Genomic DNA, 46,845 nt, shown 5'->3' on the forward strand with positions numbered 1-46,845 from the left:
AGACAGGAAGGGGGCCGTGGGGGTGGTGGAGGTGGCGCAGCCGAGGACGGCCACCAGCGGGAGGAAGCGCAGGCGCGAGACGCGCGAGGTAGGGGCGGGCATGCGGGCTCCGGAAAATACAAAAGGCCCGACCCGGGAGGATCGGACCTTCTGTGGGTGCATCAGGACGTCGTCACGAAGACGACGACGCGCTCAGATCGGGCGAACGTTCTGCGCCTGCAGGCCCTTGGGGCCGCGGGCGACGTCGAACTCCACCTTCTGGCCTTCGGCCAGCGAGCGGAAGCCATCCGCCTGGATCGACGTGTGGTGGCAGAAGAGATCCTCGCCCCCGCCGTCCTGCGTGATGAAACCGAAGCCCTTCGCATCGTTGAACCACTTCACGGAACCGGTAGCCATTGCCTGTTCTTCTTTCATCACGGATGGGCAGAGACGCCGTCCGGTCCTTACAGAGAGTCAACCCTACAAGACGGGCGCACACTAAGCACCGGTCCCACCGGAAGTCCACCCCACAAAATACAGAAGGTCCGACCCTGGGGGACCGGACCTTCCGGGGTGCTGCAAGAAGTCGTCAGGATGACGACAGGCTCAGATCGCGCGAACGTTCTGCGCCTGCAGGCCCTTCGGGCCCTTGGTCACTTCGAACTCCACCTTCTGGCCTTCGGCCAGCGAGCGGAAGCCGTCCGCGTTGATCGCGGTGTGGTGGCAGAACACGTCCTCGCCGCCGCCGTCCTGGGTGATGAAGCCGAAGCCCTTCGCATCGTTGAACCACTTCACGGTACCGGTCGCCATTGCCTTGTTCTTCTTTCATCTCGGACAGGGAGAGTCGCCGTCCGGTCCCACAGAGAATAACCCTACAAGACAGCAGGCAGCCTAGACGCCCCTCCCGGAACCTGTCTACTCCCTGTTCACGTCACCAGCCGCACTTCTGGCCCTTGTTCTGTTCCTGGAGCCAACGACGCAGTGGGGCGAAGTACTCCAGCATGGGCGTGGCATCCATCTGCTTGCCGCCCGTCATCGCGGACAGCGCCTCCGGCCAGGGCTTGCTCGAGCCCAGCTCCAGCATCGCCTGGAGCCGCTGACCCGCCGCCTTGTTGCCGTAGATGGAGCACTCGTGGAGGGGGCCCTTGATGCCGGCCGCCTCGCAGAGCGCCTTGTGGAACTGGAACTGGAGGATCCGCGCGAGGAAGTAGCGCGTGTAGGGCACGTTGGAGGGCACGTGGTACTTGGCGCCCGGGTCGAAGTCCTGCTCCGTGCGGACCGACGGCGCGCTCACGCCCTGGTACTTCTGGCGCATCGCCCACCAGCTCTTGTTGTAGTCCGCCGGCTTCACCTTCCCGCTGAAAACATCCCAGCGCCACTGGTCCACCAGCAGGCCGAAGGGCAGGAAGGCCACCTTCTCCAGAGCGTCCTTGAGCTGCAGGTTGATGACGTTCTTGTCGTTCTTTTCCACCGCGCTCAGCAGGCCCGCCTGCTGCAGGTAGGACGGGGTGATGGAGAGCGTGAGCGCGTCGCCAATGGCCTCGTGGAAGCCGTCGTTGGCGCCGGCCTGAAAGAGGACGGGGAGCTTGTAGTAGTACGTGTAGTAGTAGTTGTGCCCCAGCTCGTGGTGGATGGTGACCAGGTCCTCCTCGGTGGGCTTGATGCACATCTTGATGCGCAGGTCGTTCTCGTACGTCACGTCCCAGGCGGAGGCGTGGCAGACGACGTCGCGGTCCTTCGGCTTGGTGAACTGCGAGCGCTCCCAGAACGTCTGGGGCAGCGGCTTGAGGCCCAGCGAGGTGAAGAACTTCTCCCCCAGCTTCACCATCTTCTGCGAGTCATAGCCCTGCTTCACCAGCGTGGCGCTGACGTCCAGGTCGGCCTGGCCGGGGAACGGCTCCACCAGCGGGTAGATGTTGTTCCACTCCTGCGCCCACATGTTGCCCAGCAGGTGCGCGGGGATGGGCTTGCCGGCGGGCACCTTCGCCTCGCCGTACTGCTTCGCGAGCCGGCCGCGCACGTAGCAATGCAGCTCGTCGTACATGGGCTTGACCTGGCCCCAGAGCCGCTGCGCCTCCTGTTCGAACTCCGCGGGCGGCATGTCGTAGGACGACCGCCACAGGGTGCCCAGGTCACTGAAGCCGATGTCCTTCGCGCCCGCGTTGGAGAGGTTCACCAGCTGCGTGTACAGCGGGCGCATGGGGCGGCTGATGGAGTGCCAGCCCTGCCACGCGTCGAGCAGCGCGGCCTCGTCGCGGCTCTCCGCCATCACGTCGGACAGCTCCTCCAGGTCGCGGCACTTCGCCTTGCCGTCCTTGCCGCAGTACTTGCCCTTGCCGTACAGGCCCTCCAGCTTCGCGGCGGTGGCGGCCAGCTCCGCGCGCTGGGTGGCGTTGGCCGGGGCGGGCAGCGTCTGGGAGACGCGCAGCAGGTGCAGCATGCGCGCGGTGTCCGCATCCAGCGTCAGCCCGTCGAAGCGGCGCGAGTCCTTGATGGCGCCATTCACGTAGGCCATCACCTCCTCGTTGACGGAGGCCGCGTTCCGCTCCGTGTCGTCGGTGATGTAGGTGGACTTGATCCACTCGGCGGTGGCCTGCCGGGTCCAGAGCTGCTTCAGGTCCGCGTTGAGCTTCTGCGCGAACTGCTTCGCCTCGGCGGGCGTGGCCTTGGTGGCCGGAGCAGCCGGGGCCTTGGGGGTCGCGGCGGGCGTCGTCTGCGCGCCAGCGGTGGTGGCCGCCAGCGACAGGGCGGCCAGGGCCGCGCGCATCAGGGGCTGAGGGAGGAGGGTCCGGGTCATGGGCGCGGACACTAGGGGAAGTGGCGGGCCATCGCACCCGTGAAGTAGGACGCCGCGGTGCGTCCATGATGGCCCGCGAAGAGGGACCGCGCGGGTCGAACGGGGAGCAGCCAGCCATGACAAGCCGTCCCTGCCGCGCAGCTACAGGGAGTGACAGCTTTCTTCCATGCTGCTCGGACATACCAGGGATGCCAGTTGGCCCGCTCCGGAGCCGGAGCTGACGAAGGCCCGGCGGTTCCTGGAGGACTGCCGGGGCAAGCACGTGCTGGTGGTTCCGCACCCGAGCGCGGATGGGCTCGCATCCGGCGTGCTGATGCTACGAGCGCTCCAGTCCCTGGGTGCGCGCCCGACCGCTCGGCTGCCGGGCAAGGGAGAGGACCTCCACTCCGAGACCTTCCTGGAGCGCCTGGGCACGGCTCCGGCGGAGGCGATGGTGGTGCTGGACATGGGCAACCGCTGGGGTGGGCCCCTCTTGCCCGGCGTGCCCACGCTCGTCGTGGATCGCCATGACCGTCAGGGAGCGAACGGATTCCCACCGGAGGTCCAGGTGCTGAGCGCGCACGGCCACGAGCCCGTCGCCAACACCAGCGTGCTGACCTACGTCCTGATGTCGCACTTCGTCGTGCCGGGCCCGCTGGAGTGGCTGGCCGCGCTGGGCACCGTGGCGGCGCTGGGCCCGGATGCGCCGATGCCCTTCCTCAAGGACGCGCTGCGGCGGGCGAAGCGGACGGCGGTGGTGGAGACCGTCTCGCTGTTGAACGCGGCCACGCGCTCCCACCGCGTCGCCACCCCGCTGGCGATGCAGGTGCTGCTGCGCGCGGGGAGCGCGTCGGACATCCTCGAGAGCCGCGTGCTGGGCGTGGATGCGCTGCGCGACTGCCGGCTGGAGGTCCAGCGCGAGGTGGTCCGCTGCGCCAAGACACCCCCGCGCTTCGCGGGCAAGGTGGCCCTGCTGCTGTTCAGTTCCGAGACCCAGGTGCATCCGCTGGTCGCGGTGCGGTGGGCGCAGCGGATGCCCGACCATGTCGTCATCGCCGCGAACACCGGCTACCTGCCCGGCCGCGTGGACTTCACGCTGAGAAGCCGCGCGCCGTTGAACCTGAAGGGCCTGATGCGGGACTGGGAGCGGCCCACGCGGGAAGAGACCTCCGAGGAAGGCGATGTCCGGCACGTGGCCAGTGGCAGCCTGCCGCCCGCGGACTTCCTGCGCATGATGGAGGGCATGGGCTTCCGTGGACTGAACGGCCGCGACGTGGAGCGACGCGGCGTCGCGCCTGGATGATTGCGATATGACAGGGCGGATGCTTCGCGCCCTCCCTGCCCTCCTCCTCGCGTCGTGCCTCGCTTGCGGTTCCACCACCGATGACCCGACTCCGGGTGGCGAGGCCTGCGAGCGGTTCTCCTTCCCACTGTCCGCCGTCACCGCGTCCAACCACGTGAGCTCGTGCGGCAGCACCGCGTGCGGCAACGGCGAGAACCCGCCCAACTCCGGCATGCACTGCCCCACGTGGTTGCAGTGCCAGAGCTACACCACGGAGCAGCCGCGCTGCTCGTGGCTGCACAACCTGGAGCACGGGCACGCGGTGTTCCTCTACAACTGCCCGGAGGGTTGCGCCGACGAGGTCGCGAAGCTGGAGGCCGCGCAGGCCCGCGCCGCGCAGGGCAGCAACGGCGTTCGTCGCGCGCTCGTCGCTCCCGACGCGCAGCTTCCCCAACGCTTCGCCGCGATGTTGTGGCGCCGCACGTACCTGATGGACTCCGTGGATCCAGAGGCCCTCGCGTGCCTCCTGGCGTTGCAGGATGCGGATGCGCCCGAGCCCGGTCTGCTCTGCTCTCCGTGAAACAACCGTGACGCCGGGATGAAATGGAGACGCGTGAGGGCATCCTCCCCGCCACGGTGGTGGGTGGTGTCCGACCTTGCGCGCGTTGCATCAACGTCTCTTTAATTCGAGACACGCGTCGCCCCTCTTGCATCCGCCACCGTGCCTGACGCGGCGGCACTGGTCCCCCCGCCTCCTGGGGGTGGCGCGACGACATGACCGACACCGTCGACGCCTCCCCGTCCCCCCGGGGCCTGTCTCCTCGCAGCATCGCCGAGGCTTTCGCGACGCAGGTCGCCTTGCGTCCCCAGGCCATCGCCGTCCGTTGTGACGGGCAGCAGCTCACATACGCGGAGCTGGACGCGCGGGCGAACCGGCTCGCGGGAGCGTTGAAGGCGCGAGGCGTGGGCCGCGAACAGCCACGGGTGGGCGTGTGTCTGCCGCGCTCAGTGGAGCTGCTCGTCGCACTGCTGGGCATCCTCAAGGCAGGCGGTGCGTATGTCCCGCTCGATCCGGAGTACCCGGCGGAGCGGCTCGCCTTCATGGCCACGGACTCGCGCGTGCGGATCATCCTCACGCGCGCGGCGCTGGAGTCGCGGCTGCCCGAGGGTGACTGGCACACGCTCTGCCTGGACTCGCACGCGGCCACCCTGGCGGCCTTCAGCGACACGCCGCCTGGGTGCGACGCCGTCCCGGAGGATCTGGCGTACGTCGTCTTCACGTCGGGCTCCACGGGCCGGCCCAAGGGTGTCTGCGTGCCACACCGGGGCGTGCTGCGGCTGGTGCTGGACGCGGACTACGTGCACCTGGGGCCGGACGAGGTGCTGTTGCAACTGGCGCCCGTGGCCTTCGACGCGTCCACGTTCGAGATCTGGGGAGCGCTGCTCAACGGTGGCCGTGTCGCGGTGTTCTCCCGGGGCGCGGCGGCGTTGGATGAACTGGGCGACTTCCTGCGCACGGAGCGGGTGACGACCGCGTTCCTCACCACCGGCCTGTTCAACAACCTGGTGGACCTGGGCCTGCCGGGCACGGACACGCTGCGGCAGCTCTATACGGGCGGCGAGGTGATGTCGCTGCCCCACGCCCGGCGCGCGCTGGAGGCCCTGCCCCACACGCGCGTGATCAACTGCTACGGGCCCACGGAGAACACCACGTTCACGAGCTGCCAGCCCCTGCGGGCGCCACTCGGCTCCGAGCCCGCGCCCATCGGTCACGCCATCTCCGGCACGCGGATGTACATGCTGGACGAAGCGGGCCGCGAGCTGCCCCCGGGCATCGTGGGCGAGCTGTACACGGGCGGCAGCGGCGTCGCGTGGGGCTACTGGGAGCGACCCGACCTCACCGCCGAGCGGTTCCTGCCGGATCCCTTCAGCACCGAACCGGGCGCGCGGATGTACCGCACGGGAGACCTGGCGCGCAGGCTCGCGGACGGCGCGGTGGACTTCGTGGGACGCAGCGACCACCAGGTGAAGGTGCGCGGCTTCCGCATCGAGCCGGGGGAGGTTGAAGCAGCGCTGCGCCTTCACACGTCCGTGCAGGAGGCGGTCGCGCTCGTGCGCGAGGATGCGCCGGGAGACAAGCGGCTGGTCGCGTATGTGACGGCCAGCGAGCCCCTGACCTCGGCCCTGCTGCGGGCCCACCTGAAGGCCCACCTGCCCGCGCACATGCTGCCGTCGGCGATCGTCGTGCTGGACGCGATGCCGCTCACGGCCAACGGCAAGGTAGAGCGCAAGGCCCTTCCGGATCCCCGCGACTGCCCCGGTGCCGAGGACGACTTCGTCGCGCCTGAGACCGCGCTGGAGCGGGCCGTCGCCAGGGTCTGGGCGGAGGTGCTGCGCGTGGACGACGTCAGCGCCACCGCGGACTTCTTCGAATTGGGAGGACAGTCGCTCCTGGCCACGCGGGCCATCGCGCGATTGGGGGACCTGCTCCAACGGCCCGTCGCCCTGCGCACCCTCTTCGAGCACCCCACCCTGCGCGCCTTCTCCGCTGCCGTGGAGACGGGGCACCCAACGTCCGGGCACACCGAAGCGCCCATTCCCCCGTGCACGGATGCGGCGCGGGAGCAGTTGTCGTTCTCGCAGCAGCGGCTGTGGTTCCTCGATCGCTGGATGCCGGGCTCGCCGCTGTACTCGCTGCCGATGGCGTTCCGGCTGGACGGGGCGCTGGAAGCTTCCGTGCTGGAGCAGGCCCTCCAGGCCCTCGTGGATCGACATGAAGCCCTGCGCACGACCTTCCCCGGTGACGGCGTCCCGGTGCAGCGGGTCGCTTCGCGCCTGACCGTAGCCCTGGCGTGCGTGGAGTCGCGCTCCGAGGAAGAGACCGCCGAGTGGATGCAGCGTGAGGCGGAGCAGCCGTTCAATCTGGCGGAGGGGCCCCTCTTCCGCGCTCGGCTCATCCGGGAGGGGGAACGCAAGCAGGTGCTGGTGCTCAACCTGCACCACATCATCTCCGACGGGTGGTCCTTCGGCGTGCTGTACCGCGAGCTGTCCTCGGAGTACCGGACGCGGAGCCTGGGCGAAGGCTCCGCGCTGGAGCCCCTACCGCTCCAGTATCCCGACTACGCGGCGTGGCAGCGCCAGTGGCTCCAGGGCGATGTGCTTACACAGCAGCTCGAATTCTGGGAGCAGCAGCTCGCGGACGTGCCGCACGTATTGGAGTTGCCGACCGACCGGCCGCGTCCCGCCGCGCAGGGGTTCGCCGGGGCCATCCACCGCTTCAAGATCCCCGCGGAGCTTCGCCACGCCCTGGACGGCGTGGCACGCCAGGAGGGCGCCACGCTGTTCATGGCCCTGCTCACCGGCTTCCAGGTGCTGCTGTCGCGCTACAGCGGTCAGAGCGACTTCGTGGTGGGGACGCCCATCGCCAACCGCACGCGTGAAGAGCTGGAGGGGCTGATCGGCTTCTTCGTCAACACGCTCCCGCTGCGTGTCCGCTTCGAAGGCACGCCCTCCTTCCAGGACGTGCTGCATCAGGTGCGGGACCGCGCGCTGGGGGCCTATGCGCATCAGGACCTCCCGTTCGAGAAGCTGGTCGAAGCCCTCCAGGTCGAACGGGAACAAAGCCGCACGCCGCTCATCCAGGTGCTGTTCGCGCTCCAGAACGCGCCGGCCGGGCAGCTCCAGTTTCCGGGCGTGGCCGTCACCCCGCTGACGCTGGACACACGGACGTCCAAGTTCGAGCTGTTCCTCGCGCTGGAGGAGTCCGGTGACGGACTCGTGGGAACGCTCGAATACGCCACGGCGCTCTTCGATGCGTCCACCCTCCAGCGCCTGTCCGAGCATTACCTCCAGGTGTTGCGGTGCTTCGTGGAAGCACCGTCCCGGGCCACGGCCGACGCGGTCTTCCTCTCGCAGGCCGAGCAACAGCAGGTGCTCCGGGACTGGAACGCGACGGCGCGCCCCTACCCTTCGGACCTGTCCATCGTGGACGCCTTCGCGGCACAGGTCGCTCAGCATCCCGAAGCCATCGCCGTGAGCCACGGCCACACGACGCTCAACTACGTGGAACTGGACGCGCGGGCGAACCGGCTCGCCTTGCGGCTGCGGGCGCTCGGGGTCCACCGAGGCACACCGCAGGTGGGCGTGTGCCTGCCCCGCTCCGTCGATCTCATCGTGTCGCTCCTGGCCATCCTCAAGGCCGGTGGCGCCTACATCCCGCTGGATCCGGAGCATCCGCCGGAGCGCCTCGCCTTCATGGCCGGGGATGCGCGGCTCGTCGCCATCGTGACCCACGAGGCCCTGGCGTCACGGCTGCCCGGAGGCGCCTGGACGCCGGTGTGCCTGGATGCTCCGGACGACACCGTGGAGGAACCGTCCGGGTTGGATGCGGTGCTGCCGGTGGATCTGGCGCACATCATCTACACGTCGGGCTCCACGGGGCGGCCCAAGGGCGTGTGCATCCCGCATCAGGGCGTGGTGCGACTGGTGCTCAATCCCGACTACGTGCGGCTGGGCCCCGGCGACCGGATGGCGCAGTCCACGACCATCGCGTTCGACCTCTCCACGCTGGAGATCTGGGGCGCGCTGCTCAATGGGGCCACGCTGGTCCTGTTCTCCAAGGACGAGATCATCGACCCGGACGTGCTGGCGCGCCGCCTCCAGGAAGAGCGCATCACGCACATGGTGCTGGCCACGGCCCTGTTCAACCACGTGGCCCGCACGCGGCCCGAGGCCTTCCGTCACCTGTCCTGGATGATCTTCGGAGGCGAGGCCGCGGACGTCTCCTGCGTCAACGCGGTGCTCGCGCACGGAGGCCCCACCGCGCTGATCAACGGCTACGGCCCCACGGAGAACACGTCCTTCAGCACGTGGTATCGGGTGCCGCACGCGGGAGTCACGTCAGTGCCCATCGGAGGACCGCTCGCCAACAGCACCGCCTATGTGCTGGATGCGCGACTCCAGGGGGTCCCGCCAGGGGTCGTGGGGGAGCTGTTCGTGGGCGGCGACGGACTGGCGCTCGGGTACTGGGACCGGCCCGCGCTCACCGCGGAGAAGTTCGTTCCCCATCCGTTCAGCGACACGCGGGGCGCGCGGCTCTACCGCACCGGCGACCTGGTGCGACAGCGGACCGATGGCGTCCTGGAGTTCATCGGGCGCCGCGATCATCAGGTGAAGCTGCGAGGCTTCCGCATCGAACTGGGCGAGGTGGAAGCGGCCCTGCGGCAGCACGCCTCCGTGCACGAGGCCCTCGTGATGGTGCGCGAGGACGTTCCGGGCGACCGCCGGCTTGTCGCCTACGTCGCGGCCCCGGACCTCACGGATGCGGCGCTCCGTGAGCACCTCCAGGCCCGGCTCCCGGACCACATGGTGCCCGCCGCGTTCGTGGTGCTGGCGGCACTGCCGCTGACACCCAACGGGAAGATCGAGCGGCGTGCACTGCCGGCACCCGAAACCTCCCGCTCCGGCACCGACGACTTCGTCGCGCCCCGGAGCCCACTGGAAGCACGGGTGGCGGACATCTGGGCCTCCGTGCTGGGCGGCCGCGAGGTGGGGGCGCACTCCCACTTCTTCGACCTGGGAGGCCATTCGCTGCTGGCCACGCAGGTGGTGTCACGCGTGCGCGATGCGCTGGGCGTGGCCCTCCCCGTGCGCGCGCTCTTCGAAGCCCCGCGCCTGGAGGCGTTCGTCCGGACCGTGGCGCGACTCATGGAAGAGGGAAGCCGGGACGCTTCGCGCATTCCCCTGCTGCCTCGCGAGTCCACCCTTCCCCTCTCCTTCGCCCAGGAGCGGCTGTGGTTCCTCGGGCGTCTTCATGAGGCACGCGGCGTCTACAACATGCCCATGGCCCTGCGCCTGGACGGTCCGCTGGACGTCCCCGTGCTGCGCGCCAGCCTCGAAGCGCTCATCCTCCGGCATGAAGCCCTGCGCACCACCTTCCCAGAAGGCGACCACCCCTCCCAGCACATCCACGCGGAGCCAGGGCTCGCCTTGGAACTCCAGCGCATCGACGCTCGCGGACCAGAGGACGCTCGGGTCCTGGACCGGCTGAAGCGAGAGGCGGAGGCACCCTTCGACCTTGCTCGCGGTCCCCTGTTCCGGGCGCTGCTGCTCCAGCTTGAAGGCACGTGCTCGGTGCTGGTGCTCAACCTGCATCACATCGTGTCCGACGGATGGTCCCTGGGTGTGCTGTACCGGGAGCTGTCCTCGGAGTACCGGGCGCGGCTTCAGGACCGTCATGCGGAGCTGACCCCGCTGCCCTTGCAGTACGCGGACTATGCGGCGTGGCAGCGGAAGGCACTCCAGGGGGAAGGACTCCAGCGGCAGCTCGACTTCTGGAAGCAGCAGGTCGCGGAGGCACCGCACGTCCTGGAGCTGCCCACGGACCGCCCGCGTCCCGCCGTGCAGCGGTTCGAGGGCGCGACCCATCGCTTCACGTTGGCCTCTTCGCTCCGCCACTCGCTGGAGACCGTGGCGCGCCAGGAAGGGGCCACGCTGTTCATGACGCTGCTGGCGGGCTTCCAGGTGCTGCTGTCGCGCTACAGCGGTCAGCGGGACTTCATCGTCGGCACGCCCATCGCCAACCGCACGCGCGAAGAGCTGGAGGGGCTCATCGGCTTCTTCGTCAACACGCTGCCGCTGCGCGCCCGGCTGGAAGGCGCTCCCTCCTTCCGGGAGCTGCTGAGTCAGGTGCGGGATCGGGCCCTGGGGGTGTATGCGCACCAGGAGCTGCCTTTCGAGAAGCTCGTGGAGGAGCTGCACGTCGAGCGCTCGTTGAGTCACGGCCCCCTGGTGCAGGTGATGTTCGCCCTGCAGAACGCGCCCGGAACCCTGCCCCAGCTTCCCGGCCTCCAGGTGCAGTCCCTGGACCTTCAAACCCATACGTCCAAGTTCGACCTGGGCCTGATGCTGGAGGAGACGGACGACGGGCTCTCGGGCGCATTCGAATACGCCACCGCGCTCTTCGAGCCGCGCACCGTCGAGCGGATGGCCGACCACTTCCGCCGGTTGCTCGAAGGCGCCACCCATCAACCCGACACCTTCGTCCACGCCCTGCCCTGGCTGTCCGAGGAGGAGCACCACCGCGTCCTGGTGGAGTGGAACGACACCGCGCGGGCCTATCCGCGCGACGCATCCCTCGTGCGCGCCTTCACCGCGCAGGTGGCCGCGCGTCCGGACGCCATCGCCGTGCGCCACGGGGACCGGAGCCTCACGTACGCGGAGCTGGAAGCGCGCGCCAATCAGCTCGCCTGGGACCTGAAGGCCCGGGGCGTGGGACGCGCGGCCCCCCGAGTGGGTGTCTGCCTGCCGCGCTCCATTGAACTCATCGTGTCGCTGGTCGCCATCCTCAAGGCGGGCGGCGCCTACGTGCCGCTGGATCCGGACTACCCCTCCGAACGCCTGGCGTTCATGGCGGGCGACGCACGGCTCGTCGCGGTCGTGGCCCAGGCGTCACTCCTGGACCGGGTGCCGGACGGTGCGTGGTCGGTCCTGTGCCTGGATGCTCGGGCAGAGACGTGGAGCCAGCGTGACCGTCACGCGCCTCCGGACGAAGGCTCCGGCGACGATCTGGCGCACATCATCTACACGTCGGGCTCCACCGGCCGGCCCAAGGGCGTATGCATCCCGCATCGCGGGGTCGCGCGGCTGGTCCTCGACCCTGATTTCCTCCAGGTCCGCCCCGAGGACCGGGTGGCCCAGACCTCGACGGTCGCCTTCGATGCGTCGACGTTCGAGCTGTGGGGTGCCCTGCTCAATGGCGCCACGCTCGTGCTGCTGTCGAAGGACGAGGTCATCGAACCCACGGTGCTCGCGAAGCGGGTCCAGGAAGAGGGCATCACGATCCTCTTCCTGACCACGGCGCTCCTCAACCATGTCGCGCGCACCGATGCCTCGCTCCTGAAGGGCCTCCGTGGTTTGCTCTTCGGTGGCGAGGCCGCGGACCCAACCTGCGTCCGCGCACTGCTGGCGCACAGCGCCCCCGAGCACCTCGTCCACGCTTACGGACCCACCGAGAACTCGGCGTACAGCACGTGGTTCTCGCCGGCTCAAGTCGAAGCCGATGCGCTGGCGGTGCCCATCGGGCGTCCCGTCTCCAACAGCACGGCGTACGTGCTGGACGCGCAGGGATACCCCGTGGCCCCGGGCGTCATCGGTGAACTCTTCGTCGGGGGCGATGGCCTCGCCTGGGGGTATTGGGAGCGGCCCGACCTCACCGCCGACGCCTTCATCCCCCACCCCTTCTCCTCCTCCCCAGGAGCCCGCCTCTACCGCACTGGCGACCTCGTCCGGCAACAGCACGACGGCGACCTCGTCTTCGTCGGCCGCCGCGACCATCAGGTGAAGGTCCGTGGCTTCCGCATCGAGCCCGGCGAAGTCGAAGCGGTCCTGCGCCAGCATGCTTTCGTTCGCGAAGCCCTCGTCCTCGTGCGGGAGGACTCGCCCGGCGACAAGCGGCTGGTTGCCTATGTCACCTCCCGTGAGGCCCTGAGCGCCAGCGACCTGCGCTCCCACGTCCAGGGATTGCTTCCCAGCCACATGGTGCCCTCGGCGTTCGTGCTGCTCGACGCGCTGCCGATGACGCCCAATGGGAAGGTGGACCGACGCTCGCTGCCGGTGCCCCTCACGGAGGAAGGACCCTCCGCCGGCTCATTCCCGACGCGGGCGCTGACCGCGCTGGAACAGACGCTGACCGACATCTGGTGCACGGTGCTGCATCTGTCCCACGTCCGTGTCGACGCGAACTTCTTCGACCTGGGCGGGCACTCGCTGCTGGCCACGCAGGTCGTCTCCCGGATCTCCCAGGCGCTGTCCATCCCGGTTCCCGTCCGCACGGTCTTCGAGTTCCCCACCATCGAAGCCCTGGCCGGGCACCTGGAAGCACGCATGAAGGACACGGTGCTGCCCGGTCCCGCGATCCGGGCCCTGCACCGTGACGGTCCGCCACCGCTGTCGTTCGCGCAGGAACGCCTCTGGTTCCTCCACCAGTTCCACGACGACCGGGCCGCCTACAACATGCCCATGGCGCTGCGGCTGGAGGGGACGCTGGACGTGGCCGCGCTGGAGCACGGACTCCAGGCGCTGGTGGACCGGCATGAATCGCTGCGCACTTCCTTCCCGGGCGATGGCGTTCCGGCGCAGCGGATCGCACCCCGGCTTCCGGTGTCCTTCCGCACGGTGGAGGCCCGCTCGAAGGAAGAAGCCGACGCCGTCCTGAAACAGGAAGCGGAGACGCCCTTCGACCTCGCGGAAGGCCCGCTGTTCCGCGCCCTCCTCGTGCGCGAGGACGAACGGCATCACGTGCTGCTGCTCAACCTGCACCACATCGTGTCCGATGGATGGTCGCTCGGCGTCCTCTACGAGGAGCTTTCCTCCGAGTACCAGGCACACCACGCAGGGCGACCCTCGGACCTCGCGCCCCTGAGCGTGCAGTACGCGGACTACGCGGCGTGGCAGCGCCAGTGGCTCCAGGGGGATGTGCTCCAACGGAGACTCGATTACTGGAAGCAGGAGCTGGCGGACGCACCAAGGCTCCTGGAGTTGCCCACGGACCACCCACGTCCCGCCGTGCAGCGCTTCACGGGGGCCACCCAGGTCTTCACGCTCCCACGCACCGTGCGCGAGCCCCTGGAGGTGCTGGGCCGCCAGGAAGGCGCCACGTTGTTCATGACGCTGATGGCGGGCTTCCAGGTGTTGCTGTCGCTCTACAGCGGCCAGCAGGACTTCATCGTCGGCACGCCCATCGCCAACCGGACGCACGAGGAGCTGGAGGGGCTCATCGGCTTCTTCGTCAACACGCTGCCCCTGCGTGCGTGGCTGCACGGCAAGCCCTCCTTCCGCGAGGTCGTGCGCCGCGTGCGAGACCGGGCCCTGGGCGCCTATGCGCATCAGGAGCTGCCCTTCGAAAAGCTCGTGGAGGAGCTGCACGTCGAGCGCGCCCTGGACCACGGTCCCCTGGTGCAGGTGATGTTCACCCTCCAGAACGCGCCCGGGATGCCGCCACGGTTCCCCGGCCTCCAGGTCCAGGCGCTCGAACTCCAGACCTGGACCTCCAAGTTCGACCTCACCCTGGCCCTGACCGAAACCCCCGAGGGCCTGAGCGGCACGTTCGAATACGCGACCGCGCTCTTCGAACCACACACGATTGAACGGATGTCGGATCACTTCCGGCGCCTGCTCGAAAGCGCGCTCCGCCAGCCCGATGCCTCCCTCCACGCCCTGTCCTGGCTCTCCGAGGAGGAGCGCCACCGCGTCCTGGTGGAGTGGAACGACACCGCCCGGCCCTACCCGCGCGACGTGTCCCTCGTGCAGACCTTCGAAGCCCAGGCGGCCGCGCGTCCGGACGCCATCGCCGTGCGCCACGGAGCCCAGGCAGTCACCTACGCGGAGCTGGACACGCGCGCCAATCAGCTCGCGTGGGCCCTCAAGGCGCAGGGCGTGGGACGTGAGACTCCGCGGGTCGGCGTGTGCCTGCCCCGAGGAATCGATCTCATCGTGTCACTGGTCGCCGTCCTCAAGGCGGGCGGCGCCTACGTGCCGCTGGATCCGGACTACCCGTCAGAACGCCTGGCCTTCATGGCCTCGGACGCGCGACTGCACCGGATCATCACGGACGCGACGCTCGCCGGCCGGCTTCCTTCGGAGGCAGTTGGCATCCTCCGCATCGACACGCTGGAGCCTGTCTCACAGGCGGGATCCCCATTCGATGCTCGCGGCTTCCATCCTTCCGAACCCGCGTACGTCATCTACACGTCCGGGTCCACGGGCCGCCCCAAGGGCGTCTGCGTTCCCCATCAGGCCGTGCTGCGACTGGTGATGGATGCGGACTACATCCCGTTCGGTCCGGACGACCGCGTGGCCCAGGCCGCGACGGTGTCCTTCGATGCGTCGACGTTCGAGCTGTGGGGCGCCCTGCTCAACGGCGCCACGCTCGTCCTGTTCTCGAAGGAGGAGATCATCGAGCCCGCGACGCTCGCCCGCGTCCTGCGCGATGAGCGAATCACCGCGCTGTTCCTCACCACGGCCCTCTTCAATCACGTTGCTCGGATGGAGCCCACGGCCTTCAACGGCCTGTCCACGCTCCTGTTCGGCGGCGAGGCCGTGGACCCGGCCTGCGTCAACCGACTGCTCGCCCATGGCGGGCCGCGTCGGCTGCTGCACGTCTACGGCCCCACGGAGAATACGACCTTCAGCACCTGGCACCCCGTGACAGGGCCCGTCACCGACACGGTGCCCATCGGCCGGCCCCTCTCCAACAGCACGGCGTACGTGCTGGATGCGCACCGCTACCCGGTGGCCCCGGGCGTCGTCGGAGAACTCTTCGTCGGGGGCGACGGCCTTGCCTGGGGGTACTGGGAGCGGCCCGACCTCACCGCTGATGCCTTCATCCCCCACCCCTTCTCCTCCGTCCCAGGAGCCCGCCTCTACCGCACTGGCGACCTCGTCCGGCAACAGCACGACGGCGCCCTCGTCTTCGTCGGCCGCCGCGACCATCAGGTGAAGATCCGTGGCTTCCGCATCGAGCCCGGCGAAATCGAAGCGGTCCTGCGCCAGCACCCTTCCGTGCGCGAAGTCATCGTCCTTGTCCGTGAGGACTCGCCCGGCGACAAGCGACTGGTCGCCTACGTCACCTTCCGTGAGGCCCTGAGCGCCAGCGACCTGCGCGCCCACGTCCAGGGACTGCTTCCCAGCCACATGGTGCCCTCGGCGTTCGTGCTGCTCGACGCGCTGCCGCTCAACGCGAACGGGAAGGTGGACCGACGCGCCCTGCCACGACCCGAGGAGTCCACGGAAGCGGACGACACCGGCGTGGCGCCCCGAACGCCGCTGGAACAACAGGTGGCGGACGTGTGGGCACAGGTCCTCACGCGCACGTCCCTCAGCGTCACCGCGAGCTTCTTCGACCTGGGAGGACACTCCCTGCTCGCGGCGCAGCTCGTGTCGAAGCTGTCCGAACACTTCCAGCTCAAGGTCCCGCTCCAGGTCCTCTTCCAGAGCCCGACGGTCGCGGCGCTCTCGCAGTGGATCCAGTCGCGACTCACACCGGATGCGCCCGGCGCATCGCAGTCCTCGGCCCTGCCCGAAGGCGTCGTGCCGCTTCAGCAGGGCCGCGCGGACCTTCCGCCGCTGTGGTGCATGCACCCGGTGGGCGGCACGGTGTTCTGCTACCAGGAACTCGTGCGGGCGCTCGGGCCTGACCGGACGGTCTATGGCCTCCAGGCTCCGGGCGTGAACGGTGAATGTCCGCCGCTGGGCAGCATCGAAGCGCTCGCGTCGCACCACCTCAACGCGATGCTCCAGTGCCAGCCCCGAGGGCCGTACTACCTCGTGGGCCTCTCGATGGGCGGCACCATCGTCTACGAGATGGCCCAGCGCATGCTCAGGCTGGGCATCCCTCCCGCGCTGCTTGTCTTCCTGGACACGCCCGGCCCCGGCCAGATGCCCACCCGCTTCGAGGACGACGCCGCGCTGCTCGCTGCCATGTTCGGAGACGACACGCCGACGCTCGCGCAGCACCTGCGCACGCTGCCGCCGCACGAACAGATGCGCGAAGTCCTGCGGCAAGCCCGCGCGGGCGCGACCGTGCCGGACTCGTATTCGCTCCGGGACCTGGAGGTCTTCCTGGACGTCTGGAAGGCCCACATGCGCGCCCTCTTCAGCTACGAGCCCGTGGGCTATGCGGGACGCGCCACGTACCTCCGAGCCCAGGAGCACGTGCCGCCCCATCCGCTCCATCCCGAACAACCGTGGCAGGTGCTCGTCCAGCACGGGCTGGAGGTGCTGCCCGTGCCCGGCAATCACCAGACGATGATCGAACCGCCCCACGTCGAAACCATGGCGCGGCACCTGTCCGACGGCATGCGGCGCATCGAAGCAGAGACACCTTCAGCGCCACGCACGTCGGCCGCATAGCAGGACCAGCGCCCGGTGGCATGCCCGAGGGCCTGCCGACCGGGGGAGCGAAGTGGACCGCGCAGGAAGGTGATGGGGGTGGCTGGGCGTACTAGCGCCTCCATGACCAACCCCATTCGACGCGCCCTCGCGGCGCTGCTGACGCTGACGTGTCTCGGGGCGCTTCCGGCCCTGGCCGCCACGGGTGTGCAGGGCCCCGTGCCTTCCGCCTTCCAGAACCGACTGATGGTGGGCCTCTTCGAGGAGGCCGGCCAGAGCTGGATGCGCGACAGCGACGTCCCCTGGGACGCGCGCTACCGCTACTTCACCAAGGGCTGGGCGGACAACTGGGGCTATGGCGCCCACGATGGCGCCTGGGCCGCCAGCTTCTTCACCGAGACGAAGGCGCAGGGCTTCGTCCCCGTCGTCACCTACTACCAACTCTTCGGTGAGCCGGGCGGCGGCGAGCAGGAGACGCTGGCGAAGCTGAAGAACGCCAGCACCATGCGCGCCTACTTCGAGGACGTGAAGCTGCTCCTCCAGCGCGCGAAGACCTTCGGCGGTCCCGTCGTCGTGCACGTGGAACCGGACGCCGTCGGCTTCCTCCAGTTCCAGACGAACTCCAACCCCAATACCTACGCGGCCATCGCCGCCTCCGGGATGCCGGAGCTGGCGGGCCTGCCCAACACCGTGGCGGGTTGGAGCCTGGCGTTCCTCCAGCTTCGCAAGTCGGTGGGCGCGAACAACGTCGTGCTCGGGCTGCACATCTCCGCGTGGGCCAGCGGCAAGGACATCGCGTTCAATTCCCTCACGGATCCGCTCCAGCCGGAGGTGGACAAGGTCGTCGCGTTCATCAACCCGGCGGGGCTCGCGTCCAACGTCACCGGCTCCACCTACGACGTGCTCGTGGGGGATCCGCTGGACCGCGACGCGGACTTCTACCGGCTCACGCAGGGCGCGGATCACACCTGGGACATGAGCGACACGGCGTCCATCACCTCCCGCTCGTACAACCGCTACGCGGAGTGGCTGCGGCTCTTCAACCAGACCACCGGCAAGCGCTGGGTGCTGTGGCAGATTCCGGTGGGCAACTCCAACCACCTCAACGTCAACAACAGCGGCGGCGCGCGCCAGGGCTACAAGGACAACCGCACGGAGTACTTCTTCGGCGCGAGTGGTGACGCGCACCGGCGCAAGTTCGCCAACGTGGGCGTCGTCGCCCTGATGTACGGCGCGGGCGCGGGCGGCCAGAGTTCCTACCAGAACGACCTCGCCACCGACGGGCAGCCCTACCTCAAGAATCGCGCGGGCACGTTCCTCCAGGCCGGTGGACTCTCGCTCCCCGCGGCCGGCACCACCCTGCCGCCCCCGGGAGGCGGTTCAACCGATGCGGGCACGCCTCCCATCGACGCAGGCACGCCTCCGACCGACGGCGGCACGAAGCCGGACGGCGGTGTGGATGGCGGCACCGACGGCGGCGTGGATGGCGGCACGAAGCCGGACGGTGGCACGACGGACGGTGGCACCGGTTCGTCCGACGCGGGCACGCCGGCCGACCCCTCGAAGTACGGCTTCGAGTCCAACACGCAGGGCTGGAGCGCGGCTGGCGCGGCGCTGTCGGCCGTCAGCACCAGCACCACGCAGGCCTCCGCGGGCACCCGTTCGCTGGCCGTGCCCTTCAACGGCACGTCCGGCAAGGGCACCGTGGCCGTGGCGAACGCGGCCGTACCGGCGGGCAGGACGGTGACGTTCCGCTTCTGGCTCCCCACCGGCAGCAAGATCGTCGGCGTGCAGCCCTACGCCCTGGAGGGCGCGGCCGCGAACTGGCGCTGGACGGGCACCTGGTACGCCGTGGGCAGCCTCAAGGCGGGCGCCTGGAACAGCATCACCGTGAAGCTGCCCTCTGGGTCCACCACGCCCCTGTACCAACTGGGCCTGGAGTTCCAGACGAGCGGCACCTGGAAGGGCACGGCGTACGTCGACGCCGTCACCTGGTAGCGCCCGGATGACCCTGGTCCCGCGGGTGCGTGCAACCGCCCGCGGGACCGACGTAGGGTAGCGCCGCCTTGAGCACCCTGCCCCTTCCGACCCCCGCCTCCCGCGAGCGCGTGCGCGCCATCGACTGGCTGCGCGGAATCTCCGTCCTCTTCATGATCCAGTGCCATGCGCTCGCGCTGCTCACCCCCGAGCTGCGCAAGAGCGTGTGGACCGGCCGGCTGTTGAAGATCGACGGGCTGGTGGCCCCCGCGTTCATCTTCTCCGCCGGCTTCGCGCTCTCGCTCTTGATGGTGCGCAGCGCCGCGAGCGGCGTGCTGGGAGACCGCGTGCGCCGCAACCTGCGCCGCATCGCGGAGGTGTTCGCCGTCGCCGCGCTGGTCAACGCCGCGTGGTTCCCCGTGCTGAAGGAACCGGTGTGGCTGTTGCGCCTGGACATCCTCCACTGCGTGGGCCTGTGCCTGATTCTGACCCTGCCCCTGGCGGCGCTCCTGGCCTCGCGGCCTCGCGCGCTCGCGGCCATGGCGTTCGTGCTGGCGATGGTCGCGTTCGCGCTCGCGCCCTTCACCGACAACGCGGGCGAGCCGTGGGCGTCGTTCCTGCGCAAGTCCTCCTGGGCCACCTTCCCCCTGCTGCCGTGGATCGGCTTCGCGTGGCTGGGCGCCTTCTGCGGCACCATCGCGGGCGCGTGGGGCCGCGCGGGCCTCACCCGGGCCCTGCTCTTCCTCATCGCGGTGGGGCTCGCCGGGACGCTGATGCCGCACCTGCTCAGCAGCCTCTATCCCCCGCACCGCTTCTACGTCACCAACCCGTCCAACTCCGCCACCCGCTTCATGTGGGTCTGCGCGGTGCTGCTCGGGTTGCTATGGGTGGAGGGCCGGATGGCGCCGGACGCGAAGCCCTCGCGGGCCCGGCGCTTCCTGGAGGTGTTCGGGACCGCGTCGCTGTCAGCGTACTTCTTCCACGAGATGCTGCTGTTCTACCGGACGTTCGGTTTCTCGTTCCAACGCGTCTGGGGCGACCGCAGCGGGTGGCTCCAGTACGCGGGCCTGGTCGCGCTGCTCATCGCGTGCACGTACCTGCTGTGCCTCGCGGTGGATCCAGCGGAGCGCGCGCTGAAGCAGGGCTTCGCGCGCGTCCGCCAGCTCGCGCTCAGTGGCCCGTGGATGCGGCCTGCTCGAAGGCGCGGATGATGTCAGGTGGGGCCTGCACCAGCTCGATGAGCACGCCCTCGCCGCTCAGCGGGAACTGATCACTGCCCTTCGGGTGGATGAAGCACACGTCGAAGCCCGCCGCGCCCTTGCGGATGCCGCCGGGCGCGAAGCGCATGCCCTGCCCCTCCAGCCACTTCACGGCGGTGGCCAGGTCGTCCACCCACAGCCCCACGTGGTTGAGTGCCGGGTCGTGCACTTTCGGACGGCCGTCGGGATTGACGGGCTGCATCAGGTCCACCTCCACCTTGAAGGGGCCCGCGCCCGCCACGACGATGTCCTCGTCCACGTTCTCCCGTTCGCTGCGGTAGGTGCCATGGGCCTGCAGGCCCAGGGTGTCCACCCACAGCCTGCGCAGGGCGCCCTTGTCGAGCCCCCCGATGGCGATCTGCTGGATGCCCAGAATCCGGAACGGTCGTGTCGTCTCCATGGGCGGGCACCGTCGCAAATGGGGTTTCCCCACGCAAGCGCGGGCCACGTCCGGGGCCGGGAAAAATTCACCGGATAAACCCATTCCGGACGTCGGTCGTTTTGAAGGGCACGCCTGCTACTTCCAGTCCGGGAGCCCCAATGTCCGCCTTCTTCTCCAAGCGCCGCGTGTCCTTCCTCAGTGGTGCCCTCCTCTCCGCGAGCCTCGTCGCCGCGTGCTCCACGTCGCGGGCCCCGCCGGAGACGCAGGGGCTGACCCAGGCCGAAGCGCGCCCGTCCCGCGCCAACTACGCGCCCAGGGATGACGCCGCCCCCACGACCCCCGCTCCCGTGGAGGATGAATCCGCCAACAGCGCCGTGGCGCTCGCCGCTCCGCCGCCCCCTGAGAGCGCCGCGCCGGCACCCCAGCGCCGCGCGACGCCGGCCCAGCAGCAGGCGATGGGCAAGGCGATGCCCGCCAAGCCAATGGCGTCCGGGGTGGCGCTGGGCAGCATGGGTGTTGGGCCCGGGGGCGGTGGAGCGATGGCGGTAGCACCCGCCCCCATGGCGGAGAAGTCCAAGAAGGAGATGCAGGCCGAGGACAAGTCCCTGACGGAGGCCGGCAACACCTTCGAGGCCTACAAGCCCAACGCCTTCACCGAGACGACGAAGGACGCGCTGTCCACCTTCGCGGCGGACGTGGACACGGCCTCCTACTCCATGGCGCGGCGCTACCTGCAGAACGGGCAGCTGCCTCCCACCCACGCGGTGCGCGTGGAGGAGTTCGTCAACTACTTCAAGTACCGCTACACGCCGCCGGAGGAAGGCGCCTTCACGGTGCACCTGGAGGGCGCGCCCTCGCCGTTCAACGCGCGGCGCCACTTCGTGCGCGTGGGCGTGCAGGGCAAGGTCGTCTCCCGTTCGCAGCGCAAGCCCGCGCACCTGGTGTTCCTGGTGGACACCAGCGGCTCCATGGCGTCGTCGGACAAGCTGCCGCTGGCGCTGGAGTCCATCAAGATCGCGGTGAAGAACCTCAACGAGAACGACACCGTCGCGCTCGTCACCTACGCGGGCTCCACGAAGGACGTGCTGCCGCCCACGCCCGCCACGGACGTGAAGAAGATCCACGCGGCGCTGGACACCCTGGCCGCGGGCGGCGGCACCGCGATGGGCTCCGGCATGGAGACGGCCTACAAGCACGCGGTGAAGAAGGCGTCCGGCAGCGTGGTGTCCCGCGTGGTGGTGCTCACCGACGGTGACGCCAACATCGGCCCCAACCTGAGCGCCAAGGACATGCTGGCCAGCGTGCAGCGGTACGTGTCCGAGGGCGTCACCCTCACCACGGTGGGCTTCGGCATGGGCAACTACCACGACTCGCTGATGGAGCAGCTGGCCGACAAGGGCAACGGCAACAGCTTCTACGTGGACAGCATGAAGGAGGCGCGCAAGGTGTTCGAGACGCAGCTCACCGGCACGCTGGAGGTCATCGCCAAGGACGTGAAGTTCCAGGTGGAGTTCAACCCGAAGGCCGTCAACCGCTACCGCCTGATGGGCTACGAGAACCGCGACATCGCGGACAAGGACTTCCGCGACGACAAGGTGGACGCCGGTGAGATTGGCGCGGGCCACACCGTGACGGCGCTGTACGAGGTGGAGCTGACGGGCGAGTCGCAGGAGCTGGCCACGGTGCGCATCCGCGCCAAGGCGCCCAACGGCACGGAGGCCAAGGAGCAGGCCTTCCCGCTCACGAACGCCAACATGAAGGCCTCCATGGAGGCCGCGTCGTCCGACTTCCGCTTCGCCGCCGCCGTCGCCGCCACCGCGGACATCCTCCGCGCCGCGCCCGCCGCCGAGGGCTGGAGCCTGGCCACCGCGCAGAAGCTGGCGGAGGGCGCCGTGGGCAGCGACACGGAGCGCACCGAGTTCGTGAAGCTGATTGGCCAGGCCCGCGCGCTCACCAGCGCGTCCGCCCGCGGCCGGTAATCCCCGGGGGAGACACCCAGGGTCATGCAGCAAGGGGGTCCCCGCCCGTCACCGGAATGTTCCGGTGGCGGGCGGGGTCTTTTTCAAGGCTTCAGCGGATGTAGTAGCTGGGCGCCGTGGTGCTGGTGAAGAAGTCCGGGAACGTCGCCGTGTAGCGGGTGCCCGGACGGCCCTGGATGGTTCCCGACATCACACCGTTCACGGTGACGGTCGTGCCGTTCGACTCGATCCAGACGTTGCCCGAGTTGACCTGGCCGTAGGGATAGTCACCCCGGATGTCCGCGTTGCGCACCACGGCGAGCGTGGCCGGATCCACGTGGCTGAACACCAGGTACCGCGCCGCGGAGCCGCTGTAGGAGCTCTGCACCGAGTACGAGAGCGCCACCCCCAGGGCATTGCCCTGCATCGACAGCTTGGGCTCCGTGGAATAGGAGGTGCCCAGCACCACCGTCAGGTCCCCGTAGGGACAGGTGCTGCCAAAGCGGTTGAGCTTGATGTCGTACGTGGGGGGCAGCACGTTCGGCCGATCCAGCGCGTAGAGCGTGAAGTTGCAGCCATGCGCCGTCGCGGTCGCGGGAACCGCGAAGGCCGCCTCCTGCTGTGCCAGCGACGCCTCCTCCACCGGCTCCGGCCCGCCACAGGCGGACACCACAAGAGCCGAACCCAGACACACCGCGCGCGTGAACTTGTTCATTGACAAAACACCTCTCGACTTCGGGGAAGGGTTTGCATCCTAGCAAACACAATCACCGTCGCCAGGGGCGAGAGGATGTCTGTCCTTGACGCAGGGCAGCGCGTGTATGCTGTCGGTATGAACCGACCCTCCTTCTGGAACCCTTCGCTGCTGGTGGCCGTGGCCTCTTTCGCCTGTGGAGCGTGTGGCGACTCCGCCTCCGGGGGCGGCGTGACGCTGGGCGAGGAGCAGAAGGGAATCGCGACCTACTACGACGCCAACGGCAGCGGCAATTGCAGTTACGACAAGGGCGGCGACCTGATGGTGGCGGCGATGAACGCCGACCAGTACGACAACAGCGCCGTCTGCGGCCAGTGCGTGGACATCGTCGGCCCCAAGGGCAACCTGCGCGTGCGCATCGTGGACCAGTGCCCCGACTGTGAGAAGGGCCACCTGGACCTGAGCCGCGAGGCCTTCGAGAAGGTGGCGGAGATGAAGGACGGCCGGGTGGACATCACCTGGACGCCGGTGTCCTGCGACGTCGCCGGCCCGGTGAAGTACCACTTCAAGGAAGGCAGCAATCCCTGGTGGACGGCCATCCAGGTGCGCAACCACCGGCTGCCCATCAAGAAGCTGGAGTGGAAGCGCGGCGGTGACTGGAAGAGCCTGCGGCGCGAGAGCTACAACTACTTCGTCACCGACGATGGCGTGGGCGAAGGCAGCTTCCAGCTGCGCGTCACCGCCAGCGACGGCCAGCAGCTCACCGACACGCTGGAGGAGGTGCTGGACGACAAGTCGGTGGACGGGGCGGAGCAGTTCGCGCCCCCGAAGTAGGCATGCTCCGCCCGCCCGGTCCGGCTTCCCCTACCCCCTGCTGGCGGAAGCGGGCTGGGCATTGGCGCCCGGGATTCGCGCCTCGATCCATTCAACGACGTCGGCGAGGACCTGCTCCTTGCCTTCGTCGTTCAGCAGATCGTGGAAGTAGCCCTCGTAGAGCTTGAGCGTCTTGTCGGACGAGCCCGCATCCCGAAGGAAGCGCTGGCTCCCGCTCGGCTTCGTCACGCGGTCCTCCGTGCCGTGGAGGATGAACACCGGCAGCGTGATGAGCGGGAACTCCCGCTTCAGGCGCTCGTCGGCGCGAACCATCTCCGCCACGGAGTTCGCCGCGTAGTTGATGTGCGGGACCAGCGGGTCGTTCATCATCCGCGCCACGAACGCCGGGTCGCGCGAGAAGTCGGCATCCTTCAGGTTCAGCACGTGCGCATGCGGCGCGATGTGGCTCAAGCCCTTGAGGATCGTGAGCGCGAAGTCCGGTGCCGGCACCTCGTGGGCGAAGCTCTCGCAGATCAAGCCCGTAAGCTCCTTCTGGTTCTCGATGGCGTAGGTGCACGCGACCACGCCGCCCGCGCTGTGCCCGAGCAGGAACACCGGCAGCCCCGGGTTCTTCGCCCGCGCCCGCTCAATGAAGATCTTGAGGTCCGCCACGTAGTCCGCGAACAGGTCCACGTAGTAGCGCTCTCCGTCGGAGCGACCGTGCCCCCGCAGGTCCATGGCGTGCACCGCCAGGCCCCGCGCCGCGAGCTGCCGCGCCGGCCCGTCGTAGAGCCCGCTGTGGGCCTTGAAGCCGTGTTGCAGGATCACCACGGCGCGCGGCGGACCCTCTGACTTCCACGACCGGGCGAAGAGCTGGATGCCGCCTGAACCTTCGAACGTTTCTTCAATCATGCGTGAGCTTTCAGGTGAGAGGAGGTGTTCGCGACGTGAGGCGGATCAACCCTGGATGAACGCCAGCAGGTCCGCGTTGAACTGATCGAGCTGGGTGGCCATCAGGCCGTGCGAGCCGCCCGGGTACACCTTGAGCGTGGCGTTCTTCACCAGCTTGCTGCTGAGCTGCGCCGCCGCGCCCATGGGGACGATCTGATCGTCATCGCCGTGCAGGATGAGCGTGGGCACGTCGAACTTCTTCAGGTCCTCGGTGAAGTCCGTCTCCGAGAACTGCTGGATGCAGTCGAGCGCGGCCTTCAGGCCGACCTGCATGCTCTGCAGCCAGAACTGGTTGCGCAGGCCCTCGCTGACCTTGGAGCCGGGGCGATTGGCTCCGTAGAACGGCGCGCTGAGGTCCTTGTAGAACTGCGAGCGATCGTAGGCGACGCCCTTGCGGATGCCGTCGAACACCTCCAGCGGAAGGCCGCCGGGGTTGCGCTCCGTCTTGAGCATCAGCGGAGGCACGGCACCGATGAGCGCGGCCTTCGCGACGCGGCGGGTGCCATGGCGGCCGATGTAGCGCGTGACCTCGCCACCGCCGGTGGAGTGTCCGACGAGCACGGCGTTCTTGAGGTCGAGCTGGTTGAGCAGCTCCGCGAGATCGTCCGCGTAGGTGTCCATGTTGTTGCCCTGCCAGGGCTGGCTGGAGCGACCATGGCCGCGGCGATCATGGGCGATGGCACGGAAGCCCTTCGACGCGAAGAAGTTCAGCTGCTCGTCCCACGCGTCGGCATTGAGGGGCCAGCCGTGGCTGAAGACCACCGGCTGCCCCTGACCCCAGTCCTTGTAGAAGAGGGTCGTCTTGTCCTGGGTGGTGATCGTGCTCATCGGCGGGTCGCTCCTGGAGGGGGGTGAGGCTTGTCCTCGGAGCCACTTTGCAGTGGACATGCCACACGACCCGCGACGCGATTCCAGGCACTTGGGCGCGGCGCCCCCACGCACCGCTGGCTTCATTCCATCCAACTGCTCAGTTCGAAGCCAGGTCCGGGTCGGAGCCGTCCTCGCCCGAGGGCTCCGTGCCGTTCGGAAACAGGGCTCGAAGCTTCAGCCGCAAGGTCTGGCGTGAGACGCCGAGCGTCCGCGCGGCCTGGCTCTGGTTGCCCTGGGAGGACTCGAGCACGGCGGTGAGCAGGAACCGGTCGAGTTCGTCGTGGGCTTCGGCGTAGAGCTGGGTGGTCTTCAGCGCCAGCCGCTGTTGGATGAAGTCCTCGAGCGCCGGCTGCGCGACGCCCGCACCAGGAGGCCTGACCGGGTTCAGCAGCGAGGGCAGGAACAAGGGCAGCAGCACCGTGCCGCTCGCCTTGAGCAGGGCCTGCTTGAGCACGCTCTGCAGCTCCCGCACGTTCCCCTTCCAGGGATGGGCGGCCAGACGTTCCAGGGTCTCCGGTGCGATCTCCCGGATGTCGCGGCCCAGCTCCGCGCCGAAGCGGCGGACGTAGTGCCGGGCCAGGGTGGCCACATCGTCGCCCCGCTCGCGCAGGGGCGGCAGGTGGATGGAGAACACGCCGAGCCGGTAGAAGAGGTCCGCCCGGAACCGCTCCTGGGCGGACAGCCGCGCGAGGTCCCGATGCGTCGAGGCGATCACCCGCACGTCGGTGTGGATCGTCTCGTTGCCGCCCACGCGCTCGAAGGTGCGCTCCTGCAGGACCCGCAGGATCTTGGCCTGCAACGCGAGCGGCATGTCGCCCACCTCGTCGAGCAGCAACGTCCCCCCGTTGCACTGCTCGAACTTGCCAATGCGCCGACGGTCCGCGCCGGTGAAGGCGCCCTTCTCGTGACCGAACAGCTCGCTTTCGAGCAGATGTTCGGGGATGGCCGCGCAGTTCAGCGCGAGGAAGGGCGCCTTCGAGCGGGCACTGTGCTGGTAGAGCGCCCGCGCGACCAGTTCCTTGCCAGTGCCGCTCTCGCCGGTGAGCAGCACCGTCACGTCCTGAGCGGCCACCCGGCCAATGGATTTGTAGACCTCCAGCATCGCCGGACAACCGCCGATCAGGGAGCCCTCCGCGCGCTCGTCGGGAGGCTCCTCGTTGAGCAGCACCGGGGAGCGCATGCGCCGGGCGACTTCACAGGCCTCGCGAACCGTCTGCCCCAACTGCACGAGGTCGAGGGGCTTGTGGAGGTAGTTGAAGGCGCCATGCTTCATCGCCTCGATGGCGGTGTCCGCCGTCTTGGCCATGGTGATGAAGACGACGGGAATGCGGGCGTCGAGGGCGCGGATCTGCTGATACACCTCCAACCCTGACTGATCCGGCAACATCAGGTCGAGCAGGATGACGTCGGGCGCTTCGCGGCGCACGCTCGCAAGGCCATCCCGACCCGTGCTCGCCCAGCGCACCCGGTGGGCGGGCGCGGGGAACAACTGTCGGACCTGGGCGGGAATGACCGCCGCGTCGTCGTCGATGAGAAGAACATCCGCCATGCGGTGCACCCACGGGGTGTGCGACTACGCAGCCTGCTCGATGTCGGGCATCATCGCGAGCACCCTCCCATGCCTCCAAAAAACCTGTCCGTCGAGGACGATCTTCGCTCCGCGCAACACCTCCTCGGCGTCAGCGACGGGCTGAGCGAACGGCTCCGGTTCGCGCTCCAGGGGTCGACCATCGGCGTCTGGGAAACCCAACTGACGGACGAGAACATCGAGAACGGCCGCCTGTCGGCGGTGAACGTCTGGGAACCGCTCGGCTACCCGGCCGAGGGCCCGCGAACGATGGCGGACCGCCTGGCGCTCTGGCACCCCGACGACGTGGAGCGGGTGAAGCGGGTCACCGCGGCGTACCTGAAGGGTGAAACGCCGGGGTTCGAGGTCGAGGTCCGCGTCCGGCAGCACGACGGCACGTACCGGTGGATCCTCAGTCGGGGCACGGCGCTGCGCGACGCCCAGGGGCGTGCGCATCACTTCCTGGGCGTCAGCATCGACATCACGGATCGCAAGGAGGCCGAGACCGCGCTCGCGCGCAGCCAGGAGCGCTACCGCGCAACGTTCGATCACGCTCCCGCCGGCCTGGTCCACGTGGATCCGCGACATGGGTTGAGGCACTTCAATCGCGCCTACTGCGAGATCACCGGGTACTCCGTCAAAGAGCTCCTGGCCCTCGAACCCACCCAGCTCGCGCACCCCGAGGACCTCGAGCACGCGCTCGGCCATTTCCTGTCGCTGAGCCGGAATGAGATCGCGACCTACAGCATCGAGCACCGGTTCATTCGCAAGGACGGCAGGACGATCTGGATCAGCGTCACGTCCTCACGAGTGCCCACCGACGACGGAGCCGACTCATACATCGTGAGCATCGTGCACGATGTGTCGCGGCGAAAGCAGCTCGAGGAAGAGCTGCGGCAGGCGCGCGCGCTGGCCGAGCACGCCAACCGCGCCAAGGACGAGTTTCTCGCGAACGTCAGCCATGAGATCCGCACCCCGATGAATGCCATCCTCGGGATGACGGAGCTGGTCCTGGACACCCACCTCACCCAGGCCCAGCGTCAGTCGCTCAAGACCGTGAAGTCGGCCACGGGCAACCTGCTGGGGATCATCAACGACCTGCTCGACTTCTCGAAGATCGAAGCCGGCAAGCTGGCCCTGGATGCGGCGGACTTCGGCCTGCGCTCCGCCATCGGTGACACGCTGCGAGCGCTCGCCGTCCGCGCGCATCGCAAGGGGATCGAACTCGTCTGCAACGTGCACGCGGACGTCCCCGACGCGCTGGTCGGTGATGCGGGGCGTCTGCGGCAGATCGTCATCAACCTCGTGGGCAATGCCATCAAGTTCACCGCCCAGGGGGAGGTGGTGATGCAGGTGGAGGTCGCGAGCGAATCCGCCGAGCAGGTCGCGCTGCGGTTCTCCGTGCGCGACACCGGCATCGGCATCTCCACCGACAAGCAGACCGCCATCTTCCGCGCCTTCGAGCAGGAAGACGCCTCCACCAGCAGGAAGTACGGCGGGACCGGCCTGGGCCTCACCATCGCCGCGCGGTTGATTGGACTGATGGAGGGCGACATCGGGGTGGAGAGCGAACCAGGCCGCGGAAGCACCTTCACGTTCACCGCGCGCTTCGGACGGCATTCGGCGCCGACGGACCCTCCCCTGCCCCGACCGCTGCCGCTGCTGCGAGGCCTGCGGGTGCTCGTGGTGGACGACAACGCGGTGAACCGGCGCATCGTCGAGGAGTGGCTGCGCGCCTGGCGGATGGAGCCCACCGGGGTCGGTGACGGCATCGCGGCGATGGATGCACTCTGGCACGGCGTGGCGACGGGGCGACCGTACGCGCTGGCGCTGCTGGACTTCAGGATGCCGGACATCGACGGATTGAGCCTCGCGGCGAAGATTCGCGAGCGCTCCGAGCTGGCCGGCAGTCGCATCGTGCTGCTCACCTCCGCGGATCGACCTGGAGAGGCCGGCCGGATGCGCGAGCTGAAGATTGAAGCGCACCTGCTCAAGCCCGTGCCCCAGGACGAGCTGCTGGAGACCCTGCACCACGTCCTGGGCAGCGCCCCCACGGCGCCCGTGGTGGACGCGCCTTCCCCGGTGACTTCGAGCGCCACGGAAGTCCCCGCTTCGCCCGCCCGCCCCTTGCGCATCCTCATCGCCGAGGACGACGACTTCGGTGCGCAGCTCCTCCGTCAGTTGCTGACCCGGCGCGGTCACGACGTGCACTCCGCCACCAGCGGCTTCGAAGCGCTGAAGCGGCTCGAAGCGGACGCCTACGACCTGCTGCTCCTGGATCTCCACATGCCGGAGCTGGACGGGTTCGAGGTCATCCGGAGCATCCGTCAGCGCGAACAGTCGACGGGCGCGCACCTGCCGGTGGTGGCGGTGACGGCCCGCTCACGCCGGCAGGATCGCGAGCGCTGTCTGGCCGCGGGCATGGACGACTTCCTGACCAAGCCCATCATCGCCAACGACCTCTGGGCGGTGCTCGAGCGCTTGGACCGCCGTCGAGCGCTCCGCCAGCTCCTGGATGCGCCGGTCCTGCTGTCGGCGTGCGGGGAAGACGCTCCGCTGCTCACGAAGCTCTGCGATGCGCTCATCGCGCGCCTGCCCGTCGACCTCGCCTCGCTCGACGAGGCGATCCGCCACGGTGACGCGCATCGGCTGCGTCAGTGCGCGCACAAGCTCTCCGGAGTGCTGGCGACCTTTTCCAGCCTCGCGGGTGACCTCGCCTCCCAGATCGAGGACCGCGCGGAGGAGGGGCTTCCCCAGGAGGCCGCGCCGCTGGCCGCGCGGCTCCAGGCACTCTCGGGGGACCTGTTGATCGCCGTGCGGGGGCTGACCGTCAACGAGCTTCGCGGCGAATGAGCCGGGCCCCGACCGTCGTACGCCATGGGGGCGGTGTCCCCACGGCGCACGGGGCCCGCGCTAACGCCGCAGCATGCCGCGCAGCAGCTCCAGCGCTTCGGTGATGCCCTGCCACACCTGGAGGGCCTTGATGCCCTCCCCTTCGCCCTGCACGTTGCGGCGGGCAGCGCGCTCCAGCGGCAGGAGCGCCCCTTCCACCAGCTCAATCTGCCGGCTCAGCTCCGCCGGAGACGGACCGCTCGCCGCGCGCTGGAGCGACTCGGCCGGGGACTGCGCCGGCATGGACACGGACACCGGCCGGTCCGCCAGGGCGGTGATGGCGTGGGAGAGCTGCGCCAGGTACGGCCCGAAGTCGGGGGCCGGCGCGGCCAGCGGCACATTGCGCAGGGTGGGCGCCTCGGACGCGGTCGCCACGCGCTCCGTCAGGGCCTTGAGCAGCTGGGCCAGGTGCTTGAGGTACGGGGCCAGGTCCGTCGCCGGAGCGGACGGGACGACCACCGGGGCCGGGGCCACCGGCGGCGGCTTCGCGGCCGTCTCGCGACCCACGCGGGCGACCTCCAGGACGGCCTCGCGCAGGGCCTCCAGGTGCGGGGCCACCTCCACCAGGGGGTCCACGTCGGGGGCACTGCCCGCCTGCGCGGCGGCCTGGACCACGGCGTCGCGCACCGCGCCCAGCTGCTCCTCGATGGCGCCCAGCTGACCGGTGACGCGCGCCACGGGGTCGTCCTCCTTGCCCCCCATGCGCTTCACGCGGGCGAAGCCCTGCTTGATCTCCTCCCAGCGCTTCGCCTTCTCCGGCGTCAGGCGTCCGCGCATCTCCGCCAGCTTGAGCAGGTTCTGCTCCGCGGCGGTGGTGAGCGTCTGGGATTCGCCCTGGTAGTGGTCGTCGATGCGGCGCTCCAGCTCGTCGTCCGTCATCGCGGAGACGACCTTCTCCGCCATCTTGCCCATGTTGCGGTAGCTGCCCTGCAACTTGAACGGCGGCTCCGTGCGGAAGCGCTCGTCCTGCGCGGCGGAGGCGATGTACTGGAGGTTCACCTTGAGCAGCACCTGCTGCACGCGGAACAGCCGCTGGAAGACGGCGACAATCTCCTGGAGCTCCGCCGCCGCGTAGCCGTGCTTCAGCTCGCCGGAAGGGACATCCTCCCCCTTCGCCATCCGGATGAGGCGGTGCACGTCCTGCGGGTCGCGCGTGGCCAGCGGCGCCAGCACCGGGTTGGAGGTGAGCGCGTTCTCCAGGTAGCTGAGCGCGAACAGCTCTTCCTTGCCATCCAGGATGTCGCCCAGGTTGTACGTGTCCGCGCGGTTGGCGAGCATGTCCGGGATGCGGAAGCGCTCACCCGTCTCCGTGTACGGGTTGCCGGCCATCACCACGCAGAACTTCTTGCCGCGCAAATCGTACGTGCGCGTCTGGCCATTCCAGACACCCTCCACGCGGCGCTGGCCGTCGCACAGGGAGATGAACTTCTGGAGCAGCTCCGGATCCGTGTGCTGGATGTCGTCGAGGTAGAGCATCACGTTGTTGCCCATCTCGAAGGACAGGTTGATGCGCTCCACCTCCTGCCGCGCGGTGGCGTTGGGCGCCTCCGACGGATCCAACGACTTCACGGAGTGGCCCAGCGCCGGTCCGTTCACCTTCACGAAGGTGAGGCCCAGGCGGCTGGCCACGTACTCCATCAGCGTCGTCTTGCCGTAGCCGGGCGGCGACATGAGCAGCAGCATGCCCATGCGGTCCGTGCGCTTGCCCTCGCCCGCCGCGCCCAGCTGCTTGGCCAGGTTGGCGCCGATGAGCGGCAGGTACACCTCGTCGATGAGCCGGTTGCGCACGAAGCTCGTGAGCACCTTGGGCGTCAGCTCCTCCAGCCGCAGCTTGCGCCGCTCCTTGTCCAGCAGGTCGCGCAGGTACGCGCGGTAGGCCATGTACGCGGGCACGCGCACCTGACGGAACTCGCCCAGCCGGGACAGGAACTCATCCAGGCGCAGCGGCAGCTTGCGGTCCTGCACGCGCGGGTGGCTGCCCAAGAGGCCCGTGGCCTCCGAGGACGTGATGGCGCCCGCCGTCTCGCGGTCCAGCTTGCGCTCGGTGATGAGCACCACCGCCGTCTCCAGCGACACGTAGGCCGCGTCGCCCGCGCCCCCCTCGCGCTTCGCGAGGAACGCGTCCACCCAGGCCCGCGCGATGCGCAGGCGCTCCGGCAGGTTCTTCTCCAGGCCGCGCAGGTCCTCGTCGAACGCGGTGCGCGAGCCGTGCCGGTCCAGGTGCGCGAGGAAGGCGTCCTTCACCGCCAGGGCCTCGCGGCTGGTGGTGAAGCGGGGGTTCGCCACCGCCAGCTCCTCCACGAGGTAGCGGCCCGCCTGCCGTCCTTCCGCGGGCGACGCCGCGAGCCCATGGCCCTTGAGGAACGCGAGCACCTGTTCGCCCAGCTCATCGCCCAGGGCCACCAGGTCCGACGACGTGTCGAACGCCTGGCGAAGCCGCGCGAGGCTCTGCGCGCGCCGGTGGAACACACCCCGGAGCGTGTCGTCCGTGTCGAACGCCCAGTAGAGCGCGGCCCATGCGCGAGGCACCGGGGCGAAGCGCAGCAGGCCCGCGCCCTGATGCAGCGCGAGCAGCTTCTCCAGGAGCGACACCGCGTCCGCGTCGTGCACGCCGCGCTCGTAGCCCTCGTCGAAGCGGTCCGCCGAGTATGCCCGCACCCGCTCCAGCAGCTGTCCCTGCGCGCCGGCCTCGTACAGCGCCGCGAGCGTCAGGCCGCCCTTGCCCTCTTCCGCGTCCAGCAGCAGCGCCGCGGCCAGGTACTCCGAGCGGTAGACATCGCGCGTCTCGGAGACGAGGTGCTGCTCCCACAGCTCCCGGTACTTGAGCAGCTCCGGGTCCTCCAGCTTCTGCGTGTAGTCGGAGCCGGTGAGCTGCAGGTACAGCGCGCCGTCGCGCGGCACCAGCGTCAGGTCCAGGGGCTGCGTGTTGACGTGGAAGCGGTAGGGCCCCAGCTTGATGAGGCCCTCGCCGCCCTCGAACAGGTCCTGCCGGTCGCGCAGGGCGCGCAGGGCGTCCTGCTTGGCGGACTTCACCCGCGACATCACCTCGTCCGAGCGCACGCTGTCCTGCAGCGCCAGGAGCTGCTCGGCCAGCTGCCGCAGCTTGAGGATCATCGCGTCGGACGCGAAGTAGGCGTTGAGTTCGTCGTCCGCCTTGAACGCCTTCGCCCGCCGCTGCACGCCCTGGAGGATGCGCTCCGCGGCGCTGAAGAGGCCGGACGCGCGGCGCTGGCGCTCGTCCACCAGCGACTGCTTGCGCGCGCCGAAGGCCTCCAGCAGCTCCTCGCGCTTCTGGGTGATCTGCCCCAGGAACTCGTCGAACTCGCCGAAGCGGCCCTCCAGTTCCTCCAGCATCACGGTGAGCCGCGACAGCGCCTCGTCGCACTTCTCCGGAGCATCCGCCTGGGACAGCGCGTTCTCGATGCTCTGACCCAGCAGCTTGAACTGCGCGCCGAACTCCGCGCGCTTCTCCCGGCTGCTCAGCTCCTTGCGCCGCGCCTGGAGCCCCGCGCGCACGCGGTTCAGGCGGCTGAACAATTCGGAGATGCCCTCCAGGATGCGGGCGCGCGCCAGCGGGTCGCCCACCTGGAGTCCACCCACCACCTCGCCCAGCACCTCCAGGCCCTGGCCGGTGCGCTCCACGTCCTCCACCAGCGGCGCCAGCTCCGCCGTCGTGGTGACGGGCTCCAGCCGCTCCAGCAGGCCGTCCAGCCGGGTGGCCAGCGGTTGGAGCGCTTCGCCCTTCTGGAGGAAGTCCACGCACGCGGTGCTCACGGCGTCGGACGCGGCCACCACCGCCTGCTCCAGGGCGTCCACGCGCCCCAGGTCCATGTAGCGGATGTCCTTCAGGGTGATGAGGTGCCCGCGGTGCCGGCGCAGGTCCGCCAGCGCCCGCATGAAGCCCTCCGCGTCGGTGAGCCCCTCCGGCTGGGACTGGAGCAGGAGCGTGTCCTGCGCCGTCACCGCCTGCGCGAGCGACTCCTCCGCGCGCTTGCGCATCGCGAGGACCTTCTCGAACTCATCGATGATGAGCTCGGAGGTGCGCCGCAAGAGTTCAATGGGCTCCTGGAGCCCGACCTCCGCGTGGTTCAGCCAGTAGTACGCGTCCAGCGCCCGCGTGGCCGCGGACACCAGGTCCTCGTACGTGCGGCGGGTGGGCTTGTCCGTCTTCGCCACGCGCGGCAGCGTCAGGGCGTCGCTGATGCCGCGCACCAGCTCCGCGTTGCCCACCTTGCCCAGGTAGCCCGGCGCGGGGGGCAGCTGCGCCGCGTGCTCGTCGGAGACGAACGGCGTCTGCCACACCTGCATGGGGTGCACGCGCGTGGGCTCCTGCGACGTGGCGCGGAACACCACCAGCCCACCGTCCGCGAAGAGGCTCATGCCGTTGGAGACAAGGGGCGTCTGCACCTCCTTGCGCACTAGGTTGTACGGGAACAGCACGTAGCTGCCCTCGTCCCGGCGGTGGAAGACGTAGAGCACGTCCTCCCCGTTGGGCGAGCGCACCGCGTGGTGGAACTCCATCTGCTCCGACGCGCCGTCGAAGACCTTGTAGTCGCCCGTCTGGAGGTAGTAGCCGCCCGGGAAGACGATGCCCTGGTCCTCCGGCAGCCGCACGCAGGACTGCCCGATGGCGTCGATGCGCACCACGTGCTGGGTGCGCGCGTTGAAGACGAGGTAGCGGTGCGCCTTCTCCCGGAACGGGAGCACGCGCAGCAGGATGAGGCCGCCCACCTGTGTCCAGGCGAACTCCGCGTCATCCAGCGATTGATCCGGGTCGTCCACCGGCTCGCTGTAGATGCCCAGGCCGGTGGTGGTGTTGTCCTCGACCTTGATGGTGAGGTCGCCCTTCACCGTCTCCACGAAGACCTGATCCAGCACGTTGACGTGCGGGTGCTGGCCCAGCACGTACTGCTCGCGCGTGGCCACCGTCCACTCGAAGTCGTGCGACGGCGGGAAGACGTGGTCGCGCTCGCCCTGGTTGTCGACGTAGGTGGCGCGGCCCTCCACGTCCACGTTGAAGCGGAAGACCTTGAGGTCGCGCGCGGACTGGCCCGTCTGGAACACGGCCAGCAGGCGCGAGTCCCGCCGGCGCAGCTGCAACAGCTTCGCGTCCTTGTAGTACTTGTACAGCTCGCCGAAGTCCTTCACGAACCGGGGGTCCGCGAGGAAGCCGCCGGCCTCCGTGGAGGGCACGGCGGACAGGTCGAAGCCCTCGGCCGTCTTCTCGAAGCGGTGCAGCGAGAAGACGTCCGAGACGACCGTCTCCTTCTTCAGGCCGATGAAGACGTTGTAGCCGAAGAGGAGGTACTTCCCGACGCTGACGATGTCGCGCGGGACGCAGTTGTTCTCCGTGCGCACCCGCTCGTTGCCGATGACGGTGAGTTCCGTGCCACCGAAGAGCGCCTTGCGCCGGGCGTTGAGGTCGTTCGCCTGGGTCGCCAGTGCGTCCGCCTGGGAGTGGAGGCGCGCACGGATGACCTCGTAGCTGCCGCCCTCCAGCGTCGCCTCGCCCCCGGGCACAGGGGTGCCCGGGGTCTTGCCGCTGTCAGTTGCCATGGATGTTCACCGAAAAGGGATGCGGTTCGCGGATGCGCCGGACGGAAGGCCCTTGAGGGCTAGCCCTGCTTCTCGAGGAGGGCCGCGGCCTCCGTCTGCACGAGCGCCTTGATTCCGGCGGCCGTGGAGGCGGTGGGGCTCAGGGACATCCGGTTGAGCAGCGCGGCGACGGCCAGGTTCTGCGCGTCGTTGCTGAGACCCGGCTTGGAGAGGATCTCCTTCAGGTCCGCAGGCAGGTCCTTCTCACCGTTGAGGTAGCCGCCGAGCGTCTTCTTCAGCGCCTCGCTGTGATCCAACGCGCCGTCCACGGAGCTGCCGAAGGAGACGGCCTTGATGAAGTTCTCGAAGAACTTCCCGTCGCCGCCGACGATCTGGAACTTCGCGTTGCCGAAGGCCTGACCCAGCACCTGGGCCTGCGCCTGGGCAATGTCCTTGCGCACGTTGATGGCCGCCAGCTCCACGTCGCGCTCCTTGTTGAGGCGCAGGCGGTACTCCTCGTGCTCGCGACCCACGCCGTCCAGGGCCTTCATCGCGGTGGCCTTCTCCGACAGGCCCCGCGCCTCGGCCATCAGCTTCTCCTGGATGGCGGCGGCCTCGGCGAGCAGCTTCTCGCGCATGGCGAACGCCTCCGCCTCGCCGCGCTTGTGGATGGCGCCGGCTTCCGCCTCCTGCACGCGGGCCTGGGCCATGCCCTTCTCCTCCATACCGGAGGCCTCGGCGAGCAGCTTCTCGCGCGTGGCGGAGGCCTGCGCCTGGCCCTGCTTCTGGATGACGGAGGCCTCGGCCTCCTTCACGCGCACCTGCGCCATGCCCAGCTTCTCGGTCGCGACCGCGTCGGCTTCACGCACGCGCACGTTGGCGAGCCCCGCCGCGGCGGACTCGGCCTGGATGCCCTCGGCCAGGCGCATCTTCGCCTTGGCCGACTTGTCCGCGGCCTCCAGGTCCGCCTCCGCGAGGGTCAGCTTCTCCTTGGCGAGGAAGACGGCGATCTTCGCGCTCGCGTCCGCGGCCTGGATGTCCTTGACGGACGCCTCTTCCGCGTGCGCCTGGGCGGCGATGATGATGGCGTCCTTGTTGCGCTTGGCCTCCGACGTCACGCGCAGGTCCTTGATGTTCTCCTCTTCCTGGGCGACGGTCTTCTCCACCGCGATGCGGGCGCGCACCACGTCGGCGATGGCCTTCTTCTCGCCTTCGAGCGCCTTCTCCTTGGAGATGCGCTGCAGCTCCGTCTCGCGCTCGCGGTTGATGGCTTCCAGGGCGCGGTCCTTCTCCACGCGCTCGGTCTCCACGCCCACCACGCGCTCGCGGTTCTTCTGCGCCACCTGCACCTGGCGCGTCTTGTTCTCCTCGTTGATGGCGATCTCTTCTTCGGCCTTGATGCGCGCGAGCTGCGCCTTGGCGAACTCCTCGCTCTTCACGCGGTCGGCCTCGGCCGTCTCACGCGCCTGGATGCTGTCGATCTCCCGGCGCTGCTTGGCGGCCGCCTCTTCACGCTGACGCTGCAGGGCGAAGATGGCCTCGTCGGCTTCCACGTCGCGCTTCGTCACCGCCATGCGCTCGGACTGGCGCAGCTCGTTGGTGAAGACGTTCTGCTCGGTGGTGAGCTGGGTGATCTTCCGGATGCCCTGGGCGTCCAGGATGTTGTCCTTGTCGAGCATCTCCACCGGGGTCTGCTCGAGGAAGTCGATGGCGCAGTCCTCCAGCATGTAGCCGTTGAGGTCGCGGCCGATGGTGCCGACCACCTTGTCCTTGATCTCATCGCGCTTGGTGTAGAGCTGCTCGAAGTCGAAGCTCTTGCCCACCGTCTTGAGGGCCTCGGAGAACTTGGCCTCGAAGAGGTTCTCCAACGTCTCCTGGTCGCTGGCGCGCACGCAGCCGATGGACTGGGCGACCTTGAGCACGTCCTCGCGGGTCTTGTTCACGCGCACGAAGAAGGTGACCTTGATGTCCGCCCGGATGTTGTCCTGGCAGATGAGGCCTTCCTTGCCGCGACGGTCGATCTCCACCGTCTTCAGCGAGATGTCCATCACCTCCGCGCGGTGGACGATGGGGAGGACGACGGCGCCGGTGAACGTCACCGTGGGCTCCGTCTTCATCGTGTTGACGATGAGCACCTTGCCCTGATCCACCTGGCGGTAGAACTTCGCCACGCTGACGAAGATGCCGAAGAGGATGATGACGCCGCCGCCGATGATTGCTGCCAGGCTGATGGGATCCATGGCCTTCCTGTGAAGTCGTTGGGCGGGCCTTGTTCCAAGCACTCGGGGTCCCCCGCGAAAGCCACCCGGTGCCGATTGTCGCGCCCGTCCGGAAGGCCCGGAGGACGCCAATGTTCATCGCTGCGAGCGGGCCCTCGCGACGGCCGCTGCCTTGAGCGGATCGCGAAGCTGCTCCATTTCCTGCGGCAGGAGCCAGTCCACCGGCTCCACCTCGTAGACACCGCGCTCGGCGTCGTAGCCGAGGATCAACGCCGGCTCGCCCCGCTTGAGCTGGTTGGGCTTGTCACAGACGACGTTGAGGATGAGGCCCGCGGCCCCGTCATTGAAGGTCGCGTGGCCGTCGCGCGCGTTCACGCTGCCACTGGAGATGCTGCACACGCGGCCCATCAGGGCCTCGCGGCCCGGGGCCTTCTTGGCGATGAAGATGGGCCGCAGGGGCCGCACCGCGAGTCCGGCCACCCCCGTACCCACCGCGAAGCAGCCCAGGCCCAGGCCCGTGCTGATGAGCCAGGAGGGCAGCATGGAGAGCGCGCCGTGCGCCATCTGGCCGGTCAGCAGGGACAGCGACCAGGACAGGAACACCACCAGGCTCACCGACACGGTGATGGGGATGCCCCCGAAGCCCAGCGCCGCGAGCAGGCCGGTGGCGGCCTCCGCGTCATGCGCGTGCGAGTGTCCGCCGTGGCCATGCCCCGAGACGGCCTTCGCGCCGCCCTCCAGGAGCCCCGACGTGGCCTTGGCCCCGCCCTCGAACGCGCCACTCACCGCCTTGGCGCCGCCTTCCAGGTCGATGTGGGCGTCACCGTCCAGCATGTCGATGCCCGCCGCGCCGATGATCACGCAGAGCCAATAGGCCAGCACCACCCCGAGGAAGGCGGTGAAGATCGCGGTCGGAAACGCCACCAGGGCGTCGAGGAAGGTCGTCATGCCTCGGGAATACGTTGGGAGTTTGGAGTCGCAAGTGAGTGTAAGCGACTGCACCCGTATCCGAAAATGCCACCCGGGGCTTTTCCACCTGTCTGGAGGGCATGCAGCCAGGAGCCGCGCGGGATTGCCGGTCGGCGGCGGGCTGCGCACTACAGGGTGAGCCCGGGCGTCCAGGTGTCCTGGAGCCCCCGGCCCCTGGGATGGTCTTGATGCCCTCCAACCTCGCTGTCTTGGAAACAGAGCGGACTTCCAGTGGCCCGCGGGCCTCCCGCGGCCTGACGCAGTTGGAGCGGCTGCGCCGGGATGGGCTGCGCCGGTTGGGGACGATGAAGCGGGGCTTCCGCTACGTGGATGCGAACGGCCGCGCGGTGTCCCAGGCGGAGCGCGAGCGCATCGAGGCGTTGAAGCTGCCCCCGGCGTGGACGGAGGTGGCCATCGCGACGAAGGCGTCCGCGCGGCTCCAGGCGGTGGGACGGGATGGTGCGGGCCGCTGGCAGTACCGCTACAGCGAGGCGCATACGCAGCGGCAGCAGTCGGTGAAGTTCCAGCGCATCGTGGGCTTCGCGCGGGCGCTGCCGAAGATGCGGCGGCAGGTGAACAAGGATCTGCGCAAGCGGGGGCTGGTCCGAGAGCGGGTGCTCGCGGGAATGCTGCGCATCCTGGGCACGTGCTTCATCCGCCCGGGCAGCCAGCGCTACGCGGAGGAGCACGGCAGCTTCGGGCTGGCCACGTTGAGGGCGCGCCACGTGAAGGTGACGGGCGACACGGTGGTGTTCGACTACCCGGGCAAGTCGGGCGTGCGCCAGCACCGGGAGCTCAAGGACCGCCGCGTGGCCACGCTCGTACGGCAGTTGCTGAAGGTGCGCGGGCGCGACGTCTTCAAGTTCGTGGTGGACGACGGCGCGGTGGTGGACGTGCGGCGCCGTCACCTCAACGAGTACATCCAGCAGGTGATGGGGCCCGGCTACAGCGCGAAGGACTTCCGCACCTGGGCCGGAACGCTCATCTGCGCGTGCGCGCTGGCCAGGACCCGCGAGCACGAGAAGCGCGAAGGCGACGCCGGGCCCGTGAAGAAGACCATCCTGAAGAAGACCATGGTGGCCGCGGTGCGCGAGGCCTCCGAACACCTGGGCAACACACCCGCCGTCGCCAGGGCGTCGTACATCTACCCGTCGGTGCTCGCCCTCTTCGAGCGGGGCCAGGTGGTGGACCGCTACTTCAAGTCCGTGGACGAGCTGGCGGCGCACGCGGGCGAGGGCATGCACTGTTCGGAGAAGGCCCTGCTCCACATGCTGGGCCGGGCCAAGGGATGCGTGGAGCAGGCGGCGATGTAGCGGGCACCTGACTCCGGACTCCGAGCTTGGGGACAGGGGGCCCGCCCGGAAGGGAGGCGACCGGGGCGGGACCATTCTCGCGGAAGCGGGAAGGCGTTAGCGTCCTGCCCGTGCCCGAGTACGTCACCCACCGCGACGCCCTGCCCCGCGCCGAACTGGAGTCCCTGAGGGACGCCCTGCTCGGTTCGCGCTTCGTCGCGCGCAGTCCGCTGATGGGCACCTTCCGCGCGAGCCGGGGCTTCTCGTTCATTTTCACGCAGGCGGGCCGCGCGACCTTGGAGGAGCGCTTCCCATTCCTGTCCGCGTACCTGCGCTGCATCCTGGATGGCGACAGCGCCCGGGAGCTGGTGCCGCGAACACGATGGCGCTGGTTCGGGGCCCGCGCCGCCGCGCAGCGTCCCAATGCCTTCTACCTGAACCTGTTGCTGCTGGACGCGGGGACGCCGGTGGGGCGCCACATCGACGCGACGTTGCAGGAGCCCAGTGGCCTGCGGCACGCGACGCCCGCGCACGTGAGCGTGCTCTACCTGCGCGTGCCCCCCGAAGCGCGCGGCGGAGCACTGCGGCTGTTCCGCGACAACGAGGCCAAGGGCGATGTGGCGCCCGAGCCGGGCCTGCTGGTCCACTTCCGGGGCGACCTCGCGCACGAGGTGCAACCCTTCACGGGCGGCCCCGAAGGCGCGCTGCGGGCAAGCCTCGTGTGCGAGCAGTACGCGTTCACGAACCGGGTCCTCGCGCGCATCCCCGAGTTCCGCATCCAGTCCAAGGCGGGCTTCTCCGCCTACCTGGAGGCCCAGCGGGAGCGCGACGGCGCCTCACCTTCCGTGGGGACCCTGGAAGAATGAGATGACACCGCAGGCCCGGAGCCCCGTCCTGGGGGCATCCGAGCACACTGGCAGGGCTCCGCTTGCGCGCGCCGTGCACCGTAACGACTGTTCCAGTTCACCCCTTGCGAGGGAGCACGGACATGGCTGGAAAGAAGCTGCAGGAGGGTTACGGCGGCACCAGCGAGCAGCGTCAGCGGCACCTCGAGAACGACAACTTTTCCGAACGCGCGCCCCGAAGTCCTGAGGAATTGGAGGAGGTGCGCAGCGAACCGGAACAAGACGGCCACCGGGTGGTGACGCTCAACCCGCTGGAGTCCGAGCCTCCCGACGAGAACCGATAGTCGCCAGATGCGAGCCTGCTAGGTTGCGCGCCCGCGATGAGCCAAAGCCTCACCCTGCTGGCCGGTCCCGACGCCCTGCGCATCCTCCGTGAACGCGGTCTGCGCGCGGAGGATGTGCACATCCTTCCCGGTGCTTCGGGTGGACCGAAGTGGCTGGCGCTGGAGGGCATCGACCGGGTGCTGTTCGGGGAACTCCTCCGGCAGCCTCGCACCCGGCCCCTGCACCTCATCGGCAGCTCCATCGGGAGCTGGCGTCTGGCGTGTCTGGCGCAGAAGGATCCGGTGGCCGCGCTGAAGCGTTTCGCGGACGCGTACCTGGATCAACGCTATCCGCCCAAGCCGCCGCCGTCGCTCGTCAGCGAGACGAGTGCCCAGGTCCTCGAAGCGCTCCTGGGGCCGGACGGCGCGGAGGAGATCCTCACCCATCCGTGGGCCCGGCTCCATGTCGTGACGACCCGGTGCAAGGGGCTGCTGGCGGTGGAGCAGTCCGGGGCGCAGCTCACGGGCTTCGTGCTGGGGGCGCTGGCGAACGCGGTGAGCCGTCGGACGTTGGGACTCCAGATGCAGCGCGTGCTCTTCCACACGGCCGGGGATACGAGCCCGTTCGCGGGGCTCAAGGACCTGCCGTCGGTGCATTGCGCCCTGACGCGGGACAACCTGCGCCCTGCCCTGCTGGCCTCCGGCTCCATCCCCCTGGTGATCGCGGGCGTCCACGACATCCCGGGTGCGCCTCCGGGCACGTACCGGGATGGAGGCGTCGTCGACTACCACCTGGACGTGGACTACGGCGCGGGCGAGGGGTTGGTGCTCTACCCGCACTTCTATCCGTACGTGGTGCCCGGCTGGTTCGACAAGTCCCTGAAGTGGCGCCGCGCAGGACCGCTCAACTTCCGCCGCGCGCTGATCATCGCGCCCTCGCCCGCGCACCTGGAGCGACTGCCCGGCAAGCGCATCCCCGACCGCGTCGACTTCACCCGCCTGAAGGACGACGAGCGCATCCGGGCGTGGAAGCAGGTGCTGACGGAAGGGGAACGGATGGGCGACGAGCTGCGCGAGCTGATTGCATCGGGTCGCATCGCAGATCACGTCCAGCCGCTGTAGCCAGCGCTCAGGGCGACAGCCACGCGCGGAGCGCGGCGTAGACCTCCGGGTGGTTGAGCAGGTCCAGGTGGTTCGCGCGCAGGATGATCCGCTGATTCGCTTCCGGGAATCGCAGCGTCAGCTCCGGCTGGAGGTGCCGTCCGAGCGCACTGGCCACCGGCACCAAGCCGTCGCCGGGAAGCCGCTCCGATTCTTCCTGCGCGGAGGTCGCGGCGACCGCGTAGCACTCCACGCCGTCGGGCAGGGCGAGCTTGCGACGGACATCACCGCCCCAGCCGAAGCGCTCCCGCCCTTCCCAGTGTTCATCCAGCACGTTGCCGAAGCGCAGGTCCGTGACGCCAGCTCCCCGGATCCGTCCGAGCCGCGCGAACGGAGCGCTGTAGGGGCTGATGCCGAGCAGCACGTCGATCCAGCTCCCACCGCGCTCCAGCGGCGAACCGTGGTGCGGGGTGCCAAGACAGACGAGCTTGCGCAGCCGGTGCCGCCAGCCATGCCCCCGCGCCTCTGCGGCGAGGCACGCGCTCCGGGACACGAGGCCCCCCATGCTGTGGCCGATGAGCGTCAGCTCCTCCAGCGGCACGGGCCACGCGGACACGAGTTCCTCCAGCAGCTCCGAGAACGCACGGCCGTTGCGGGAGATGTGCAGCCCGCTGTTGTAGTGGAGATAGACCGCCGTGTACCCGAGCTCCCGCGCCAGCGCCTCCCCATGGTCGTGCCCGAGCCGGTTCCACTGCAGATCATTCATCGAGGAGCCGTGCACCAGCACGAGCAACCGGCTCCCGGCCCCCGGAAGCGCGGCACGCAAGGCGGCTGGCTCCAGGGACAGGCGCTGACCACGGATCCGGAACGCCATCGGAATGGCGAGCGGATTTCCGCCCTCGTGGAGCGCATCCCCCAGCACGCCGTTCAGCGCGGCGACCACCGCCTCCCGCTGCGGCCCGGGCACGCTGTCTCCCAGCCAGGGCGCAAGCTGCGTGATGACGGCGTCGATCCCCGCGCCGACCTGCTGCGTGACGCCCTGAAGCGTCGCGTAGACGAGCCCCGTCAGGGCGCGCACGGGCCGCTCCAGGGGCTTGCCGAGAATCGCGGGGCCGCTGGCGATGGTGCAGTGCATCTCCTGCACGATTCCGATCACGCCCTGGGCAGCCTGCACCGCGAGCCGGCTGGCACCGCGCAAGGCCTCCGCGTTCTTCCGCGCACCACGAAGGGACTGGCTCGTCATGGATTCACTCCCCACGTAACACCGTCCGCCGATGACCTACCCAACCGTAACCTACCGGCGAGTAGGTCGCACGTCAACGCAAGCCCCGGCGTGCAACCGTCGACGAGCGGACGCACGGCCGAGCCCCCACAAAGGCGAGCGGATTCAGGGCGTGAAGGAGAGAGCAGCCAGGAACCCGGAGGCTCACCGGCAGGCCCGTGCGTGGGCGGAAACCCAGACGCTGAAAACAGAAAGGGCCCCAGTCTTTCGACTGGGGCCCTTTCCAGAGTTGCGGGGGCAGGATTTGAACCTGCGACCTTCGGGTTATGAGCCCGACGAGCTACCAGGCTGCTCCACCCCGCGTCACCGTGCTGCGCTTTTGCTTCTACATTTGAACACCAGGGGTCTGGTCTTTCATTTCAACCAGACCCCTGGCTTTTCAAGTTGCGGGGGCAGGATTTGAACCTGCGACCTTCGGGTTATGAGCCCGACGAGCTACCAGGCTGCTCCACCCCGCGGCGAGAACGAGAGGGTAAGTACATCTGCCTCTCGCGACCGTCAACTCTATTCTCGGCGCCCTTCCGCATTGTCGCGAGCGAGCGCCGAGAACGAGTGACGCACTACTTGCCCAGCTTGCTCAGCAGATCCGCGAAGGTGCCGAAGCCCTTCTTGCCCGAGCCCACCGGCTTCTGCGTCTTCTGCCACGCCTCGACCTCGGCGCGCTCCTCGGCGCGGATGGCGCCAGGGATGGACAGGCGGATCTTCCCGGCGGGATCCATGTCGATGATCGCCACCTTCAGCTCCTGCCCGATGGAGAAGTGCTTGCGCATGTCCGTGCCGCGGTCGGTGCCCGTCTCGCTGGCCGGGATGAGGCCCTTGCCGCCCGGGAACGCGAGGAACACGCCGTAGGGCTCCAGCCGATCCACCTTGCCGGTGACGACGTCGCCCACCTTGGGACGCGGCGCCGCGGGCTGCGCGGGCTTCGCCTCCGTGGCCGCCTTCGCCGGACGCTCCTCGGCAGGACGCTGCGCCTCCTCCTCGGAGATGCGGCGCAGGCCGATGCGCTTGTCGTTGGGGTCGATCTTCTCGATGGACACCCAGATGACTTCGCCTTCCTTCACCGCGTCACGCGGGTGCGCGATGCGACGGTCGCTCAGCGCGGAGATGTGCACCAGGCCATCCACGCCCGGGCGCAGCTCCACGAACGCGCCGAACGGCTGCAGCCGGACGACCTTGCCCTGCAGGCGGTCGCCTTCGTGCAGCTCCTCCAGCGCCTTCTTGAACGGATCCTCCTGGCTGGAGCGCAGCGAGAGCGTGATGCGCTCCTTCTGCTTCGCCTTGTCGGAGGAGTTCGGCTGGCCCTCCTCCATGCGGATGATCTCCACCTCCACGTCGTCGCCCTGCTTCACGACCTCGCTGGGGTGACCCACGCGCGTGTAGGACAGCTCGGAGACGGGGATCATGCCCTCCACGCCGCCCAGGTCCACGAACACGCCGAAGTCGCGCACGCCAGAGACCTTGCCCTTGACCGTCTTGCCCACGGCCAGGTTCTTGCGCGTCTCCGTCGCCAGCTTGCGCTGCTCGTCCTCCAGCAGCGACCGGCGCGACAGCACCACGTTGCGGTCCCGGACCTCGGTGACGCGGAACTGGAGCTTCTCGCCGATGAACTGATCCGGCTTCTCCACGAAGCGGATGTCCAGCTGGCTGATGGGGCAGAACGCGCGCATGTCGCCGATGGCGACTTCCACGCCGCCCTTGTTCACGCTGAGCACCATGCCCTCGACGGGCATGCCGGAGGCGCGGGCCTCGGCCAGCATCGCCATGGACGCGTTGCCCTTGGCGAGCGCGCGGCTGAGCAGGATGCCGCGGGCACCCATCTCCACCACGTGCGCATCCAGGCGGTCACCCACGCCGAAGCGCAGGATGCCCTCGTCGTCCTTGAGCTCGCGCAGCTCGATCATCGCCTCGGACTTGCCGGAGCCGTCCAGCGACACGAACGCGGTGTCCGCGCCCAGCTGGAAGATGGTGCCGGAGACCTTCTCGCCCAGGCGCACGCCGCGCCGGCCAGGAGCGCCACCGTCCTTGACCTGCGCCTCGAACATGTCGGCGAAGGACTCGGACTCCTGGACCTCCTCGTAGAGGGGGCTGGAGGGCGCCGGCGTCACCGGACGCGGCGTCGGGGTGGGCGTCGGCGTGGCCGCGGAGGCCTGCGCCTCAGCGCCCGTCTGCTCCGCCGTCGCGGTCGCGTCGGTGGGCTTGTCACCCTCCAGCGCGCGCGTCTCGATGGAGCCGGAGGCCCGCTTCACGACCACCATGGGGCCGGACGGACGACGCTCACCGCCGCCACCTCCCCGTCCCGCACCGCCGCCGCCACCACCGCCGGGGCGTCCACCGCGAGGTGCACCCGCATCGCCGCCCTGGGGACGAGGCTGCGGCGACTGTGCATCGCGCGCCCCACGCTCCCGTCCCGGACCGCGCTGCTCGTCGCGGCCTCCGCCGCCACGGCCACCGCCGCGCTCGTTGCCCTGGCCCCCCGAAGGGATGCCCAGCATCACGTCGCCAAACGTGGCCTTCGGCTTCTTGGGACCGAAACCGCCAGGACCGCCCGAATTACCGCCGCTCTTCTCGTCGCTCACTGCCGAGACCTTCCGTTGACGATTTCGACCCCGGACTCCCGTGAAGTCAGGGCCTCTTGAAAAAGGCGGCGCACATTACACGTGCGCCATGTCGGGAGGAAGCCGCATACCGACCTCCCCCTCACAATGGGCCTCCTATCGCAACCGAAAGGGGCCTGTCCTGCATTCCGTTTGCTTTCCCAAGCATCGCCTGGAAGGCAGCCGTCCCACCGTGCGCCGCGCCGCGTCTAGCGGACGAGCTTCAGCTTCCGGCCCACCTTGCGGAAGACAGCGCCCGCCTCGGGAATGCCCAGCGCGGCGGCCACAGCGAAGTAGACGAGTCCGAAGGGAACCGCCACCGCCAACAGCCCCACGACGGGGTGCAGGTGCGGCGGCACCAGCACCGTGCCCCCCCACCTGTCTCTTATACACCTCT

26 protein-coding genes, 2 tRNA genes and 1 pseudogene are annotated in these 46,845 nt (G+C 69.2%); 12 read left to right on the forward strand and 17 right to left on the reverse strand.

The window, feature by feature from the left end; all coding sequences use genetic code 11:
* Positions 1-192 precede the first annotated feature (192 nt).
* The 3 genes from D7Y13_RS05535 to D7Y13_RS05545 form a co-directional block, all read right to left on the reverse strand.
* Positions 193-396 carry a cold-shock protein gene (locus D7Y13_RS05535; RefSeq protein ID WP_120530976.1) on the reverse strand — a complete coding sequence of 68 codons (204 nt, stop codon included), beginning with the start codon at positions 394-396 and terminating at the stop codon, positions 193-195.
* A 189-nt stretch (positions 397-585) separates the two neighbouring features.
* Entirely contained in the window at positions 586-789 is a 204-nt protein-coding gene (locus D7Y13_RS05540; RefSeq protein WP_120530977.1) for a cold-shock protein, read from the reverse strand.
* A gap of 121 nt (positions 790-910) precedes the next feature.
* Positions 911-2,776 carry a M2 family metallopeptidase gene (locus tag D7Y13_RS05545; protein WP_199732725.1) on the reverse strand — a complete coding sequence of 622 codons (1,866 nt, stop codon included), beginning with the start codon at positions 2,774-2,776 and terminating at the stop codon, positions 911-913.
* Between the two features lie 166 nt (positions 2,777-2,942).
* Here D7Y13_RS05545 and D7Y13_RS05550 point away from each other — a divergent pair, with 166 nt between their 5' ends.
* From D7Y13_RS05550 to D7Y13_RS05570, 5 genes are all read left to right on the forward strand, one after another.
* Positions 2,943-4,058 (forward strand): DHH family phosphoesterase, encoded by a 1,116-nt coding sequence (locus D7Y13_RS05550; RefSeq protein ID WP_120583086.1) that lies wholly within the window; start codon positions 2,943-2,945, stop codon positions 4,056-4,058.
* A 19-nt stretch (positions 4,059-4,077) separates the two neighbouring features.
* Positions 4,078-4,617, forward strand: a complete 540-nt coding sequence (locus D7Y13_RS05555) for a thioredoxin-like domain-containing protein (protein ID WP_233595426.1) — start codon at positions 4,078-4,080, stop codon at positions 4,615-4,617.
* A 194-nt stretch (positions 4,618-4,811) separates the two neighbouring features.
* Entirely contained in the window at positions 4,812-16,946 is a 12,135-nt protein-coding gene (locus D7Y13_RS05560; RefSeq protein WP_120583087.1) for a non-ribosomal peptide synthetase, read from the forward strand.
* Between the two features lie 78 nt (positions 16,947-17,024).
* Positions 17,025-18,923, forward strand: coding sequence for a hypothetical protein (locus D7Y13_RS05565; RefSeq protein ID WP_244222322.1), 1,899 nt, complete (start codon positions 17,025-17,027; stop codon positions 18,921-18,923).
* A 68-nt stretch (positions 18,924-18,991) separates the two neighbouring features.
* Positions 18,992-20,113, forward strand: a complete 1,122-nt coding sequence (locus tag D7Y13_RS05570; protein WP_120583088.1) for a heparan-alpha-glucosaminide N-acetyltransferase domain-containing protein — start codon at positions 18,992-18,994, stop codon at positions 20,111-20,113.
* Here the strand turns inward: D7Y13_RS05570 and D7Y13_RS05575 are convergent.
* Entirely contained in the window at positions 20,073-20,561 is a 489-nt protein-coding gene (locus D7Y13_RS05575) for a VOC family protein (RefSeq protein WP_120530984.1), read from the reverse strand. The genes D7Y13_RS05570 and D7Y13_RS05575 overlap by 41 nt on opposite strands.
* Before the next feature lie 140 nt (positions 20,562-20,701).
* Between D7Y13_RS05575 and D7Y13_RS05580 the strand changes: the two genes are divergently transcribed.
* On the forward strand, positions 20,702-22,522 hold the full coding sequence (locus tag D7Y13_RS05580; RefSeq protein WP_120583089.1) for a vWA domain-containing protein: 1,821 nt from the start codon (positions 20,702-20,704) through the stop codon (positions 22,520-22,522).
* A 91-nt stretch (positions 22,523-22,613) separates the two neighbouring features.
* On the opposite strand, the gene D7Y13_RS05585 is transcribed toward D7Y13_RS05580, so the two are convergent.
* Positions 22,614-23,216, reverse strand: a complete 603-nt coding sequence (locus D7Y13_RS05585) for a hypothetical protein (RefSeq protein ID WP_120583090.1) — start codon at positions 23,214-23,216, stop codon at positions 22,614-22,616.
* A gap of 117 nt (positions 23,217-23,333) precedes the next feature.
* On the opposite strand from D7Y13_RS05585, the gene D7Y13_RS05590 reads away from it, so the two are divergent.
* On the forward strand, positions 23,334-24,029 hold the full coding sequence (locus D7Y13_RS05590) for an expansin EXLX1 family cellulose-binding protein (protein WP_120530987.1): 696 nt from the start codon (positions 23,334-23,336) through the stop codon (positions 24,027-24,029).
* 30 nt (positions 24,030-24,059) lie between these two features.
* Here the strand turns inward: D7Y13_RS05590 and D7Y13_RS05595 are convergent, their stop codons facing one another.
* The 3 genes from D7Y13_RS05595 to D7Y13_RS05605 all read right to left on the reverse strand — a co-directional run bounded on the left by D7Y13_RS05595 (position 24,060) and on the right by D7Y13_RS05605 (position 27,378).
* The gene (locus D7Y13_RS05595) at positions 24,060-24,920 is read right to left on the reverse strand and encodes an alpha/beta hydrolase (protein ID WP_120530988.1); all 861 of its coding nucleotides are present in this window, start codon (positions 24,918-24,920) and stop codon (positions 24,060-24,062) included.
* Positions 24,921-24,965: 45 nt separating this feature from the next.
* Positions 24,966-25,787: an alpha/beta fold hydrolase gene (locus tag D7Y13_RS05600; RefSeq protein WP_120583091.1), complete on the reverse strand. Its 822-nt coding sequence runs from the start codon at positions 25,785-25,787 to the stop codon at positions 24,966-24,968.
* Positions 25,788-25,926: 139 nt separating this feature from the next.
* Positions 25,927-27,378 (reverse strand): sigma-54-dependent transcriptional regulator, encoded by a 1,452-nt coding sequence (locus tag D7Y13_RS05605; protein ID WP_120530990.1) that lies wholly within the window; start codon positions 27,376-27,378, stop codon positions 25,927-25,929.
* 69 nt (positions 27,379-27,447) lie between these two features.
* Here D7Y13_RS05605 and D7Y13_RS05610 point away from each other — a divergent pair, with 69 nt between their 5' ends.
* Complete coding sequence (locus tag D7Y13_RS05610; RefSeq protein WP_120583092.1) at positions 27,448-30,249, forward strand: hybrid sensor histidine kinase/response regulator; 2,802 nt, start codon at positions 27,448-27,450, stop codon at positions 30,247-30,249.
* 60 nt (positions 30,250-30,309) lie between these two features.
* Here the strand turns inward: D7Y13_RS05610 and D7Y13_RS05615 are convergent, their stop codons facing one another.
* From D7Y13_RS05615 to D7Y13_RS05625, 3 genes are all read right to left on the reverse strand, one after another.
* Entirely contained in the window at positions 30,310-35,844 is a 5,535-nt protein-coding gene (locus tag D7Y13_RS05615) for a DNA repair ATPase (protein WP_120583093.1), read from the reverse strand.
* Between the two features lie 59 nt (positions 35,845-35,903).
* The gene (locus tag D7Y13_RS05620) at positions 35,904-38,063 is read right to left on the reverse strand and encodes a flotillin family protein (RefSeq protein ID WP_120535717.1); all 2,160 of its coding nucleotides are present in this window, start codon (positions 38,061-38,063) and stop codon (positions 35,904-35,906) included.
* A 114-nt stretch (positions 38,064-38,177) separates the two neighbouring features.
* The gene (locus tag D7Y13_RS05625; protein WP_120535716.1) at positions 38,178-38,990 is read right to left on the reverse strand and encodes a hypothetical protein; all 813 of its coding nucleotides are present in this window, start codon (positions 38,988-38,990) and stop codon (positions 38,178-38,180) included.
* 209 nt (positions 38,991-39,199) lie between these two features.
* Here D7Y13_RS05625 and D7Y13_RS05630 point away from each other — a divergent pair, with 209 nt between their 5' ends.
* The 4 genes from D7Y13_RS05630 (at position 39,200) to D7Y13_RS05645 (ending at position 42,593) form a co-directional block, all read left to right on the forward strand.
* The gene (locus D7Y13_RS05630) at positions 39,200-40,324 is read left to right on the forward strand and encodes a DNA topoisomerase IB (protein WP_233595427.1); all 1,125 of its coding nucleotides are present in this window, start codon (positions 39,200-39,202) and stop codon (positions 40,322-40,324) included.
* Between the two features lie 110 nt (positions 40,325-40,434).
* Positions 40,435-41,169 carry a 2OG-Fe(II) oxygenase gene (locus D7Y13_RS05635; protein ID WP_120535715.1) on the forward strand — a complete coding sequence of 245 codons (735 nt, stop codon included), beginning with the start codon at positions 40,435-40,437 and terminating at the stop codon, positions 41,167-41,169.
* A 122-nt stretch (positions 41,170-41,291) separates the two neighbouring features.
* Positions 41,292-41,492, forward strand: coding sequence for a hypothetical protein (locus tag D7Y13_RS05640; protein WP_120535714.1), 201 nt, complete (start codon positions 41,292-41,294; stop codon positions 41,490-41,492).
* 36 nt (positions 41,493-41,528) lie between these two features.
* Entirely contained in the window at positions 41,529-42,593 is a 1,065-nt protein-coding gene (locus D7Y13_RS05645) for a patatin-like phospholipase family protein (protein ID WP_120535713.1), read from the forward strand.
* Positions 42,594-42,600: 7 nt separating this feature from the next.
* Here the strand turns inward: D7Y13_RS05645 and D7Y13_RS05650 are convergent, their stop codons facing one another.
* The 6 genes and pseudogenes from D7Y13_RS05650 to D7Y13_RS05670 all read right to left on the reverse strand — a co-directional run.
* A complete protein-coding gene (locus D7Y13_RS05650; RefSeq protein ID WP_120535712.1) occupies positions 42,601-43,815 on the reverse strand; it encodes an esterase/lipase family protein in 1,215 nt (404 codons plus the stop codon).
* A 268-nt stretch (positions 43,816-44,083) separates the two neighbouring features.
* Positions 44,084-44,157, reverse strand: a tRNA-Met gene (locus D7Y13_RS05655).
* An 81-nt stretch (positions 44,158-44,238) separates the two neighbouring features.
* Positions 44,239-44,312: transfer RNA gene (locus D7Y13_RS05660), tRNA-Met, on the reverse strand.
* A 102-nt stretch (positions 44,313-44,414) separates the two neighbouring features.
* Positions 44,415-46,109, reverse strand: coding sequence for a S1 RNA-binding domain-containing protein (locus tag D7Y13_RS05665; protein WP_233595428.1), 1,695 nt, complete (start codon positions 46,107-46,109; stop codon positions 44,415-44,417).
* Complete coding sequence (locus tag D7Y13_RS47755; protein WP_233595429.1) at positions 46,097-46,303, reverse strand: hypothetical protein; 207 nt, start codon at positions 46,301-46,303, stop codon at positions 46,097-46,099. The genes D7Y13_RS05665 and D7Y13_RS47755 overlap by 13 nt, the downstream gene beginning before the upstream one ends.
* Before the next feature lie 354 nt (positions 46,304-46,657).
* Positions 46,658-46,845, reverse strand: a pseudogene (locus tag D7Y13_RS05670) (murein biosynthesis integral membrane protein MurJ); the annotation flags it as partial.

The sequence above is a fragment of the Corallococcus praedator genome (genome assembly GCF_003612125.1).
GTDB lineage: Bacteria > Myxococcota > Myxococcia > Myxococcales > Myxococcaceae > Corallococcus > Corallococcus praedator.

What these genes read in the sequence shown, in the direction of transcription:
- D7Y13_RS05585 (WP_120583090.1), bottom strand. Translation starts at nt 23,216, where the DNA reads ATGAACAAGTTCACGCGCGCGGTGTGTCTGGGTTCGGCTCTTGTGGTG.
- D7Y13_RS05535 (WP_120530976.1), bottom strand. Translation starts at nt 396, where the DNA reads ATGGCTACCGGTTCCGTGAAGTGGTTCAACGATGCGAAGGGCTTCGGT.
- D7Y13_RS05630 (WP_233595427.1), top strand. Translation starts at nt 39,200, where the DNA reads ATGCCCTCCAACCTCGCTGTCTTGGAAACAGAGCGGACTTCCAGTGGC.
- D7Y13_RS05545 (WP_199732725.1), bottom strand. Translation starts at nt 2,776, where the DNA reads ATGACCCGGACCCTCCTCCCTCAGCCCCTGATGCGCGCGGCCCTGGCC.
- D7Y13_RS05620 (WP_120535717.1), bottom strand. Translation starts at nt 38,063, where the DNA reads ATGGATCCCATCAGCCTGGCAGCAATCATCGGCGGCGGCGTCATCATC.
- D7Y13_RS05540 (WP_120530977.1), bottom strand. Translation starts at nt 789, where the DNA reads ATGGCGACCGGTACCGTGAAGTGGTTCAACGATGCGAAGGGCTTCGGC.
- D7Y13_RS05595 (WP_120530988.1), bottom strand. Translation starts at nt 24,920, where the DNA reads ATGATTGAAGAAACGTTCGAAGGTTCAGGCGGCATCCAGCTCTTCGCC.
- D7Y13_RS05645 (WP_120535713.1), top strand. Translation starts at nt 41,529, where the DNA reads ATGAGCCAAAGCCTCACCCTGCTGGCCGGTCCCGACGCCCTGCGCATC.
- D7Y13_RS05580 (WP_120583089.1), top strand. Translation starts at nt 20,702, where the DNA reads ATGTCCGCCTTCTTCTCCAAGCGCCGCGTGTCCTTCCTCAGTGGTGCC.
- D7Y13_RS05665 (WP_233595428.1), bottom strand. Translation starts at nt 46,109, where the DNA reads ATGGTGGTCGTGAAGCGGGCCTCCGGCTCCATCGAGACGCGCGCGCTG.
- D7Y13_RS05610 (WP_120583092.1), top strand. Translation starts at nt 27,448, where the DNA reads ATGCCTCCAAAAAACCTGTCCGTCGAGGACGATCTTCGCTCCGCGCAA.
- D7Y13_RS05615 (WP_120583093.1), bottom strand. Translation starts at nt 35,844, where the DNA reads ATGGCAACTGACAGCGGCAAGACCCCGGGCACCCCTGTGCCCGGGGGC.
- D7Y13_RS05550 (WP_120583086.1), top strand. Translation starts at nt 2,943, where the DNA reads ATGCTGCTCGGACATACCAGGGATGCCAGTTGGCCCGCTCCGGAGCCG.
- D7Y13_RS05640 (WP_120535714.1), top strand. Translation starts at nt 41,292, where the DNA reads ATGGCTGGAAAGAAGCTGCAGGAGGGTTACGGCGGCACCAGCGAGCAG.
- D7Y13_RS05605 (WP_120530990.1), bottom strand. Translation starts at nt 27,378, where the DNA reads ATGGCGGATGTTCTTCTCATCGACGACGACGCGGCGGTCATTCCCGCC.
- D7Y13_RS05590 (WP_120530987.1), top strand. Translation starts at nt 23,334, where the DNA reads ATGAACCGACCCTCCTTCTGGAACCCTTCGCTGCTGGTGGCCGTGGCC.
- D7Y13_RS05625 (WP_120535716.1), bottom strand. Translation starts at nt 38,990, where the DNA reads ATGACGACCTTCCTCGACGCCCTGGTGGCGTTTCCGACCGCGATCTTC.
- D7Y13_RS05555 (WP_233595426.1), top strand. Translation starts at nt 4,078, where the DNA reads ATGCTTCGCGCCCTCCCTGCCCTCCTCCTCGCGTCGTGCCTCGCTTGC.
- D7Y13_RS05600 (WP_120583091.1), bottom strand. Translation starts at nt 25,787, where the DNA reads ATGAGCACGATCACCACCCAGGACAAGACGACCCTCTTCTACAAGGAC.
- D7Y13_RS05560 (WP_120583087.1), top strand. Translation starts at nt 4,812, where the DNA reads ATGACCGACACCGTCGACGCCTCCCCGTCCCCCCGGGGCCTGTCTCCT.
- D7Y13_RS05575 (WP_120530984.1), bottom strand. Translation starts at nt 20,561, where the DNA reads ATGGAGACGACACGACCGTTCCGGATTCTGGGCATCCAGCAGATCGCC.
- D7Y13_RS05650 (WP_120535712.1), bottom strand. Translation starts at nt 43,815, where the DNA reads ATGACGAGCCAGTCCCTTCGTGGTGCGCGGAAGAACGCGGAGGCCTTG.